Origin of the sequence: Veillonella caviae (genome assembly GCF_003992125.1) — a bacterium.
Taxonomy (GTDB): domain Bacteria; phylum Bacillota; class Negativicutes; order Veillonellales; family Veillonellaceae; genus Veillonella; species Veillonella caviae.
The window spans coordinates 1-42,431 of record NZ_RQUY01000009.1; the positions used below are offsets into that span (position 1 = coordinate 1).

31 protein-coding genes and 2 pseudogenes are annotated in these 42,431 nt (G+C 38.8%); 26 read left to right on the top strand and 7 right to left on the bottom strand.

The genetic code is table 11. The annotated features are described in order from the left end of the window. The 3 genes from EO120_RS04555 to EO120_RS04565 form a co-directional block, all read left to right on the top strand. Positions 1-2,193 (top strand): collagen-flanked surface repeat-containing protein (locus tag EO120_RS04555; protein WP_206512468.1); only part of this gene is annotated, 2,193 nt, incomplete at its 5' end. Between the two features lie 87 nt (positions 2,194-2,280). Next, a complete protein-coding gene (locus EO120_RS04560; protein WP_127134302.1) occupies positions 2,281-3,009 on the top strand; it encodes a hypothetical protein in 729 nt (242 codons plus the stop codon). A gap of 122 nt (positions 3,010-3,131) precedes the next feature. Further along, positions 3,132-4,355 carry a glycosyltransferase gene (locus EO120_RS04565; protein WP_127134303.1) on the top strand — a complete coding sequence of 408 codons (1,224 nt, stop codon included), beginning with the start codon at positions 3,132-3,134 and terminating at the stop codon, positions 4,353-4,355. A gap of 124 nt (positions 4,356-4,479) precedes the next feature. Here EO120_RS04565 and EO120_RS04570 read toward each other — a convergent pair whose 3' ends face one another. Continuing rightward, positions 4,480-5,400: a diacylglycerol/lipid kinase family protein gene (locus EO120_RS04570; RefSeq protein ID WP_127134304.1), complete on the bottom strand. Its 921-nt coding sequence runs from the start codon at positions 5,398-5,400 to the stop codon at positions 4,480-4,482. A 201-nt stretch (positions 5,401-5,601) separates the two neighbouring features. On the opposite strand from EO120_RS04570, the gene EO120_RS04575 reads away from it, so the two are divergent. Further along, positions 5,602-6,378 carry a GntR family transcriptional regulator gene (locus EO120_RS04575; protein ID WP_127134305.1) on the top strand — a complete coding sequence of 259 codons (777 nt, stop codon included), beginning with the start codon at positions 5,602-5,604 and terminating at the stop codon, positions 6,376-6,378. A 240-nt stretch (positions 6,379-6,618) separates the two neighbouring features. On the opposite strand, the gene EO120_RS04580 is transcribed toward EO120_RS04575, so the two are convergent. Then, positions 6,619-7,002 (bottom strand): helix-turn-helix domain-containing protein, encoded by a 384-nt coding sequence (locus EO120_RS04580; protein ID WP_127134306.1) that lies wholly within the window; start codon positions 7,000-7,002, stop codon positions 6,619-6,621. A 253-nt stretch (positions 7,003-7,255) separates the two neighbouring features. Between EO120_RS04580 and EO120_RS04585 the strand changes: the two genes are divergently transcribed. The 3 genes from EO120_RS04585 to EO120_RS04595 all read left to right on the top strand — a co-directional run bounded on the left by EO120_RS04585 (position 7,256) and on the right by EO120_RS04595 (position 9,155). Next, a complete protein-coding gene (locus tag EO120_RS04585; protein WP_127134307.1) occupies positions 7,256-7,627 on the top strand; it encodes a fluoride efflux transporter FluC in 372 nt (123 codons plus the stop codon). Positions 7,628-7,791: 164 nt separating this feature from the next. Next, complete coding sequence (locus tag EO120_RS04590; protein ID WP_127134308.1) at positions 7,792-8,766, top strand: molybdopterin-binding protein; 975 nt, start codon at positions 7,792-7,794, stop codon at positions 8,764-8,766. Positions 8,767-8,924: 158 nt separating this feature from the next. Further along, entirely contained in the window at positions 8,925-9,155 is a 231-nt protein-coding gene (locus EO120_RS04595; protein ID WP_127134309.1) for a hypothetical protein, read from the top strand. A 124-nt stretch (positions 9,156-9,279) separates the two neighbouring features. On the opposite strand, the gene EO120_RS04600 is transcribed toward EO120_RS04595, so the two are convergent. Both EO120_RS04600 and EO120_RS04605 read right to left on the bottom strand, forming a co-directional pair. Then, positions 9,280-10,146: a metallophosphoesterase gene (locus tag EO120_RS04600; protein ID WP_127134310.1), complete on the bottom strand. Its 867-nt coding sequence runs from the start codon at positions 10,144-10,146 to the stop codon at positions 9,280-9,282. 91 nt (positions 10,147-10,237) lie between these two features. Further along, the gene (locus tag EO120_RS04605) at positions 10,238-11,011 is read right to left on the bottom strand and encodes a DUF4931 domain-containing protein (protein WP_127134311.1); all 774 of its coding nucleotides are present in this window, start codon (positions 11,009-11,011) and stop codon (positions 10,238-10,240) included. Positions 11,012-11,192: 181 nt separating this feature from the next. Between EO120_RS04605 and EO120_RS04610 the strand changes: the two genes are divergently transcribed. The 12 genes and pseudogenes from EO120_RS04610 (at position 11,193) to EO120_RS04655 (ending at position 28,593) form a co-directional block, all read left to right on the top strand. After that, positions 11,193-11,681, top strand: a complete 489-nt coding sequence (locus EO120_RS04610; protein ID WP_127134312.1) for an 8-oxo-dGTP diphosphatase — start codon at positions 11,193-11,195, stop codon at positions 11,679-11,681. 2 nt (positions 11,682-11,683) lie between these two features. Then, positions 11,684-12,859: an A/G-specific adenine glycosylase gene (mutY, locus tag EO120_RS04615; RefSeq protein ID WP_127134327.1), complete on the top strand. Its 1,176-nt coding sequence runs from the start codon at positions 11,684-11,686 to the stop codon at positions 12,857-12,859. A 109-nt stretch (positions 12,860-12,968) separates the two neighbouring features. After that, complete coding sequence (locus EO120_RS04620; protein WP_127134313.1) at positions 12,969-14,153, top strand: metallophosphoesterase; 1,185 nt, start codon at positions 12,969-12,971, stop codon at positions 14,151-14,153. A 214-nt stretch (positions 14,154-14,367) separates the two neighbouring features. Then, the gene (locus tag EO120_RS09290; RefSeq protein WP_241234883.1) at positions 14,368-14,508 is read left to right on the top strand and encodes a hypothetical protein; all 141 of its coding nucleotides are present in this window, start codon (positions 14,368-14,370) and stop codon (positions 14,506-14,508) included. Between the two features lie 54 nt (positions 14,509-14,562). Next, entirely contained in the window at positions 14,563-16,071 is a 1,509-nt protein-coding gene (locus EO120_RS04625; RefSeq protein WP_241234884.1) for a ShlB/FhaC/HecB family hemolysin secretion/activation protein, read from the top strand. Between the two features lie 176 nt (positions 16,072-16,247). Then, entirely contained in the window at positions 16,248-19,445 is a 3,198-nt protein-coding gene (locus EO120_RS09295; protein ID WP_241234885.1) for a two-partner secretion domain-containing protein, read from the top strand. 87 nt (positions 19,446-19,532) lie between these two features. Next, complete coding sequence (locus EO120_RS09300; RefSeq protein ID WP_241234886.1) at positions 19,533-23,495, top strand: hemagglutinin repeat-containing protein; 3,963 nt, start codon at positions 19,533-19,535, stop codon at positions 23,493-23,495. Between the two features lie 36 nt (positions 23,496-23,531). Further along, on the top strand, positions 23,532-23,939 hold the full coding sequence (locus EO120_RS04635; protein ID WP_127134314.1) for a hypothetical protein: 408 nt from the start codon (positions 23,532-23,534) through the stop codon (positions 23,937-23,939). Positions 23,940-24,209: 270 nt separating this feature from the next. Then, positions 24,210-24,446, top strand: a complete 237-nt coding sequence (locus tag EO120_RS04640; RefSeq protein ID WP_127134315.1) for a hypothetical protein — start codon at positions 24,210-24,212, stop codon at positions 24,444-24,446. Positions 24,447-24,461: 15 nt separating this feature from the next. After that, positions 24,462-24,818 carry a WapI family immunity protein gene (locus EO120_RS04645; RefSeq protein ID WP_127134316.1) on the top strand — a complete coding sequence of 119 codons (357 nt, stop codon included), beginning with the start codon at positions 24,462-24,464 and terminating at the stop codon, positions 24,816-24,818. Between the two features lie 188 nt (positions 24,819-25,006). Beyond that, positions 25,007-25,678: pseudogene (locus EO120_RS04650) on the top strand (IS30 family transposase); the annotation flags it as partial. A 137-nt stretch (positions 25,679-25,815) separates the two neighbouring features. Next, positions 25,816-28,593, top strand: coding sequence for a hemagglutinin repeat-containing protein (locus tag EO120_RS04655; RefSeq protein WP_241234888.1), 2,778 nt, complete (start codon positions 25,816-25,818; stop codon positions 28,591-28,593). 413 nt (positions 28,594-29,006) lie between these two features. On the opposite strand, the pseudogene EO120_RS04660 reads toward EO120_RS04655, so the two are convergent. Continuing rightward, positions 29,007-29,901: pseudogene (locus EO120_RS04660) on the bottom strand (IS30 family transposase). A gap of 351 nt (positions 29,902-30,252) precedes the next feature. Between EO120_RS04660 and EO120_RS04665 the strand changes: the two are divergent. Continuing rightward, positions 30,253-32,331 (top strand): OPT family oligopeptide transporter, encoded by a 2,079-nt coding sequence (locus EO120_RS04665; protein WP_127134318.1) that lies wholly within the window; start codon positions 30,253-30,255, stop codon positions 32,329-32,331. A gap of 11 nt (positions 32,332-32,342) precedes the next feature. After that, complete coding sequence (locus EO120_RS04670) at positions 32,343-33,176, top strand: polysaccharide deacetylase family protein (protein ID WP_127134319.1); 834 nt, start codon at positions 32,343-32,345, stop codon at positions 33,174-33,176. A 202-nt stretch (positions 33,177-33,378) separates the two neighbouring features. On the opposite strand, the gene EO120_RS04675 is transcribed toward EO120_RS04670, so the two are convergent. Next, the gene (locus tag EO120_RS04675) at positions 33,379-34,686 is read right to left on the bottom strand and encodes an S-layer homology domain-containing protein (RefSeq protein WP_127134320.1); all 1,308 of its coding nucleotides are present in this window, start codon (positions 34,684-34,686) and stop codon (positions 33,379-33,381) included. Positions 34,687-34,830: 144 nt separating this feature from the next. Next, positions 34,831-36,315 carry an S-layer homology domain-containing protein gene (locus tag EO120_RS04680; RefSeq protein ID WP_127134321.1) on the bottom strand — a complete coding sequence of 495 codons (1,485 nt, stop codon included), beginning with the start codon at positions 36,313-36,315 and terminating at the stop codon, positions 34,831-34,833. Between the two features lie 522 nt (positions 36,316-36,837). On the opposite strand from EO120_RS04680, the gene EO120_RS04685 reads away from it, so the two are divergent. From EO120_RS04685 to EO120_RS04705, 5 genes are all read left to right on the top strand, one after another. Then, positions 36,838-37,575 (top strand): (Fe-S)-binding protein, encoded by a 738-nt coding sequence (locus tag EO120_RS04685; RefSeq protein ID WP_127134322.1) that lies wholly within the window; start codon positions 36,838-36,840, stop codon positions 37,573-37,575. 12 nt (positions 37,576-37,587) lie between these two features. Continuing rightward, positions 37,588-39,036, top strand: a complete 1,449-nt coding sequence (locus EO120_RS04690) for a LutB/LldF family L-lactate oxidation iron-sulfur protein (protein ID WP_127134323.1) — start codon at positions 37,588-37,590, stop codon at positions 39,034-39,036. Then, positions 39,036-39,764 carry a LutC/YkgG family protein gene (locus tag EO120_RS04695; protein WP_127134324.1) on the top strand — a complete coding sequence of 243 codons (729 nt, stop codon included), beginning with the start codon at positions 39,036-39,038 and terminating at the stop codon, positions 39,762-39,764. Before EO120_RS04690 ends, EO120_RS04695 begins: the two co-directional genes overlap by 1 nt. Positions 39,765-39,974: 210 nt before the next feature. Then, positions 39,975-41,366, top strand: coding sequence for a cation:dicarboxylate symporter family transporter (locus EO120_RS04700; protein WP_127134325.1), 1,392 nt, complete (start codon positions 39,975-39,977; stop codon positions 41,364-41,366). A gap of 158 nt (positions 41,367-41,524) precedes the next feature. Next, complete coding sequence (locus tag EO120_RS04705; protein ID WP_127134326.1) at positions 41,525-42,340, top strand: nitroreductase family protein; 816 nt, start codon at positions 41,525-41,527, stop codon at positions 42,338-42,340. The last annotated feature ends 91 nt before the right edge of the window (positions 42,341-42,431 follow it).

Consider the following 42,431-nt stretch of genomic DNA (forward strand, 5'->3'; position numbering starts at 1 on the left):
AAAGGCGATACAGGCGCAGCAGGTAAAGACGGCGTAGATGGTAAAAATGCTACGGCTGTTGTTTTAGATAATGGAAATGGAACTCATACCATTACGATTACAGATGGCAATGGTAATCAAACAAGCACAACCGTAAAAGATGGAGCTAAAGGCGATACTGGAGCAAAAGGTGACACAGGTGAAAAAGGCGATACAGGCGCAGCAGGTAAAGACGGCGTAGATGGTAAAAATGCTACGGCTGGTGTTGTAGATAATGGAAATGGAACTCATACCATTACGATTACAGATGGCAATGGTAATCAAACAAGCACAACCGTAAAAGATGGAGCTAAAGGCGATACTGGCGCACAAGGTATCCAAGGTGAAAAAGGTGATACGGGAGCCAAAGGCGATACAGGCACAGCAGGTAAAGACGGTGTAGATGGTAAAAATGCCACTGCTAGTGTGACCAATAATAACAATGGAACTCATACCATTACGATTACAGATGGTGATGGCAATCAAACAAGCACAACCGTAAAAGATGGTGCCACTGGAGCTAAAGGCGAAAAAGGCGATACTGGTGCTAAAGGCGATACTGGTGCACAAGGTATCCAAGGTGCCAAAGGTGATACAGGCGCAGCAGGTAAAGACGGCGTAGATGGTAAAAATGCCACAGCGGATGTAAAAGATAATGGAAATGGAACTCATACCATTACGATTACAGATGGTGATGGCAATCAAACAACCACAACCGTAAAAGACGGAGCCAAAGGCGAAAAAGGTGATACTGGTGCAGCTGGTCAAGATGGGAAAAACGCTACAGCTAGTGTAACTAATAATAATGATGGAACCCATACGATTACGATTATAGATGGTAATGGTAAAGAAACCACAACAATTGTAAAAGATGGCGTTGATGGTAAAAATGCTATCGCTGATGTAATTAATAATGGTGATGGAACCCATACGATTACGATTACAGACGGTAATGGTAAAGAAACCACAACAATTGTAAAAGATGGCGTTGATGGTAAAGACGGTAAAAATGCTATCGCTGATGTAATTAATAATGGCGATGGAACCCATACAATTACAATTATAGATGGCAATGGTCACAAGACCACAACAACCGTAAAAGATGGGGCAACTGGCTATCGTGTGTTTGAAAGTGACAGTGGATCTGATAAACTGGTGACTGTTGAACTTCATGATCCGACTAAGTCATCAACTAATAGTATTTTCAAATTGAATGGTTATATTGATGATAAAGTTTCTGGACATCAAAATATTCACGTTGAAAATAATGAAAATAATGATGGATTTGTAGTTAGAATGGATAAAAACATTCAAAATATCGAATCTATTACTTTCAACAATTCAGAAGGCAATCCAAGTATTAAAATTACTGGGGATAGCATTGATATGGCAGGTAATAAGATTACAAATCTAGCTCCTGGTGAAGCAGGAACTGATGCAGTCAATGTGAATCAATTGCGCGGTTCGTTTAATAAACTAGACAATAAGATTAATCATGCTGGTGCTAATGCTGCTGCTCTTGCCGCATTACATCCTTTGGATTTTGACCCAGATGAAAAGTTAGATTTTGCTATTGGCTATGGTAATTACAGTGGTACTAGTGCTACAGCTATTGGTGCTTACTATCGTCCAAATGAAGATACTATGTTCTCCGTAGGTGCAACTCTTGGTGGCGGTGAAAATATGTTTAATGCAGGTCTTTCTTTCAAAGTTGGTCAAGCTAATCACGTATCTACATCTCGTGTTGCTATGGCAAAAGAAATGAAAGATATGAGAGCTACTATGGCGGCTCAAGATGCTAAGATTGCAGAATTGACAAATCTTGTTAATAAACTGGTAGGCATGAAAGCTATCGACTATGATTTAGAACGAGTATTCCCAGATATTCCTGAAAATCATTGGGCATATGATTATGTATCTACATTAGCAGGTAATGGCATTATTGAAGGGTATCCAAATGGTTACTTTGATGGTAATCGAACCATGACTCGTTATGAAATGGCTGCTGTTATTTACAGAGCGTTACAAAACGGGGCGGCTCAAGATGCAAATATGATGAAAGCATTAAATGAGTTTAAACCTGAATTGGAACGTTTCCGTGTAGATACTATATCTAAACATAAAGATGGAACACCAGATATTCAACGGGTTCGCGTAATCAAAGATCGTGGGTAATCCTTGAATTTGTGTATCGCTTCGCCTCAAATTGAGGCGAAGTAGGTACTTTCCGACTGTAAATGTGAAAGGAGTCATAGTTAGCCTATGTTAAAAAAAGTAAGATCTTTACTAGTTTGTGCAGCAAGTATATTGGCCTTTACCTCTGTATCGCAAGCTATTATCGCGGCGGACATCAATCAGGAATCGATTACACTTCGCGGTCAAATCGAAGGGTATTATAATAATGAACTTCCTCGGTTTGTTACAGAAGAGGGACGAACATATGCATTTTCGATGAAACATTCTGGTGCGATGTTGAGTTATCAGCCTTTTGTAGGGGAAGGATATATTGATACTAATCAACTGATGACAAATGGGGATCCTGTATTTATTGTTAAAAAGGTTGTGTATGATGATCCAACACCTAATGTAGTTGCTACAAGTATTTTGCCTAAACAAAAGGTAAATACAGTAGAACAGGGGATATCTAGTTTTAATAGTCGTGATCCTGGATATTATCATGCACCTATTGTGAGTGCTTCGGCAGATCAATACCAGCAAAATACGGGTAATCTTGGCAATCAAGAATTATCTCAATATCAATATGTAGAGAGCCTTGATAATGTGGAAATAGGTAGTAAAGTGTATGTGTTAGGTAGTTTAGTAAAAACAGAAACTGATACACTTATGTCTTTCCGATTGGCCGACAATCGAAATAAAATTTTGGTAAATAGCAACGGGGCCATTATTCCTATAGGGCAACGCGTAACTATTGCAGGTATAGTAAGTGAACCAGGAGTGCTTACTGTAAATCTTGTTTATAGTATGGCTTAATTATCATATGTAGAAAATGTACATGTTAGATGTGAACTCATGTATAGAATCTATATACAACAAAAAGGAACCACTTAAGGGGTTCCTTTTTGTCTATATTTAATATATCTGGAGTATATAGGATGAATACTATTTGTTTGAATATGATTGTTAAAAATGAAAGTCATATTATTGAAAAAACATTAGAAAATCTTTGTCAGTATATTGATTTTTCATATTGGGTAATTTCTGATACTGGTTCAACGGACAATACTGTTGAAATAATTGAGAATTTTTTTGACCAAAAGGAAATTCCTGGTGAAATAGTTTATGATGATTGGAAGAATTTTGCGCATAATCGTAATCGAGCACTAGAACCTTGTACTAATAAAGCAGATTATGTTTTCTTCTTTGATGCTGATGATAGTATACATGGTAATTTTATGTTGCCAGAGACACTTGATAAAGATGCATATTATTTACAAATGAAAAATGAATGGAGCAATACGCTTTACCAACGTTTTTTATTAGTTAAAAATGATGGTAATTTTTATTGGCGTGGTGCATTACATGAATTTTTAGAGTATCGTACACCGATTGTCACCGATATTATAGATGGGGATTACTATGTGACTTCGGGACGGTTAGGGTCTAGAAATACCAATCCTCAGCAAAAATATTTACATGATGCACATGTATTAGAGCAGGCTATTATAAGTAATGAAGATCCAGATTTGATGGCTCGCTATATGTTTTATTTGGGAAACTCGTATCGAGATGCAGAGAATTATGAGAAAGCCGTTGAATGGTATACATTGCGTATTGCCATGGGTGGATGGATCGAAGAAGTTACTTGTGCTTATGAAAATAAAGGTATTGCTTTAGAAGCATTAGGACGGAAGGAAGAGGCTCTGAACACGTGGTTGATGGGATATGATTATAATCCTAAGCGCGCTGAATGTTTATATAATGCAGTTCGACTATTGCGGATGGCTGAAAAATATCGACTAGCATATCAACTAGGCATGATTGCTAAATCCATCCCATTTCCAAAGAATGATATCCTTTTTGTAAAATCTAGTGTGTATTCATATTGGATTTATTATGAACTATCGATTTCAGCTTATTATGTAGAAGAGTTTAGATTTGCTTATCAATGCTGTGAAACAGTACTATTAAAAGATCCTAACAATGATGTCGTCGTAAGGACAACTATTAATAATCTACAGTTTTATAAAGAAGAAGCCATTCATTTTAAAGAGAATTTACCTAAAGTTATATCTATAATAGAAAATTATTTAGAGCGATTTCCAGCAGATCAATCAAAATTTAGTGATACATTAATGTATTTACAACAGCTTTTGTAAGTGTGATGTAGGCCTATTATATTATATGCAGAAAACCGACCATATCCGTGTACAGTGCTTTAGTGTTAATGCAATTTAACACTAAAAGGTACAGTATTCTAGGAAATATGGTCGGTCTTTTTAGTTATAGTAATGATTTTTTCTTTTTATGTTTCACCGGTGCAAATACTTTGAGTACTTGTGGCAATACTTCGATGTCCACCGGCATATATGGGCCTTGATCACCATCCATGTTGGTCGGGAGATCATTTACATCTGTTAATAGTTCAATGTGTGCTTTTTTTACGGTTAATGTGGTGGTGTATCTTGAATTGTAGATAGCGCCACTTAGAATGAGGGGTAATACGCTGAGTATATCGAGAATAAAATATTCTTTGAAAATGATGAGGCGCATGTAACCATCGTCCACAGAGGCTTCTGGCATAAATCGCTCAAAGCTGGATACTACATTGGTAAGTAGTGCTAGCACAAGGGGGGATTTACAAATGAAATCGTCGTCTGCAGTTTTTATGCGGAACGTATAGTCTTTGGTAGTAAATAATGCTTGTCCAGCACGGAGGAAATAAGCTAAAGGGCCTAGAATTTGTTTTTCTTTCGGTGTCACTTCTTCGATAACCTTTGGAATAACGCCAGCAGCGATGTTATTACAGAAATATTTATCGTTGCAGCGACCAATGTCAATGGAACGAACTTGATTAATATCGAGACGTTTAATTGCTTCTAATGGCTTTTGGGGAATACCGAGGGCACGGGACATATCGTTTACGGTTCCTACGGGAATAAACCCAAAGGTACATTTGAAATCGCCCTGAGCGATACCGTTTACAGTTTCGTTTACGGTACCGTCGCCACCCATGCAAAACACGGCATCAAATCCTTCATCACAGGCCGCTTTGGCAAAGCGGGTGGCGTCGTTCGGACCAGTGGTGAATTTTACTTCAATTGTGTCAAAGAACGTACTCAGTTTCCACTGTAAGTCGAGGGCGTAACGGCGTGCCGCACCTCCTCCCGATACAGGGTTGATGATAACCAAACAACGATTCATAGTGATGGATTCCTTACTTTTAAAATGATGACTGTATTCTATAGTAGTAAATTGACAGCCTTATAGACGAGATTTATAATTATAATGTATATGATTAGTGTGGACACATGTATTAGTATATAAAAATGCTTACATTCTATTATACTCATTTTAGGTATTCTTTGAAAGTACGAAAGATGGCGAAGAACTAAAGGGGGCCTTATGGCTAAGAAGATATCGACAGACATAAAAGACAATAAAACGGTTGCTAAGGCAGCCAAGGTTAGTTCTAAAGATACACAACCTGGAGAGGTGCGAGAGGGTCAGAATTTAGTGGACTCTATTGAACGTGTTCCTCTCAGTGAACAAGTGTATATGGCTTTGAAACAGGCTATTCTTACAGGTGAATTATTGCCGCATGAAAAATTAAATGAAGTTAAAATCGCAGAGCAATTAAAGGTGAGTGCTACTCCAGTGCGCGAAGCTTTCAGAAAGTTAGCAAAAGATAATCTTGTAGTCATCGTGCCGTGGAAGGGCGTTACTGTTAAGATGGATACCCCAGAGGAAATCGTTGCACTCTATCAATGCCGTGAAGTTATGGAGGGACTTGGCGCACGCCTTTGTGCCCGCCATGCAACAGCTGCAGAGCTAGAGGAGCTAAAGGTATTATGCAAAGAAATGCATGCCATCGAGGAGGCTACAGAGCGCGTTGAGGTTAACAGTCGTTTTCACAACTTGATTGCTAGATTCTCTCGTAATGAACGAGTGATGGACTATTTAGCAGATTTTAGAGAACGGGTGAATCGCGATATGTATATTAGTTCTTTCAATGCCGTGCGCACTCATGATTGCGATGATGAACATGATCAAATCGTGGATGCCATTGAACGACATGATGAGGTGGCTGCTGAAAATGCTATGCGTCAACACATTAATAATGCTTTTATTTTTAAGCGTGCTAATGCGGAGATTCAAAATAAACAGATTAATGAAGTCTAATGTGGACTGTTTAATGATGTCTGTTATCGTTTGAAATGTGCGGTAGTGAGTTTGTGATAGATTTGATAAACATACTGTGTGCAATCAAAAAGATATATAAAAAGGACCCGAAAGGGTCCTTTATTTTGCAGGGTCTTCGTTAATGATATTGTATTACCTATAAGGGTTTGCATACCTATGATATAGTTTTTTAGAACTAGTGCATCCATTTGATGGGTGCCTTGATAGGATTGTAATTGCTTACCACAATCGGGTACGCTCTAAAAACCGAGCTTGAGCGAGTTTAAAAAATTCTGTTCGTTCATATTGTTCAGATAGGTGTTTGTTGCATAATCTGTAGTCTTGCACGCGTAGGCGCAAGAGTTGGCTAATAGACAAATTGAGGCAATAGGAAATTTTATAGAGCACTTCTAAGGATACGCCACCGAGACCGGGACCTTGTTCTAATTTGCTCAAATAACTACGACTAATGCCTACAAAGGTTGATAATTGCCGTTGGGAAATCCCTAAGGACCTACGAATCATAGCAATTTTATGACCTAAACAAACGTATTGTTGTTGTAATACAGGATCCTGGTAGCGGTTTTTTTGATAAGCCGGCAATGTAGGTGTAGGTTCCTTCATATGTACCTCCTTTCTATTCCCCTCGCTACACTTATAGTATATTGAGGTGCTTCGGTGTTGGCTAATACGTTATTCCTGATAATTATTGGATATATGTGATAATTACACGCATTGTGAAAGCTAACTACTTTTATGTGCTGTATATTTACTTGTAGTTGATTATAATCTATTTTAGACATATTTAGATATATATGTTTATTTGTCATTATGTCAAAGTTCTACAGATTGTTGTTAAAGGTAATGATGAGGTATTATGGGAAAATATATGTTAATCGCCTGTGGGGGCGCTTTTGGTGCGGTGGCGCGGGCTTTGTTAGGGGACTGGGTGCTCGGTAAATGGGGGCCTTATCCGTACGGAACGATGGTAGTGAACCTCATCGGCTGCTTGCTTATCGGCCTCATACTAGGCGCTTATATGAACCATCCTGAGTGGCCACAATGGGCGCGGTACCTCCTCGTTGTAGGCTGTCTCGGCGCTTTTACTACATTTTCTACCTTTGCCTTTGAACTGTTACAGCTCATGATGAAAACTAGCATTACCGATATCTTGTTATATGGTGGTGTTCAGATTGTAGGCGGATTGATACTATGTGCAATTGGTATGGGTATTGCACGTCTTGTATAATTGCGCGCATCTCTATGACAGAGTATTGTATTACAATACATGTATAAGCTGAATTTATAGTAAGTTACTTTTGGTAGTTAAATTTATAGTAGAGTACTTTCGGTCATTAAATTTATAGTAGGTCACTTTCTTGTAGTTAAGAGATTTTTATAAGGACATATACAATGAAACAAATTAGAACGCAAGATGCTGTAGGACACGCATTGATTCACGATATGGTACGCATTGTCATCGGAGAGGTGAAAGATACGCCATTCCGCCGAGGTCATGTGATAACAGAAGACGATATTCCGAAACTTCTAGATTTGGGAAAAGAACATATTTATGTTATGGAACCATCGGACGAAGGATTTCTCCATGAAGAGGATGTAGCCCGTGCTTTATATGATATCGCCGGAGGCGATTATATGCATGACGGTCCTATGGCTCAAGGTAAAATCGAAGCTATCGCCGATGTAGATGGTTTATTAATAGTGAATGTGGAAAAACTACATGCCATCAATAGCATTGGTGAACTCACTATCGTTACAAAATTGAATCATACCCCTGTAAAAGCAGGTGATAAAATCGGGGGTATGCGTTGTATTCCGTTGCTTTTGGAAGAAGAACAAGTAGAAGCGGCTAAACGCATTGGTGGTCCCGTATTGAATATCAAACCGTTTGTGAGAAAAACAATGGGCATCGTTACAACTGGTTCCGAAGTATTTGAAGGACGCATTAAAGATGCTTTCACCCCTATTATCGAAGAACGGTGCGCTGCATTTGGAGTCGAAAAAATCGCCCACGAAATCGTTACGGATAACACGGACGATATTGTGGCTGCTATCTCCAAGGTGAAACAAGCGGGGGCGGATATTATTTTCTGTACTGGCGGTATGAGCGTTGACCCTGATGACCTTACGCCAGGTGCCATTAAACGCTACGCAGATACCGTTGTTACCTATGGTCTACCTGTGTTACCAGGATCCATGGTGTGTATCGCATACTGCGCAGATGGCACTCCAATCCTCGGCGTACCAGGTGGTGTACTATTTAGCAAACCGACTGCTTTTGATACCATTCTGCCACGCCTAGTTGCAAACGATACAATTACAAAAGAAGACTGCATTGACATGGGGCATGGAGGATTTTTGGGGTAATCTTATCAATTGCTTACATATGAATTGAATAGAGAATTATCATCTCAATATGATATAATAATGATGAGATAACACTAAATCATATCATTGTTTTGATTTGATTCTGGTTAATCAAATCAAAATCAAATCAAGATGATTTGATTAATAAAGAGGTAGTAATGAGCCGTATACATAAAGAACATTTACAAGCAGGATATATTTTTGGCGACACTATTAATGGGGAATATATTTATTTACCATCTGGTGAGGTTGGTACAGAACACCCCTTAGCGGTTCTAGAAACACCGACATCTAGAGAAGATATCACCCTTGATGAGGCGGTGCACCGCATTGATCGATTGACATTGAAACGATGTAAACATCCCACATTGGGGAGTAAATCGTTTTAATCCTGTTGAAACGATGTAAATATCTTACATTGTGTGATAGATTATCTTTACGGAACTGAATATTAAAATGCCCCTTGTGACTTTATTCGTATGTCACAAGGGGCATTAGTAGTTTTGTTAGCATTTATAAAATTTTCTGCATTTGGAACTCCGCATAGTCTGCAGAAACTAGCCGTAATTGTGTATTACCAAAGTGTGTTGGTATGCGATGGAACGAATTTTTGTCATGTAAATGACCAAAAATACATATATCTACATGGTAACGTTCTATTAGGTCTGTAAAACCTGATGGAGCGTTATGTTCGTTGAATGGCGGGTAGTGGAGTAATAAAATTCTTGTTACAGGGAGTTGCGACGCAATGTTAGATACTTCAGTATTTGAACATTGATTGCTTACTATTTGGGCATGGGGTTCTTTTTTATAGTCATTTTGCAATGCTACAATAGACTGTTCCATCTCTTGCAAGGCTGCTTCAGTACGTAATAATTCTCTATCGTAAATGGATTGGTCTGTATGGGGCTTAAAATTACAATCCCCAGGGCACATATAGCCTCGAGTTCCACCAAAGGCGATGATTTGTTTCGTTGTGCTAACAGTAGTATCCGAATGTGTAGGGTTTTCTATGCCAGTTGATACATTATTTATATCTACTATTTGTGCCATACCGTGACCCTGCAAAAAATGAATGCTTTCACCCATGGCCTGTTTCATTTTATTCGCTGAGGACCACCAATAATCATGGTTGCCTCGAATCATATATTTTTGGCCATGCATATGGGCAATTTCATGCAAATCGTAAAGCGCCTCGTTTAGACGAAGGGCCCAAGACATGTCACCTACGAGGAATACTATGTCCTCATCTGTAATGGTGGACTGCCAATGCTCCTTGATGCGGTTCCAGTGGTTGTCCCAATGGGGACCGAAAATATTCATTGGTTTCGTTGGCGGATTGCCTGAAAGATGGAGATCGCCAATAGCGTAAATGTTCATAATATCCTTATTAGCCTTTTGTTTCTGGCGATATCGTACCACCCTATAGATGAGGTTGTGGAGCTGTTCAATAGCGACAGGGTACAAAGGATTATGTAGTTAATTCAAAAAAGGGAGTAATGGCCTTCAATATTTGCGCTGCTCGTTCATCATCACAAGTTTGTGTGATTTGATAGCCCACATAGAGAGGTGGTGCTACATAGCGAGGTACGACTTTAATATATTCGTATCCATCATTAAGATCGTAGAAAAAGTAATTGTAGGACTGAGAAAATTGAGCCAAGTTGTGTAATACGAAACGGATTGTTTGTTGTAATCTCAAGGTGATGGCACGGCTTGATGCAGTCGGTTTATAGCGTAGATTATATTCAAAGAACCCGATAATAGGATGGGTAGATAAGGTGATGCGCACATTTTGATCTTCGTGCAATAACCAGCCTTTCATGTGGTCAGGAGTAATGTCTTGATGGTAATCGTAATTCTTAAGACCGATAATTTGGCTGTGCGGATGGCGCAATGAACCGCCTGACATGGGACCGTGATTTTTGAAAAATAATACGGATGTAAATTCTTTTGAGCTCATTGTTTCGCGCCATTTAGCGCGACCAAAATCGATAATGCGTGTTGCTTCATCGATAGGTAAGGTAGATAATTCCCCTTCGTCGCCTTCCGTCTCAATAATTACCGTTGGCCACGTATCGCGGAGTACAGGGAATTTATTCATAAGCCAAATAATATGCCCATCCCTATCGAGGATATCCGTTAGTTTTGACGTATCGCAAAAAGGACAGCGAATCGTTTCATTTTTCATATTAAACGGTTTCGTCCGGCCCATTGCGATGTCGAATATGAGCGGTTCTTTCATAATGGGCCTCCTTGTAGGTGAACAATTAACAGCTATATGATAACAGAATATATAAATAAGAGTGAATGTACCATACTATTTATGTATACAATATATCTATTATGATACCATAAAACCCGATATCCTTCATGAAAAATGGTATAATAGTTACATGATTTTTACCAACATTGAGGGAGGTCTTATGAAACCAACAACATTGGTATTTCCTATTGATTCGGATAATCGCATACTGTTAGGTCGCAAAAAGCGCGGCTTTGGAGCTGATAAATATAATGGATTTGGCGGTAAAATTCAGCGTGGCGAGAACTTCCGCGCCTGTGCTGTTCGCGAATTATATGAGGAATCGGGCATTCGTGTCAGTCCTGATGATTTAGAATGTGTGGCGTTTTTCGATTTTCAATTCCCTTATGATGAAAGCCTTACCCATGTAGGCTATGTGTATTTTGTGCATGTTCACCATGTGACTGCCATCGAATCAGACGAAATGGAACCTCATTGGTTTCATATAGATACTATTCCTTATGAACATATGTGGGCTGGTGATAGAACGTGGTTGCCGCTATTGTTACAAGGTCGTAAATTAAAGGGACCTATCGTATTTGGTCCAGATAATAACGATGTAGCATTTATGAAACTCACTGATGTAGACACGGTGATGGAAAGCGAATGATTATGATAGATGAGAAGAGCCCTCGGTGGGTGCCACAATTACTAGCGTGGTATGATGTAAATAAACGGGATTTACCGTGGCGAGATTGCGGTGATCCCTATAAGGTATGGGTCTCTGAAGTAATGAGCCAACAAACCCGCATTGAAGCAATGAAACCTTATTATGACAATTGGATGCGTTTATTTCCAACCTTAGAAGATTTGGCGAAATCTACTGAAGATGAGGTGGTACATGCTTGGCAAGGTTTGGGTTATTATAGTCGAGCTCGTAATTTACGCCTCGGTGTACAGGATGTGGTTAATAATTATGGTGGTGTAGTACCTCGCAATCGTAAAGATATGGAATCACTAAAAGGCGTTGGTTCTTATACGGCAGGTGCTGTATTATCCATGGCGTACGGTGAACACGAAGTGGCTGTGGATGGCAATGTACTTCGCATCTACGCTCGGCTGTATGGCGTTGAAGATGATATTCTCAGCACAAAAGGGAAAAAACGGATTACCGAAATTGTAGAGGCTACCTTACCATACGATAGACCAGGGGATTTTAACCAATCCTTGATGGACTTTGGTTCAGCTGTGTGCATACCCAAAACACCACGTTGTGGAGATTGTCCCATTGTTAACATGTGTTATGCATATCAACACAGTATGACTGATACATTGCCTGTACGAATTAAGAAAACAAAAGTTGTAGATGTGCCTGTATGGGTTGGTATCTTCAATTATGGTGATTACTACTTGCTGCACAAGCGTCCTAATCGGGGGTTGTTGCGTTCTATGTGGGAATTCCCATCTGTGGAAAACGCTACATCCTTCGATGATGCGGAACAATTTTTGACTAGATTGGTTGGGGAATTAGGATTTGCATTATCCTTACAACCAGTGATGGTTAAAGAATTGACTCATGTGTTTTCACATCGAAAATGGTTTATGAAGGCCTTTCGTGGTGATTTAGAATTTGTAAATGTAGCGAATCAAATAACCACGCAAAATAATAGCAGTGATAAGGCTTTTGCTACTAGTCAAACCGCCGATTTGATTCATACCACTATAGATATTGGCGTTATTCGACAACAATTACCAAAGGATTGGATGCTCATCAAACGCAGTGAATTTGCTGATTATGCGTGGGCAGGACCACATGGTAAATTGACAGAACTTTGTCCAATCGATTAAGTAATATGGACCTAATTAACAAATTATGATTTACACATGCCCTGCAGAGGGTGTTACTTTATAGATTTCTAGACATATTAGGGCTAGAATTATTGCATAAGGAGAATCTATGCAACAACAATTGATTATTAAAATAGTATTTATCGCTACTTTGGTCATTGCGGTTTTCGCCTTTTGGGCGCTTGTGACGTATTTGTGGAAACCGAAAAAACGATGGCCTAGTTGGGTGGCATATCTCATTTTGATAGCCGCATGGTTTGGTGCTATTCGCTATTATTTCCTGAACCAAGTGGAATTATTCGGAACGCCGCATTATATGTGGTTCAATCTGTTTCGTACTGAAAGCTATGCTTTCATATCTGCCATTTTCTTGTCCGTGCCTGTATGTATCGTATTAGCTATTTTGTACGCTTTAGTGAATCGCATTTCTAACAAAGTACCAGAAGCGGATCGTACAGGCCGTCGTGCTTTTTTTAGAACTGTTGGTACTGTTGTACCGTTGGCTGCTCTTGGTGGTACTAGTTATGCTGCTTTCACGGGACAACGAGATATTATCGTCACCCATGAAAGTTTTGGATACACCAATTTGCCAGAAGGTCTGAAGAACTATAAAATTGTGCAACTCAGCGACATTCATGTGGGCGCTTGTATCGACTTGAATGATTTAGATGAAATACTGCGTCTTGCATTATTAGAAAAGCCGAATCGCGTTGTCATCACTGGTGATCTTATCGATAAAATGAGTTGGTTACCTGAAACATGCGAACGGTTGCGTACATTTGCAAAGCAAATTCCAGACGGTGTTGATTACATCTTGGGAAATCACGAATTCCACCACGATGTACATCGAATCGTTAAGGATATTAAAGCGAAAACGCCTATTAATGTGCTTATTAATAGCAATATTCAAATTATGGGCGGTAAACAGCCAGTATATATTGCTGGCGTGTCTTACGACAACGAGCGCAAAAAAGAAAACCGTGAGGCTATGATTACAAAAGCTCTTTCAGGTATTCCAAAACACGCATTTGTCATCTTCTTAGCACATCATCCAGAATTTTTTACAGAAGCGATAGAGCGAAATGTGCCATTAACATTATCAGGCCATACTCATGGTGGTCAAATCGTTCTCTTTGGTATACCTATTGCGCCAACGGGCGTACCTTATGTGAAAGGTCGTTATACCGAGAAAAATAGCGTGTGCTATGTAAATAATGGGGCTGGGCACTGGTTCCCAATACGTGTGAATTGCCCTCGGGAAATTACGGTGATTACCTTCTTCGATGGTAAATAGGAGGAAGGTTTCTCAAGGCAAAACTAAAGCATATATTAGGGAATTGGTATAAAAGAGATGATATTTTTAGTTAGTTGAATTTATTATATATACTTGGTATATATAGTGGGAAAGTATAATGAATCTTTCTTTACAATGAAAGTTAGAGTATATTATGATGAATGAGTAAATTATGAAAAATGCAGCATATTTATAATTTTTATTGGAGAATACCATGGATTTACGAAAACATGTCCTTCTGAGTATGGGAATGCTAGGATTATCTGTATTAGCTGTACCTTATGTTCATGCCACAGAACCCATATTTCCTATCACTCAACAGGAGCAGTTACAACAAGATCGCTTACGGCAATAGGAACGAGAGCGTAGATTATCTTCGAGTCAAGAACACCCATTAGACAATATAGTAGTGCCAACAGACGTACCTTCTGATGAGAATGGTACGTCTTTTTATGTGTCTAAGATAGAGTTAGAAGGATTGCCTAAGGAGTTATCCTTTTTACAATCTGTAGTTCGGCAAGCAGAAGATAAGAATATGACCGTAGCAGATATTACGAATGTGCGCAATGAATTGCAACGGCGATTAATCAATACAGGCTATGTTACCACGAAAGTCTTTATACCTGAACAGAATCTTAGTTCAGGTACATTGCAGTTTCTAGTAGTACCGGGGCACGTAGAAGATGTTGTATATAGTTCTGAATCTAAGCACATACCTTGGAAGAATGCATTCCCTATTAGACGTGGAGATGTGTTGAATCTACGCAATCTTGAACAAGGGATTGAGCAGATGAAACGGGTGCCTTCTCAATCGATATCGATGAAGTTATTACCTGGTAGCACTATAGGACAGTCTATTGTTGAGCTCAATGTGCAGACCACAAAACCTGTAAGCGGTGCCATTACCTTAGATAATAGTGGCCTTGCATCGACAGGCACATACCAAGCCAATTTCCTCGTATCCTTTGATCAAGCGTTTCGTGCTAATGATACGGTCACCATATCCGTTTCAGGAGACATGAGCGGTGCTGGTAGTATCAAAGGAACTCGTGCACAGAGCTTGAGTTATGTTATCCCTAGTGGAAAGGATACATTCTCCTTTAATTTGTATACATCTCGCTATCATCAGACAATAGCTTCTAATCCTTACGATTTCATTTACAGTGGTAAGACCACAACTATGAAAGCGAAATGGAACCATGTATTTTCACGGTCGCAACGAGACAAATATGCTTATGATATAGCCCTTAGTTTGCGTCATAACCATCGATTTATTAATGATCAAGAAATTCCTGTACAAGCATTACGTACATCGAGCATGGAAATCGGTGTATCGAACCGTAAATATATCGGAAATGCTACCTTATATAGTCGTTTAGGTTTTCAATGGGGCATCGGTGCTTTCGGAGCGCAACCAGAACATAAGGCATCAGTCGCTATGGGCGGTCCTACATCACGGTATCATATGCTTTTACTAGATGTAGATTACCGTAAGCCATTTACTATGGGACATCGACCTGCGTCGTTTACGACGTCATTTCACGGACAATGGGTGACAGGTGGTAAACGGGTGTATAGCGTAGATACTATCAATCTTGGTAATCGTTACACCGTGTACGGCTTTGACGGAGAATACACCCTTATGGGCGATAGCGGTTGGTATGTACGCAATGAATTATCATCGGTGATTCCGAAATTAAAATCTGAAATATACCTTGGTGTAGATTTTGGTGCCGTCTATGGTAAAAGCACGGAAGCCTTGGTGGGTAGAACTATTGCAGGTGCTGCGTTAGGCATACGAGGTCATTACAAATCAGGATTGATAGTAGATGCCTTTGTGAGTGCACCTATATATAAACCAGAAGGCTATCATACAAAGAGGTTTTATAGTGGATTTACTGTAGGGTATCGGTTTTAGGGGCGATAGGACTTTAAGGAATTAATCTTGCCCTTGTCATTATGATAATAGTTAAGAACTGTAAAGTAGTTAGAGTTTTGTATATGTAGTGTTATATAGCTTATATTACGTTTTTTACAGTGTTGAGAAGATACGTAATATTAGACCTATATTGTTTTAATACCCAGGGAGGTTGTATGTGTAAAACCAATCAAGAACGTCGAACCTTAGGACGAAACATTGTCGCATGGCTCAGTGTCGGTGTGTTTTTGTCGTCTCAGACGATGGCAATGGCAGCGCCTATTATGCCAGATAATCAAGCGCCTATTGCAGAACGTCCCCTTGTACAGGAAACAGCGAACCATATTCCCCTCGTTAATATTACGGCGCCTACCAATGGTGGTGTGTCCATGAATAAGTACGAGCAGTTCAATGTAGAGAGACAAGGGGCTATTTTAAATAATTCCTATACTGTAAGCAAAACGGAATTAGCTGGTTTTGTACAAGGTAACTCTAATATGATAAATGGCACGGCAAAGGTCATCGTAAATCAAGTCACATCAGATACACCCACATCGATGAATGGGTATCTTGAGGTGGCTGGACAACGTGCCTCCGTTGTGGTGGCAAATCCCAATGGTATTGCTGTTAACGGCGGTGGATTCCTTAATACATCGCATGCAGTGCTTACAACAGGTAAACCAGAGTTTGATGCCGCAGGAAATGTAACAAAGTACCGTGTTGAAGATGGTCGTGTTTCTATTAATGGTGCAGGATTAGATGCTAAGACAACGGACTCAGTAGCCATTTTATCTCGTGCAGCAGATATTAATGCAGGCATTTGGGCTAATGAATTAGCTGTACGAAATGGTGTTAACGATGTGGATGCCAATACATTAGATGCTACTTCTATTGAAGGTGCCATTCAACCTGGCAATGGTGCATCTATTAGCACTTCGTCAAGTGGATTAGGATTGACCTCTAGTCATACAAAACCAGTGATAGCTCTCGATGTAGCTGCTGTTGGTGGCATGTACGCCAATCATATATCGCTGGTTGGTACAGAACATGGTGTAGGCGTTAATGTAGCAGGTGTAGTGGCTGGCACACAGTCTGTTTCTCTTGATGCGAACGGTCATGTATCTGTATCTGGCACATTGCAATCTGATAAGGCTTTATCTGCAACAGCCAATGCCATAGATAATAGTCAAACCATTGCCTCTGGCGGTACGCTGGCTATCGACACAAAGGACTTAACTAACACAGGCTTTATTACCTCTGCGGGACATGGACAGTTAAAGGTCGATAATACCTTAGATAATAGACATACCATAGCTGCTGGCGCCAATACAGACGGGGCTATTACGACCAATGGCTCTTTATCTATTGAAACAGGTACATTACGCAATACCGATGCGGTCATCGTATCTGGTGGCACTACGAAGATTCATGGTACAGAAGTGCATAATGTAGAACATGGTCGTATCTATGGGGGAAAGGTAAGTATTGAAGCAGATACGGTAGAAAACCGTAAGAATGTAGCTTTAGAAGCTAAACTCGCTGATGCTATGAAAGACATGAAAACGGCAGAAGATGCCCTTGAAGCCGCTTATGCCGTAGATACTACAGCTTTTAAAACAAAAGCCGAACAAGATGCCTATTTAAACACCATCAAAGAGACATATAAGGAGTATGATATCAAATTAGCGGCTGTGAAAGCGGTACAGTCTGAATTAGAACAGCATACAGGATCTACCATTGCAGGACAAGATGATGTCACTATTAAGGCGAAGAACATTCGTAATGAAGAAAAATCTCTCATCTACAGTGGCAATACAGCGACTTTAATTGGCACAGATAACCTTATCAATCATGGCGGTACGATTGACGTCTTAGGCAAAGGTTTTATTAAAAGCGCAAATTTCCAAAATACAAATAGCTCTTTTACTGCCAAACGTGTGAGCGAACAAGTAGAGAAAGTCCTCAATTCTAATAATCCTGACGACATGTTAGAAACGCAGGAAAATAAGATTCGCATCGATGATGGTGGTCACTCTGAGTCAGGACAAGCATTTCCGGAATCTGAATTTACCGATTTAGGAAGCGGTTACGGTGCGCATCATAGAAATGGTAAAGCTACACCGATGGTTATCTATGATGATGCTATCTATGAACCGGTGGAACAAATCACACCAGATGAAGAACAAGCAGGGGAAACACGCATACCCGATGCCGTGGTAGGAACATTGGCACCCACCTATGCTTATGATGATGAAGTATTTAAAACATTTGGGATTACATCCCTTTCGACGCCTCGTCCAGACTTACCTGGTCCTGAACAAGATGCGTGGGATGCACAGTTTAAACCAATTCTAGCTGCATTGAATGAGAAAATTCAAGAGCATAATGCTAAGGCAAAAGCGTATAACAAACAAATTGCTGGCGTAGCGAGTGAAAAAATAGACCGCTACACGATTATCCGTACTAACACATTGACCTCTCATGAGGAAGTACAAAGCAGCACGGCAGGCGTCGTTCGTTTTGGTGGTGATGTACAATTTGAGGGTAAAGGGACTAATGAAAATAGTCAAATCGCTATTGGTGGTACTTTAACGACAGAGGGGACTATTGACCAAGTAGCGAAACAAGACCAAGAGATGACGCACACCTTTGGCACTACGGAAGCTACGTATACATATAAACGTAAATGGCCTCATAAATCTCGCCGCCGTGGGTATAAGGGCCAAGTATTTATGACGCCACAAGTAGACAAAGGTCATACTATGCCACTAGGTGTAGCTAAACAAGACGATGCAGATAGTACGGCTAACATCTCAGTAGGCGATCAACATCGTAAAGAGGTACAAGATTTCCTCAATCCTTTTGCCGACAACAGCAACAATCATGGAAGTACTGCAAAACCGAATGCTGACAGTAATATTCTGCAGTTACCAACTAGTAGTTTGTATCAAATTCATCCAGATGTAACCGCCAAATACTTGGTAGAAACAGATCCACAATTTGCGAATCGTAAGAACTTCTTGTCCTCAGATTATATGTATCGCGAAATGAAAACAAAACCTGAGCTCATTGAAAAACGCTTAGGCGATGGTCTCTATGAACAAACCTTAATTCGTGAACAAATTGTACATGGTACTGGATTTAGATTCCTTGATGGCTATACCGATGATGAAGCACAGTTTAAAGCGCTTATGGATGCTGGCATTGCGTATGCTAAAGCATCTGACCTAGTACCAGGTGTATCCTTATCTGCTGAGCAAATGGCACATCTCACTAGTGATATGGTATGGCTTGAAAAAGCTACGGTTATGGTGGATGGACAGCCTGTGGAGGTTATCTATCCAAAGGTGTATTTGAAAAACACTAAAGGTTAAACCTCTGCAAGTCATACGGGTAATGCCAATAACAGTAACTTAATCCTCAAAACCGATGGTACTTTACTAAGTGCTAATAAGCTTATTATGAATGCTAAAGAGGTCATTAAAAACGAAGGTGTTATCCAAGGTAAAACGGTTATTTTAAATAGCGCTACTGATGTAAATAACAACGGTCATATTTTAGGCAATCAAATTGGTGTACACGCTGGTCATGATATTAATAACCAAGGTCAAATCATGGGTATAAGAGCCGTTGAGTTACAATCCCAAAACAATATTAATGTAACCAATACTGTGAATCATTTAGCGAATCAAGATGTATTGCATACAACATCGGGTATCGCTGTCACAGGTGATACTGGCATCATGGTAGTGAATGCAGGTCATGATGTAAACCTCGGTGCGGCTACTTTAGAAGCGCTTGGTAAAGAGGGATCTATCGTCATCACCGCAGGGCATGATGTAAATAGTACGACTGACACAGTATCTGCTAAGAAAGATATGACGCAGAATAGCGAGAATTACCTTCGCACATACCGTAAAACAGAATTAGGAACGACCATTGAAGCTAGTGGGAATATATCTATTGGTGCTAAACATGATGTGAACGCTCGCAATCTCACTATCTCTAGCGATGATGGTGCTGTCAAAGTGATTGGTGAACATGACATATCCATTGCACATGGGTATAGCGAATCTAAGGATGCCTATGGTATTAAGTACAAAGAAACAGGCTTCCTTAATAAAAAGGAAACTAAGATTAAAACAAATAACGAAGCTAAAGATGCTTTGATGAGTACCATTAGCGGTGCATCTGTGTTAGTAGGTGCTAATCATGATATTACGTTAACAGGCACGAATGTAGTGAGTACAGATATAGTAGCAGGTCACAACATCCATACCGATGCTGCAGAAGAATATACACTCAGTGAATCTTCTAAAGAAGTAAAGAAATCTGGTCTCATGGGGGCTGGCATTGGCTTTATGATTGGTAAACAACAATCTAAAGACAATTACCGTACCGAAGAAACCACACATAGAGCGACTACCTTAGGGGCTACTAATGGTAAAGTAACCGTGCAAGCGGGAGATACAGCGCATTTAACGACAACAGATATTATTGCTGACGGCGGGATTACACTAGGCGCTCAAGATGTTGTATTAGATGGTAAAGACAATACCACAACATACGAAGAAGTTCATGAGTATAAATCGTCTGGTTTAACTGTGAGCTTAGGTGGTTCTGTTGCATCCGCTATAAATACAGCTTATGGACTACAACAACAAGCAAAAGGTCGTCAAGATAAGCGCTTAGCTGCGCTAGATTACGTGGATGCTGGTCGTGAACTTAAAACGGCAACAGCTAATATTAAGGACTATACGAATTATACCCCTGATAATGTGCTATCTGGCGGGCTACAGAAGATTCGTGATGGTAAAGCCCTACAAGAAAGTGCTCGTTTTGATGCATATAAAGCCACAGGCATCGGTAGCGATGCATTAAGTGAATCTACCAAACAACAATTGAAAGACTCCGCTAAGTTGAAAAATGCTACTGGCAGAGAATTGACTCGTCAAGGTCAATCTGAAGTTGCAGATATTAAAGGCGACCAAAAACAATTTAAGGAAACTAAACGCGCCAAAGCCGACAGTCTTGCTAACATCAAAGTAAGCATTGGTTCTAGCAGTAGTCGTAGTGTTACATCTTATGAATCTAACACTTATGATGGTGGATCGTTAACAAGTAATGGCTTAATCACGGTAGAAGCCAAAAGTGCAGATGCTATAAAAGGCAATATCAAGGCTATCGGTGAAACTATTACTGGCAAGGAAGTAAAACTCATTGCCTCTAATGACGTATCTCTCGAAGCCGCTGAAAATACTAGAAAAAAATTAGAAGATTACAAGAGCAAAGGATGGTCTGTGGGTGCCAATATTAGTGTGAATGGCGGCGGCATCTTAGGTTTTGATGCGAGTGTTAATGCAGCTAAACAAAAAGGTAACACTGAAACCACAACGCATACGGCGACAACTGTTACTGGTGACGACTCTGTTCACATTGAATCTGGCAAGGAGACGAACATCATTGGAACTAAGGTGAGAGGCAATACCGTAACTATGGATATTGGTGGCAATCTTCATATTGAAAGCTTACAAGATACCAATAAGTATATTGGTGAAAACTCTAGCAAAGGTATTAGTGTCTCTACCAATGGCGCGTCCAATCTATCTGCAGAAAACAAAAAAGGTACCATGAAGAGCAACTATGCGAGTGTAACTGACCAAGCAGGCATTTACGCTGGTGAAGGTGGCTTTTACATTAACACGAAAGGTAACACAACCCTCAAAGGTGCCGTTATCCATAGTGATGCAGAGGCTGATAAGAATACATTAACGACTGGTGCTTTGACGACTGAAAGTATCGAAAATTCCACAGAATATACATCACGCAGTACTGGTGCAGGCTATAACCATGTGGGTAATTTTAAAAGCCTCAGTAAAACAGGTAAAGATGCGGTATGGAATACATTAGGTATGCTACCTACATTACAACCAGACTCTAAGCAATCTGCTCATTCTACTACCAACTCAGCTATTTCTAATGGTACAATACAAGTACGAGAACAAGCGATTAACCTCGAAGACATTTCTCGTGATACAGAACATAGTCTTAATACACTTGACGAAATTTTCGATAAAAAGAAAATTGAAGAACGCCAAGAACTATCGGGGCGATTTGCTAAAGAAGCCTTTGGACAACTCCACAACTGGAACCCTACATCTCCAGAAGGTAAGGCAGCTAAATCCATAGCACATGGTGTAGTAGCGGAAATCTCCGCTCGCATGGCAGGTAATAAAGCTGGCAGTGGCTTCTATGCAGGTGCCACTAACGAAGCCTTAATTGGTGAAATTAATAAAATAGCCAAAGATAGACCTGATGTAGCCCAATGGCTCAGTGCTAGCCTTGGTGCCGTTGTAAATGCTAGTATGGGCAATTCTCCTGTTACGGGTGGCGCAGTAGCACAATATGGGACTAAGTGGAATGCCTCTGGTAAAATAAAGACTGCTAAAGAGTTGAAGCCAGGAGAATCTATTAATGTTATTAAACCTGGCGAACTAAGTGAGTCTGGTTCAAATGAGGCATATTTACGTACCAAATGGGGCGATTATTATGTGCCATATGGTTTGTTCCCTGGCGATATTGCTGTTGTTCAGTATGCTACACCTGGAGAGCAGTCCTTAGGGCAAGAAGTAGTTATCAATTCTGATCGGAGTTATACTAGTGTAGACGAACCATTAGGGTTAGTCATACCAGAATTTAAAACGTCCTTATATCCTAATGTAGAAAATAAAAAATATGATTGGTATTATGGAGAACCTCTGCGTCGCAAACTTAAAGCTGAATGGTATGAATCTACAACGGGGAGATACTATAAAGAATATAATAATGGCGATATAGAACCAACCGATCGATATGTAGGTGTTGAAAACTGGAGAATGGGATATCCGCTAGAACGTGTAACACTCAATGGGGGAACGGATTTCTATTATATATCGAATGGATATTATGTACCAGAAACTGAGGAAACCAAAGAGGCTTTACGTAGAGCAGAGGTTGATTTTGTTACTCAGCTAAGTATGGAACTGGCCGGTGGTGGACGTGGTGGTGCAGCAAGTGTTGGTAAAGTAGGAGCCGTAGTTTCTCAACCAGCTAAATATCAACTTAAAAGTATTAGCTTGATTCCTAAAAAGACCATAGAAAAGTTTCCAACAAATGTACGATTGGCTTATGAGCGATATACTGAAGTTGGGTGGAGGGGGAATTATAGTGGACAGACACCTAGAACTGCTGCGAATAAATCCTATAGAAATAAAGATAATCAATTGCCACAAGTTGATAATAATGGTAACCCAATAATATATAAAGAATTTGATGTTAATAATTATATTGGTCCCAAGCGTGATAGTGAAAGATTTGTTCGTGGCTCTGATGGTAGTGTATATTATACCAATAATCATTATAAAAGTTTTACTAAGATAGAATAATTATATAAAGCTTAATTATATAAAGAGGATATACATATGGGTATAAATAAATTTGTATTTTTGACTAAAACAGGGTTTGATTACTTATATAAAAATAATAAACTCAGTGGAAAAGTTATTGTTATTGAAGGTGGGGAGATTCAGAGTAAGCAAGAATTATTTAATGTTATATCAGAACGTTTGGAGCTTCCAGAAATTATTAGTTCTTGGTCTATATTTGATGATTATTTAAGGAGCTATTCATTTTTTAATGATGTAGATACCATTAATCTCGTATTTCTTAATTTTAATGATATGCTTTATAGTGATAGGGCTACAAAATTGGATTTAGTGGAAAGTTTTACTGAATGTATTTTACCTTTTTGGGAATCAGAAGTTGTATATACTGTAGTAGATGGACAAACAAGAAAATTTGATGTATACGCTATTAATGGAGAATATTAATAGTTTTATAGAATAAATAGCTAACAAACATTTCCCTTATCTGAAAAGTAGTTGTAGTTATAATGTGTTCAGGAATGTAGATTACTAAAAATTACTCTTTAAATTTGGTTGAGTATATTGAACTCTATAATATCAAGCGCTATTATCAAATCTTAGGTTATTAAAAATCAGCAGATGTATACTTTTAAATATAAATCTCAATCACGATTAAAATTAATTGATTTTTGGTCTAGAAAATGGATTCACTTTAGAAAGTCTGTAGAGGTTGGTTTGGGGAAATCAAAATATGCACGAATTGAGCCTAGAAATTTAAACGAAAAATTAGCAATGGAATCTGTTTTGAGAGACCCGTTGACCGGCTCAAAACAATTGCCTATTCCTATGACAGATTCTAGATGGACAGCTAGTGAAGGCTGGGTTAAAATGGCAAAGAATGTTAATGGTATTGAAATCCATTTTGTATTTAATAAAATTACAAAGAAATTTGATGACTTTAAATTTAAATAATAATGGTGATAATTGATGGTTGAGATACAAATTAATTTGGTAGAGAAACATGAAGAGTGGTATGAATATAGTGTTTTTATAGAGGCAAATAATTTTTCAGGTACTGCCTCTTTTGGGATTACATTTGAGGAGTATGAGTTATTACTCGATAAATTAGAGAAAATGTATTTTACACTTAGTGGTGATGTTAATATTTCCTATGATGACTCTGATGATTATGTGTATATAGAGTGTACAGATTATGGACATATTAAGGTAGAAGCTCAATTAGGTGGCAGCTGGAATGATAACTGGGTTAAGTTATCATTTATTTCAGATCAAAGTGTTTTAGGTAGTATTTATCAACAGATTAAAGCGTTTAATAGGGCATAGAAAATCATGGAACCAAGATGTAGACAAATTAGATAAATAAATTAAAGGTATGACGTCTGCAGAGAATTTATAAATTAGTATTTTTATTTTGTGCTTAATTGTAAAATGAAATTGAACAACTAAAAATCCATAGTGAACCTTGTGTTATGATTTAGGTGTCTAATCAAAATATAACCGAGGTAATCACTATGGACTACACTAATCATAACACGACATTACGCACAAACAAACACTTAAACTTTGAAGAACGCTTTTATGTAGAAAAGAGAATCGCCGCAGGTGATTCTGTGACCGCTATTGCAACCGTATTAGGACGCTCTAGAACCACTATTTATACAGAACTAAAACGTGGTTCTGTTATCCAAATTCGACAAGGCAAAGCTCGTCTTGTATATTTGGCAGATTCAGGGCAATTAACGTATGAACAACAATGTCGTGGCTCATTTAATACAATGAAGTTAGGTTCCATAGAGTCCTTCATACTTTGGGTTGAAGAGAAAGTATTTAAAGAACATTGGTCGTTTGATGCTGCTGTCGGATATGCTAAACGCCAACGTATATTTGCACGTAATGAGATGGTTTGTACTAAAACTTTATATAACTATTTTCATCAAGGACTACTTGGGGTAAAAGCTATTGATCTACCTCTAGTAATACGTCGCTCACTAAGAAAGTCCGTTTCGAGTAAGTATAAACGTGAACTAGGAAAATCAATAGAACTTCATGATGCTACGATTGAAACTTGAGAAGAGTTTGGTCATTGGGAAATAGATACTGTTCGTGGGGCAAAAGATAAAACAGATGATGTATTGATTTCTTTAATAGAACGAAAAAGCAGATTATATGTAGCTTTACGCTGTCGGATTCTGAACGAGCTGCACTCAGGAATACACGAAATTCATTAGCAGAGAAGAAACAAAGTATAGAAAATAATAAACAGAATATTAACAATAGTACCGATAAAGCCATTGATCGTGCTATTAATCTCCAAATAGGCATTGGCTCTAGTAAATCTGTATCTGAATCTAAAACAGAACAACGGAATTATGCTGGTGGCACTATCGACTCTGATGGTACAGTACTCATTTATGCTAATAGCGAAGATGCTATTAAAGGCAATATTAAAATGGTAGGCGAAGAAATTCATGGTCGTCAAGTGACGCTAGAGGCTACGAACGACATAGATTTACAAGCTGCAACCAACACACTTCGTACAGAATCTAGCAGTACAGCGAGTGGTTGGGGACTATCTGCTAATATTGGTTTGCGTACTGGTAATATTGTGGGCGGCTCTGCCTCGGTATACAGAGCTACTGAACAAGGCGTTGCAACGGGCACTACATATACAGGCACACATATGGTGGCGGATGATGCATTGCACATAACGAGTGGTAAGGATACAAATCTTATTGGTTCAACTGCAACAGGAGCCTCTGTGAAAGCCAATGTTGGTGGCAATGTAACGATTGAAAGTCTACAAGATACTAATTCCTATGATGAAACCTCTCGTCATACAGGGGTTTCTGTATCTACTGCAGATATGACCCATTTCGGTGTGTCAGGAGTTAATGTGAAAGGATATATAGATAGCGATTATAAAAGCGTAACTCAGCAAGCAGGTATCCATGCAGGTGCCAAAGGCATAGACATAACTGTTGGGGACACAACTACTTTAAAAGGTGCAATCATAACTAGTACTGCTACGCCAGACAATAATAAGCTATCTACGAAACAGTTGATTACTGAAGACATTCAAAACGAGGCATCCTACAACGCAAAACAATCTGGTGTATCTATGAACACATCAGGCTTTATGGGGAAAGGCATTCTTGGCAAGATTAACCCATTAGGATTATCTCCAGTAGTGACAATACCAGTATCTGACTCCGCTAGCTCTACTACACGCTCTGCTATTAGTGAGAACATTATTTTAGATGTAGAAAACAAATCGGCAGCAGATATTAACCGCGATACAGAACAGGCGTTGAATAGCATTAAACCAATCTTTGATAAAGACGATGTAAAAGAACGCTTGGCTTATGTGAATGCTGTATCTGCGGAAGGGTTTAAACTTATTGGGGATATTTCACTTAAGCAGCAGTTGAAGTATGAAGCTAAAGCAAGGAATGAAGATAATATTGAGTTAAAGACAAAGTACTTATCAGAAGCCCAAAAGTGGAGTGAAGGTGGAGCCTATAAAGTGGCATTACATGGTGCTTTTGGTGCTTACCTAGGAGATTTATCTGGAGGTAGTGCTGTCAAAGGATTTACTGTAGGCGTTAGTAATGAATATCTGAATAAAATGTTAGATAGTCATCGAGATGGGAATCTTCATAAATGGTTTAGTGCTATTGTAGGACATGCAGTAGATCGTAGTATGGGGAGTGCAATGGCACTTTCAGCAACAACGCATAATTGGCTCACACATGGGGATCAAGTCAATTTAAAATATGATCTTGTGGCTTATAAAGATAACCCAGGAATGATTGTGAAAAAGTTAGCATATTATGACAGTTTGATGGATTTTGGACACGAGTATAATTCTGTTTATAAAACTAGTAATTATCTAACCCAAGATTTATATGATTATTTATTGGCGAATGATTCAGATATTTTGACTGACGGAAGATATACATCTTTTTCAGACGTCATGTATAATTTGAAGCAAAAATATGTTTTTAGCCAAGGTAGCAATAGCGAGATTGAATTTAATGACCAAAAAGCGTATCAAAGTGCTAGAATATTAAGTGATAAATCAGGAGACGTTATGTTTAGAGAACTGTTGTCTAATACACCTGCGTCTAATGATTGGCGAGATGCAACAGTTAATCGTCATGCAGAGAGCTTTGCCGGTGTTGATGGACATTACACAAGAGTAGCTGAAGAGTCAATGCCTAAAGTATATGATAATGAAGGGGACCGATTGGCAGATAACGGAGCCTTTGTAATTACACTTAGTGATGGTCATAACTATGCATTTAATGTTGAAGATCATGAATTTTATTATACTAATTATCCCGTAACACACGAGACTAATGATTTAGGGGGATTGCTTGCTGATACACAACTGTTTACTGTCTATGGAAGTTCTGACTCCGCAAAATTTCCACATGTTGTATATGATGGTAAAGCAATTTATGCAAATCGTGAAATACAAGAGCCGGGTATATATGATTCAATTATTATTTCTGCAAACTCAAATGTCAAAGACAGTATACTTGATGAGCGAAACAAGCAGGATTATTCTTATTCTATATCTAAAAAGTGGGTGGATACTGATATAGCATTACGATATGCTGATAGCTTGACTTATAATGATTTGCAAAAATATGGAAAAACGGTTTTAGCTGATCAAACGAGAGATACAGCTCTTGGTGTATTTGGTAGTGTTGGAGGTGCAGAGGTGGCAAAGTACCTTACGCCTAGATATACAGGTCCTTATATGAGGGGGGCATTAAAAACTATAGGCAAAGAGAGTGGAGGTTATCTTACCAACACAGGAATATTTTTACATTCTGTTTATGATAATGCAGAAGAATTTAAAGGACATCCCGATTTAATGAGCAAAGCTATTGATTATGATAAAGAAGCTTTTTATGTAGGCGAAGCTGTTGCTATAGGCGAAGGTGTCGTTACAGTTGCATCTGCTGGTGAATATGCTTTACCAGCTAAAGCTACAGGTGCAGCGATTAATTTTGGTGTTAGTATAAGAGTTGAAAAGAAAAAAGATGAATTACAAGAAGAAAAGAAAAGACAGGAAGGGATTGCAAATTAATATATGGAGATTTTGAGTATTAGTAAGATAGTTGTACCTATACTTTCTTTAGCTTATTTTGGAAGAAAGAATTATATCTATCTTATAAAAAAAAATCCTAAAGATCGGAATACGATAATGGATATAAGTTATAATTTTATTAATTTTATGGGGGTTCTTGTGACAATTATTGTTATAATTGAAACTTTTTTTATAGGACTTCCTTTGGATTATTTTTATACTGTATGTGTGGCCATATTTTTATATTTAATATCAGAATTGATTGATACATATAAAAAAACAAAAGTTAATAATAATGTTTACATATATATATTCTATTTAATTTTTATATTACTGATTTGGATTTGGCTTATTACGGCAGATTAGTAAATTCTTGTTATGGATAGATAACATTTTATAATCTATAAATCGTCTTAAATTGCAATATGAAACTGAACACTTTCTAAATCCATAACCTTATTAATTTCTTCAATAAAGACTTCTCGTGGTGTTTTGTAATGTAACAACTTGCGAGGTAAATTGTTACACCAATTAAGGGCACGTTGTAAAGTAGCTTCGGATACATCTTTAATAGGTGTACCTTTAGGGATAAATCAACGTAATAACCCATTATGTCGCTCATTAGACCCACGTTCGCCTGGAGAATAAGGATGGGCAGCGCAAAGCAATATATATACGTGTTTTGCGTCCTAGTAAAGAAACCAGTACCTGGTCGTTTCTATTTTTAATACCTCGTAGTGTATCTAGTTCCCAATGTCCAAATTCTTTACGAGAGTCAATTGATTTATCGCGTAGATCAATAGATTTTCCTAGTTTACGTTTATGTTCCCTCGTGTGTCTCTTTTTCTGGGACTGACAAATAATACCGGGTAAATCCATTGCTTTCACTCGCAATAAGCCTTGATGAAGGTAATTATATAAGGTTTTTGTACATACCATTTCATTACGTACAAATAAAGAATTACGTATAGCATAGCCAACGGCAGCATCAAAAGACCATTTATCCTTAAGCACTTTAGCTTCAACCCAAGACAAGAAAGATTCAATTTGGCTAACTTTTAGCGTGTTGAAAGAGTATTGCCTAGTGTTTTCATAAGTGAGTTGGCCATAATCAACTAGATACATATGAATGTGTTTATTTTGTTTACGTTGCTCAACAGTTCCTCGTTTCAATTCTGCATAAAGTGTTGTTCTAGAGCGTCCAAGTGCTTTAGCAATCGAGGTGATTGAGTCGCCAGCAAGAATGCGTTTTTCTAGGTAAAAGCATTCTTCTAAATTTAAATGTTTGAACGTAATGCCGTGATACAATTAGAGTAGTTCATATTAGTACCTCGTGAGTAGATTTGACTTTAGCACTCTAATTGTATCACTTGTACTAATATGGATTTTTTATGTGTTCAGTTTCAGTTTACAACTAAGCAGTTTTATTAGGAGTATATCGTTTGTGGAGAGTTTGGTAGGCAAGTCTAGGTTATAGAATCAAGATGTAGACAAAATTAGATAAATAAATTAACGGTATGACAGCTATGGAGAATTTACAAATAAGCATTTTTATTTTGTATACATAAGCACTAATCCTCTGAATTTCTTGTAATTACCGCTTTAACAAGATAAAATAAAATTAGCTTATAGTTAGTTGTAATGAGGAGGTAAGTACTTATGAAACACGATTTTATGAGCCATGACCTTCACTTGCCGGAGCTTACGTTCCGTGGGATGCTACTCGGTGCTTTGATTACCGTTATTTTTACAGCATCTAACGTGTACTTAGGTTTGAAGGTCGGTTTGACATTCTCGTCATCCATTCCGGCGGCCATCATCTCTATGGCTATTTTACGTTTTTTCAAGGATTCTAATGTTCTTGAAAATAACATGGTACAAACGCAGGCATCTGCAGCGGGTACCTTATCTGCTATTATTTTTATTTTGCCAGGTTTATTAATGCTTGGGTATTGGCAAGGATTCCCATTCTGGCAAACATTCTTGCTCTGTGCCTGCGGGGGCTCTCTCGGTGTGTTATTCACCATTCCATTGCGTCGCGCTATGGTAGTCAATAGTGATTTACCGTATCCAGAAGGGCGTGCAGCAGCGGAAATTTTGAAAGTTGGCTCTCATAATGCAGGTGCTGCGCCACAGTCTAACTCCGGTATGAAAGATATCGTATCTGGTGGTTTCATTGCGGGGCTCATCAGTTTATGTGCTAATGGTTTCAAAGTACTTGGCGATAGCTTGAGTTTCTGGATTCCTGCAGGGGCTAAAGGGATTACTCAAATTCCATTGGGATTCTCTACAGCATTACTTGGTGCTGGTTACCTTATTGGTATCGCTTCTGGTGTAGCTATTTTTGTGGGCGTTCTCGTCGCTTGGGCTGGTTTTGTACCATACTTAACAAATATGTTAGCTCCAGATGGTGGCGCTACGGCTAAGTTTGCTATGACTGTATGGAAGGAAAAGGTTCGTTTCATCGGTGCTGGTGCTATTGGTATTGCTGCTATTTGGACACTACTTACCTTACTTAAGCCGATTTTGGAAGGGATTAAGATTTCTGTTCAATCTATGAATATGAACTCTGCAGAACGTGAGTCTCATCGCATGGATACAGATATGAGTGCTAAAAGCGTATTAATTACGTTCATCATTATTCTAATCGGTTTAGGCGTTACATTCTGGGATTTTGTATCCGCAGTACCTATTAGTGCAGGTTTAATGTGGACTCTCGTTATAGTAGGCATTATCGTAGCTTTGTTGATTGGCTTCTTTGTAGCTGCTGCATGTGGTTACATGGCTGGTCTCATTGGTACATCTGCATCTCCAATTTCCGGTATCGGTATTTTGGCTACTATTATTTCATCCTTAGTGGTGTATTTCATTGCTTCTGAGAATAATTTATTTGCTACTCCTGAAGGTGTACAATTTGCTACAGCAATGGCTATTTTTATGACTTCTGTTGTAGTAGCGATTGCTTCTATTTCTAATGATAATTTACAAGATTTGAAAACAGGTCAGCTCGTTGGTGCCACACCTTGGCGTCAACAAGTAGCGTTGCTATTAGGTTCCGTAGCTGGTGCTATTGCCATTGCGCCTGTGCTTAATTTGTTGTATCAAGCATATGGCTTTACTGGTGCATTGCCACGGGCTGAAATGGATCCAAGTGCTGCCTTGTCTGCTCCACAAGCTACATTGATGACTACTATAGCACAAGGTATTTTTAGCGCCTCTATGGATTGGGATTATATCCTCATCGGTGTAGGTGTAGGTGTAGTGGCTATCATCATTAATTTGATTTTGAAATCTACTACAGCGTCTTTAACATTGCCTCCATTAGCAGTAGGTATGGGTATTTACTTGCCACCTACACTCGAAGTGCCTCTCATTATTGGCTCTGTTATTAGTTTCTTCGTAGGTCGATACCTTGTAGCTCGTGCGAAAATGCGCGCTGGCGATTTGGCTGAATACGATGTAGAACAATCTAATCGTCGTGGTGTTCTTTTCGCATCTGGTCTTATTGTTGGTGAAAGCTTGATTGGCGTACTCATTGCTGTTATTATTGTATTGTCAGTAACTACTGGTGGTGGAGAATCTCCTCTTGAATTAGTAGGTCCAGAATTTGCAGATACAGCTCAATGGTTAGGCTTGGCTGCTTTTGCATTCACTGCTCTTTACTTAATTCGCCGCGTAGTCACTCACAAATTCAATAAAGAAGAAGCTCTTGCTATGAAAGCTGAGCAAGAAAAGTAAGAGGTTATGCGATGAAACTAAAACAGACTGTTCTTATCATGATGGTCGCTGCTATGCCATTTACATCGTTAGCTGCAACGAGCGAAGCCGTTCCTGTTACACAAGACGATGCAATGGTTGTTGTGGAAACACGTCCAGATCGAAATGCTTTGACGTATCGCCTTTCTAGTACGGCTACGCCAGAACAAAATAAAGTATTGCGTGCTGAAATAAACAAAACGGATCGAGGTACTGTTGAAGTGATTGCGCCAAATGCGGAACGCTATTTGGAACGGAAAGAAGTGGCTGTGTCGCCTATTGAATCATCTACAGATCATTTGAATTTAGTATTTCCTGAAGTGAAATCTGTAAGTCCTGTCGTTGAAAAAGCGATTAATAAGACTATCAAGAAATACGTATCTAAAGTTCAAAATGATGTGCAAAAATTAAATGATGCAGAGTCGACCAAAACGAATGTCATCATGTACTATGATGTGAAAACCGATGCAAATGGTATCTTCAGTGTATTGATTCATACATACACAGTGCGCGATGGTGATGCGAATGGTGTGAATTTCGTAAAAGGGTTTACTTTCAATACCACAACTGGCCGCCAATTATCCTTATATGACCTTGGCGGTTTGAGTAAACAAGAACTCATTAATGCAGTAAATAACAATCAAACTGTGAAAGATGCTATTGGTGGCGATGTAACGTTTGATACAATGCCAAAAGAATTTTACACCACTGATGATTATTCTGTAGTGATGATTTTGCAACAAGATGTGCACACCATCCACAGTGCTGGTACCGTATACGTGCCTGTAGGCAATTTGCGGGATCGCCAAAATGATATAATTAAATAATAACTAACTATATGTGTATGTATTGGCTTTCAATACATAAAATCAGGCTGTTTATGTGATGTGAAAACAAAAAGCGACTCCTAGGAAAATTTTCCTAGGAGTCGCTTTTGCTATTGGTTAATTAATATAAAATAGAAGCATCTCGGATAGTAGTACGTTCATGTGTCATATTAGAGATGTTGAATATGATACATTTTACTTATTATTTACTTGCTTTCAACGGTAATGGGAATTGAATTGTCGTTTTTGGCATTTCTTGTTGTGGCAATTGAAGGATTACTTTTTTGCCAAACTTATTTTTAAAATCTTTTATCGTACTGTTTTGTACAGTATCAGCAGTAATAATGAGGGCCGATGTATCGTCAGTAGGGATAATACTGATAATAGAGCCTTGCGGTTCTAGTTGTTTATAGAGATTCGTAGCGTCAGATTGATATTCTTCTAGTTGTGCTTGTGTCATTTGACCTTGGGCTAAGACAACGGCGGAATCGATTTGTGGGTCTGTATCCTTATTAAAGGCATTTTGCAACTCAGCGTATAGCTTTTTATTTACTACTGTAGCGTGTAATTTGCTTTCTTTCCAGAATAGAGCCCCGTCATTTCTAAATTGAGAGAAGTCATCTCCATATTTGAATGTACGGGTAATAATGGCTGCCACTTTATTTTCTACTTGTTGACGATACAATGCGTTGTGGAAATCAAGAGCCTGTTGTGTTTGAGTCATACGATGGGCTATTTCGGCTGCTTCCGCACGAGTTACATATTTTTCAGGATTAAATAATGTACCTGGTGCATAATTTGTAAAGCCTAAATAGGCCAATTCACGGACAGCATCTTGCGCCCAAGGAGCTACAAATTTTTGGTCTCCATAGGCAATTTGATCAAGTACTGTTGGGTCTTCTGTAGTATACCCTAAATAATGAATATAGTTATCTGCTACTACTGCAAATTCTTGACGGGACATAAATTTTTCTGGTTGGTATGTGTTATCACCATAACCGGAAATAATATTTTTACGAGCCACAGATGCAATGGCTAGTGCAGACCATCTGTCAGATGTAATATCTTTGAATTTACTAGATAGAAATGCGGTTTGACCATCATTTGTGATGTTATTGAATAGGGTGGCTACTTCTTCGCGTGTCATTGCTTGGTTAGGGCGGAATGTACCATCAGAATAGCCCTTCATTAATTCTGCCTTTGTTACGCCGCTGATAGCACGAGAAGCCCAGAAATCACTAGGTACATCGGAAAAAATATAAGGACGTACATCTTGGATATTTTTAGGTGTTGTTAGAATTGGTGTGCGTACACCGACTGCTTGTGTTGCTATATTAGTTGTAGTTGCATTTTGCGTTGATGTTGCAATGTTCTGTTCTGTTGTTGCAACAGCGGTAATGGTCCGCACCGTGTTAGTAGAGCTTTCACTAGCGGCAAAACCTACCGTAGAGGTTGTCATCAAGGCAGATAAAACAAGCGTTTGTAATGTGTATTTCCGAAACTGTTGCATACAAATCCTTCCTAATCAATCACATATATTATATATACATATATTCACTATAACAGTTACGATGTATATTTTCTAGTACAATTATAGTTAATATATAAAAAACAGCGCTTTAAAAGCGCTGTTTTTAGTATGGTGCAAAGTAGGTTATCGTTTTACCACCATTTTTACTTTAGAACCAAATGCGCGAGACATGCCTTGTTGTGTTTCACGACTTGCGGTGCTAACAACGGCATACAGTTGATTATTTTCTACATCTGGGAATACAGTAATAATGTTGCCTGCCTTTTCATTTTTAGAATAATAATTTCTGAAATTAACCTCGATAGCATCATATTCAGATTGGCTATATCGGGATGGCTCTACTACAACGTAATTGTCGATTGTAGTATTCCCGCGATTTGCTAAATTCGCTTTTACAGAGGATAAGTCGTCGGAATTTTTCAATGCTACATGCAATTGATTATCACGCCAATACATTACGCCATAATCTTGGAATGCTTCAGGCGTTTTATATGTTTTGTTTAACTCAGTAAATACATTATTTTCCAAAGATTCTTGTTGTTTTTGGCTTAATGCTTTTAATGTAGTAGTGCGACGTACAGGGCGTACCACACGAGTTGGTTTTGGCTCTGTTTTAGTTTCTACTGTTTTATCAGATTTAGCTGGAGTTACATTCTTTTGTACCTCTTCTTTTGCTGCTGTTGCTTTAGTAGGGGCAGGGGCACTAGCATTGTTTAGAATGCGATTTAATATGGTCGCTGCTTGTGCGCGGGTTACTGATTGTTTTGGGTTGAAATCGGTAGTCTCACCAGATGCAACGTAACCTCGTTGTGCCATATATTTAATATCGTCTACATATGTTTTTGAAATATTAGCTTCATCTTGGAACGCTACTGTTTCAAACTTAACGGGTGCATCACCTTTGATCTTTTTTACTACATTAGCAGCAGATGCAACAAATTCTTCACGGTTCATCGTTTTTGCAGGTGTGAAAGTAGTTGTAGTTGTACCATCCATTACGCCAGCTGCACTTACTAATTTTATTGCTGAATTGGACCAATGATCGCTAGGTACATCTTTGTATGTTACGCTTGTTTCTTTTGTAACGATATCTGCTAACTCTTGTTCGTTCATGTTGTATTGTAGTACTTTGCCATACATTATAGCCGCTTGTTCACGGGTGATAATTTGACTTGGACGGAATGTATTATCAGAATAACCTGATACGTAACCAGCTTTAGTCATAGCTTGGATAGCATCACGAGCCCAATTATCTTTCGTATCTGAGTATATACCTTCAGGAAGCACTTCTTTTTGTACTGCTTTAATAGATGTTTTTGTTGCAGCTACTTTTGTGTCAGTGTTAACCGTTGATTTTTCAGCATTTGTAGTTTTGCTATCAACACCTTCTTCAAGGGCTGTAGCTTTTGTATCGGTTTTGATTTGCGTTGCTGCAGCTTTGGCTTGTGTTGATATAGCTTTTGATTGTGTTGTAGCTACTTTTTCAGTAGTAACTGATGTGTTTTGTGCACTATTTACAGTTGCTGCATGCGCGTAGTTTGTTAAACCAAATGTGGACCCTAATGCCAATGTAATAGCAAAGGATAGCGATAATTTGTTGAGTTTCATGTGAAAGCTCCTTTCGAACTATACTTATATATGATGAATTATAACATTTTTATAGAATAATCACTACTATAAGAAAATGTAATATACAACCATAAAATTTAGATGAATAATGTGAGAATAGGGGGATTTACCATAAATTGCATTATATATAATTTGATACCATGAAAACTACATTGCGAGTTGTAAATGATAAAAGTTCCCAAAAAGCTGGCGTTATAAGGGTGTCATTAAATTTTTTGATGTCTAAAATTTTTATTGTTATGAATTTTGATTTGGTTATGAGCTAAATGCATAACAATGTATTTTATAATAGCCTAAATACTAATATAGCAATTGTTTGGACTTTTATACGCTCCTTATTTATAATTATATCGAAAGATGCTCTTTAGAACACTATGTTTTAAAGACAGTTGTAATATTCAAGGTATAAATTTATATGATAGGGTATATAAATCGGTACCGTAATGGATACATATCACATTTTTTATTGAGTTAAGTACTAGAAAAGCTGAGGACAAAATTATGAAAATTCATCTTTTCCAACAGTGTTTGATTGACATGTTCTATCCTCATGTAGGCATGGCTGGTGTACATGTACTTGAAAACTTGGGTTGCGAACTCGTAGTACCTAAGAAACAAGTATGTTGCGGACAAATGTTCACAAACTCTGGCTATAACAAGGCTGCTATGGATGCGATCAAGAACACTATCGAATGCTTCGAAAACGCTGAGTATGTAGTCAGCATGTCCGGATCTTGCGCATTCGCTATTCGTGATGAATATCATCACTTCTTAAAAGATGAGCCTGAATGGTTACATCGCGCAGAAAAATTAAGCTCTAAAATCTATGAATTCACTGAATTCATTACTGACGTATTAGGTGTAGAAGATGTAGGCGCTCGTTTCGATGAAACTGTAACATATCATACTTCTTGTCACGTAACACGTTTGATGGGTGTCAAAGAACCTCCTTTCAAACTCCTTCGCAATGTTAAGGATATTAAATTAATCGAATTACCTCGTGCAGACCGTTGTTGCGGTTTTGGTGGTACTTTCTCCGTTAAAAACCCAGAAATTAACGAAGTCATGACTCGCGAAAAAGCATTGGAAATCGCTAGCACAGGAGCTAACGTAATCTCCGGTTCCGACCAAGCATGTTTGATGAATATTGCTGGTATGCTTGATCGTCTTCACAAAGAAGGCGCTATCGATCGCCGTATCAAAGTTATGCACATCGCTGAAATCTTAAATTGCCGTTAAGGAGGAGAACTCATGAGCTTAATATATGACAATCGCCCTTACAAAACACGCATAAAAGAGTGCTTGGCAGACGATTTCAAAGTTGCAGCCATCAAAAAAGCTCAAGACGTGTTTTATGATAAACGTAATTCCGTAGTTGATGAAGTGCCAGAATGGCTTGATTTCCGTGCAGAAGCGGCAGCCATCCGCGACCATGTACTTAACAACTTGGACTACTATGTAAACCAATTTGCTGAAAATGCTGAAAAAGCAGGTTCGAAAGTACATTTCGCATTTGACGATAAAGAAGCAACACAAATTGCATTGCAAATTCTTCGCGATCGCGAAGCTAAAATGATCGTTAAATCCAAAACTATCTTAACAGAAGAAATTGGACTTAATGAAGTATTAGAAGAAGCTGGTATCGAAGTAAACGAAACGGACTTGGCGGAATTCATTTTGCAAACTGCAGTGAGCCCACCATCTCATATCGTAGTACCAGGTCTTCACTTTGAACGCAATCGCATTCGCGATATTTTCGCTGAAAAATTAGGTTATACTGGTACTGAAAATCCAGAAGAAATGACTCATTTTGTGCGTGGTTATGTACGTGAGCGTTTCTTAAAAGCAGATGTTGGTGTAAATGGTTGTAACTTTGCCGTTGCATCCTCTGGTACTTGTACTATCGTATCCAACGAAGGTAATGGCCGTATGGCGAGCTCCATTCCTAAAACTCAATTGGTTTTCTTAGGTACTGAACGTATTGTACCTGATTTTAAAGCTCTTGATATTATGATGGAAATGCTCAACCGTTCTGCGGTAGGTTCTAAAATCTCCAACTACTTCTCTATGATGACTGGTCCTCAAAAACCAGGTGAAGCTGATGGTCCTGAAGAAACTCACATTATCATCATCGATAATGGCCGTTCCGGTATCCTTGGTGGCACATTCCAAGAAATGCTTCGTTGTATCCGTTGCGGTGCATGTATGAACATTTGCCCAGTATATCGTCATATCTCTGGTCATGGTTACGGTTCCGTATATCCAGGTCCAATGGGTGCTGTGTTGACTCCATTGTTCAAAGGATACGAAGTGGCTGGCGATCTTCCTTACGCATCTACATTGTGCGGTGCTTGTACAGAAAACTGTCCAGTAGCAATCCCATTGCATGAATTGTTGATGGAACATCGTCATATTATGGCTGACATTGAAAAAACTCGTCCAAAAGCAGAAGAAGCAATCTTCACTGCTGCAGCGAAGGTGTTCGGCAATGCTACATTGTTCGACCTTGGTACAAAAGCAGGCGCTATTGGTATGAATATGATTAGTAACAACGAAGGCAATATGCCTAAATGGACACAAGCGGTACCTGTAATGGGTGGCTGGACTAAGTCCAAAGAAATGGGTTCCTTGAAGTTCAAGAAATTCCGTGACCTTTATGCTGAACATGAGAAAAACAAAAAGAAAAAGGAGAATAAATAATGGATGAAGCTAAACGTAAACAATTTATTGCACGTTTATCTCGTGCATTAGGCCGAGAACAAGAACTCTGCCCTGCTTATGTAGAAGGTTTTGATTACAGCAAAGGTCCTCAAGAAACTATGTTCCAAGATTTATCTCACGAACAAGTTATCGAGATGTTCAAAGCTGAATGCGATAAAAACGGCACTAAATATATAAATACTACACCTGATAAATTAGGTGAAACTATTCTTGCAGCTATTGCTGACTGGGGCAATGGTAAAGTTGTGTTCCCAAGTAGCTCAGAAGTAGAAGAGTATAAATTAAAAGAATTGTTTGAACAAGATGCAAAATCCAACAATGGGGAACGCACATATTTCCAATGGGATGCATCCCTTGGTCGCGAAGTATGTATTTCCAATACGGCTAATGCTGATATTGGCGTTACATTCCCATACTGTGGTATTGCAGAAACTGCTACTGTAGTACAAGCTTCTGATGTTGAATCTGGACGTGCTATTAGCTTATTACCAGATACGCATATCGCTGTTGTGTACACAGATAGTATCCGTCCTCGTATGACACAAACTATGGAACATTTGCAAGAACGCTATGATGCTGACCCATCTGCATTCCCAAGCAATATTTGCTTGATTTCTGGTCCATCCCGTACTGCAGATATTGAGCTTGTTCGCGTTGATGGTGCACATGGTCCTATTCAATGTACATATATCTTGGTTGATAGATAATAGGTCATATCATAAGTATTGAACACATTTGTAAATATGGTTCTGTACTGTGAAAGGCGGCTTTCCTATGGAAGGCCGCCTTTTAGCTTTCAGGAATATCAAAAAATAGAAAATTAGGCTTATAGGACAAAAATTACTTGTAATAATTTCGATATATGCTATACTGTATTTAAACCTATTATATTGATATGAATTAAAAAGAGGTGTATTATGAATATTCCATTTTTTCAAGATTACCTCATGCTAAGCGATCCTCTTAGCATAGGCATTATTGCCGTTTTCGTAGCCATTTTATTCGCTATCTATGGTTTGCAACGAAAAGGCACTTCTTTTGGTAATCTTGTTATAATCGGCACCATTCTCGGTGCTATTCTCGGTATTGCTATCCAAGTCCTCGCTGGATTTCCTGATGACCCATCTAAGGTGGTATACATTAAGGAAAGTACGAAATGGTTCTCTCTTGTAGGGGGCGGATTTATTGACTTAATCCGCATGCTCGTAATCCCCATCGTGTTTATTTCCATCGTTCATGTTATTCTCAATATGGAGGCTGGGGCTAATTTAAAAAAACTGGTGCTTGCTATGGTGAGCACTAATCTTGGAATGGTGGCAGTGGCTGCTATAGTTGGTTTGATTCTTGGTAATGTTTTTGGTTTAGGTCAAGGTTTCGACGTACTTGAATCGGGTAAAAAAATCCGTGAAATTAAACCTATGGTGGATACATTCCGAGCGTTAATTCCAAGCAATCCTATCCAGGCAGCAGCAGAAACCAATGTTATTGGCATTGTAGTGTTTGCTATTATCACAGGTAGTATTGCACGCCTTATTAAACAAACAAAAGAAGATAGTCTTGAAGTATTTACAAAATTGTTTAGCGAACTTCATAAAATCATCTCTTGGATGGCAGATTTTATTATTGGATTAATGCCATACGGCGTAGTAGCTCTTTTGGCATCTACATTGGCAACTCGCGGTTTGCAAGCTATCCTCGACATGGGTTTATTTGTAGTACTCTTGTACGTTGGTATTTTGATTATGTTTGTTGTTCAAGCTATTTTCATTGCAATCTTTGGGTATAATCCGATTACTTATTTCAAAAAAGCAAAAGCACCGTTACTCTTAGCTTTTACATCTCGTTCATCTATGGGCGTATTACCGTTGACTGTGGAAACGTTGACGAAACGCCTCGGTGTAAATCCTACAACGGCAAACACAGTGGCATCCTTTGGTACTACAGCAGGTATGCAAGGTTGTGCCGGTGTTTTCCCAGCTCTCGTAGTGGTGTATATTTCTAATGTAGCAGGTATCCCGTTCGATATGACTATGTATATTATGAGCGTTATCGTTATCGCCATCGGTTCCGTCGGCATTGCTGGAGTTCCTGGTACTGCGACTATGGCTGCATCTGTATCCCTTAGTGGCACTGGCCTTGGTGCGTACTTTACATCTATTAGTCCAATCCTCGCTATCGATCCATTGATTGATATGGGACGTACATGTCTTAATGTATCTGGCTCCCTTACAAATGCATTGGTGGTGGATAAAATCATGGGTACTAATAATCAGGTAGCTTATGATAATCCTCATGAAGGAGAAGCTTAATATATTGACTGTGAAAGTCGCTTTTATAGTGGTAAAAACGAATGCCTATACGTGGAATATTACGTATAGGCATTCGTGCTTTATTCTTTTGTTATGATACGAATTGATTTTATATGATATAATAGGCGGTATATTATGTAGTTGGAGGTTTCATTATTATGTTATTTACCGTAAACACAGAAGTCTGTACTCGTTGTGGTCTATGCGTAGCTGATTGTCCTACAGGCCTTCTTGTTATGACTGATGATGGCCCTGTAACAGGCAAGGGTGGTTGTATTTCCTGTGGCCATTGTATTTCCGTATGTCCTACATTGGCTTTAGATAGCGATATGACACCACGTGCAGAGCAGGTGGACATTACAAAAGAAACTAAATTTACACCAGAACAAGCAGAGTTCTTTTTGCGGAGTCGCCGTTCTATTCGTAATTATCAAAATAAACCAGTGCCGTCGGCATTGATTCGTCAAGTTTTAAATGTGGCTCGCATGGCGCCAACAGCGACAAATACACAAGGTATTTCGTATATCGTCATCCGCAATAAGGAAACATTACGCCGAATTGCAGATCTCGTATTAGAATGGATGCACGAAGCTGCTAAAACGGTGCCGATTATGCGTTTATATGCTCGCGCTGCGCAAGCCGAAGTGGATAAAGGGAAGGAATACATCCTTCGCGATGCACCAGTACTTGTAGTAGCTATCGGCTCGAAAAAGGATGTTCACCGTACTCATGACAGTGGTCATTCTTGCTTGTCCTACGCAGAACTGTATGCTCCCTCTGTAGGTCTTGGTACTTGTTGGGCAGGATTCTTTGAACACGCTGGCGAAGCAGAATATAAACCATTATTGGATTTACTCGGTATGCCAGACGATAAAATCGTAGCGGGCGCTATCCTTATGGGTTATCCAAAAGTGAGATATCGAAACATAGTAGAACGGGACCCGTTAGATGTTGTATTTGACGAAGAAGACTAATTGTATATGTCATACTAAAAGGGGCTGTAACAAAATAGCCTCTAAGAAAACAAAGACGCGTTTTAGTCATATGAAAGTATGATTAAAGTGC

Excerpts from the sequence above, each read along its gene's own strand:
- EO120_RS04560 (WP_127134302.1), top strand. The coding sequence starts at position 2,281 with ATGTTAAAAAAAGTAAGATCTTTACTAGTTTGTGCAGCAAGTATATTG.
- EO120_RS04565 (WP_127134303.1), top strand. The coding sequence starts at position 3,132 with ATGAATACTATTTGTTTGAATATGATTGTTAAAAATGAAAGTCATATT.
- EO120_RS04570 (WP_127134304.1), bottom strand. The coding sequence starts at position 5,400 with ATGAATCGTTGTTTGGTTATCATCAACCCTGTATCGGGAGGAGGTGCG.
- EO120_RS04575 (WP_127134305.1), top strand. The coding sequence starts at position 5,602 with ATGGCTAAGAAGATATCGACAGACATAAAAGACAATAAAACGGTTGCT.
- EO120_RS04580 (WP_127134306.1), bottom strand. The coding sequence starts at position 7,002 with ATGAAGGAACCTACACCTACATTGCCGGCTTATCAAAAAAACCGCTAC.
- EO120_RS04585 (WP_127134307.1), top strand. The coding sequence starts at position 7,256 with ATGGGAAAATATATGTTAATCGCCTGTGGGGGCGCTTTTGGTGCGGTG.
- EO120_RS04590 (WP_127134308.1), top strand. The coding sequence starts at position 7,792 with ATGAAACAAATTAGAACGCAAGATGCTGTAGGACACGCATTGATTCAC.
- EO120_RS04595 (WP_127134309.1), top strand. The coding sequence starts at position 8,925 with ATGAGCCGTATACATAAAGAACATTTACAAGCAGGATATATTTTTGGC.
- EO120_RS04600 (WP_127134310.1), bottom strand. The coding sequence starts at position 10,146 with ATGAACATTTACGCTATTGGCGATCTCCATCTTTCAGGCAATCCGCCA.
- EO120_RS04605 (WP_127134311.1), bottom strand. The coding sequence starts at position 11,011 with ATGAAAGAACCGCTCATATTCGACATCGCAATGGGCCGGACGAAACCG.
- EO120_RS04610 (WP_127134312.1), top strand. The coding sequence starts at position 11,193 with ATGAAACCAACAACATTGGTATTTCCTATTGATTCGGATAATCGCATA.
- mutY (WP_127134327.1), top strand. The coding sequence starts at position 11,684 with ATGATAGATGAGAAGAGCCCTCGGTGGGTGCCACAATTACTAGCGTGG.
- EO120_RS04620 (WP_127134313.1), top strand. The coding sequence starts at position 12,969 with ATGCAACAACAATTGATTATTAAAATAGTATTTATCGCTACTTTGGTC.
- EO120_RS09290 (WP_241234883.1), top strand. The coding sequence starts at position 14,368 with ATGGATTTACGAAAACATGTCCTTCTGAGTATGGGAATGCTAGGATTA.
- EO120_RS09295 (WP_241234885.1), top strand. The coding sequence starts at position 16,248 with ATGTGTAAAACCAATCAAGAACGTCGAACCTTAGGACGAAACATTGTC.
- EO120_RS09300 (WP_241234886.1), top strand. The coding sequence starts at position 19,533 with ATGAATGCTAAAGAGGTCATTAAAAACGAAGGTGTTATCCAAGGTAAA.
- EO120_RS04635 (WP_127134314.1), top strand. The coding sequence starts at position 23,532 with ATGGGTATAAATAAATTTGTATTTTTGACTAAAACAGGGTTTGATTAC.
- EO120_RS04645 (WP_127134316.1), top strand. The coding sequence starts at position 24,462 with ATGGTTGAGATACAAATTAATTTGGTAGAGAAACATGAAGAGTGGTAT.
- EO120_RS04665 (WP_127134318.1), top strand. The coding sequence starts at position 30,253 with ATGAAACACGATTTTATGAGCCATGACCTTCACTTGCCGGAGCTTACG.
- EO120_RS04670 (WP_127134319.1), top strand. The coding sequence starts at position 32,343 with ATGAAACTAAAACAGACTGTTCTTATCATGATGGTCGCTGCTATGCCA.
- EO120_RS04675 (WP_127134320.1), bottom strand. The coding sequence starts at position 34,686 with ATGCAACAGTTTCGGAAATACACATTACAAACGCTTGTTTTATCTGCC.
- EO120_RS04680 (WP_127134321.1), bottom strand. The coding sequence starts at position 36,315 with ATGAAACTCAACAAATTATCGCTATCCTTTGCTATTACATTGGCATTA.
- EO120_RS04685 (WP_127134322.1), top strand. The coding sequence starts at position 36,838 with ATGAAAATTCATCTTTTCCAACAGTGTTTGATTGACATGTTCTATCCT.
- EO120_RS04690 (WP_127134323.1), top strand. The coding sequence starts at position 37,588 with ATGAGCTTAATATATGACAATCGCCCTTACAAAACACGCATAAAAGAG.
- EO120_RS04695 (WP_127134324.1), top strand. The coding sequence starts at position 39,036 with ATGGATGAAGCTAAACGTAAACAATTTATTGCACGTTTATCTCGTGCA.
- EO120_RS04700 (WP_127134325.1), top strand. The coding sequence starts at position 39,975 with ATGAATATTCCATTTTTTCAAGATTACCTCATGCTAAGCGATCCTCTT.
- EO120_RS04705 (WP_127134326.1), top strand. The coding sequence starts at position 41,525 with ATGTTATTTACCGTAAACACAGAAGTCTGTACTCGTTGTGGTCTATGC.